Origin of the sequence: Alteromonas sp. BZK5, assembly GCF_014349115.1 — a bacterium.
In the GTDB taxonomy this organism is placed as follows: domain Bacteria; phylum Pseudomonadota; class Gammaproteobacteria; order Enterobacterales; family Alteromonadaceae; genus Alteromonas; species Alteromonas macleodii.
This window is the reverse complement of sequence record NZ_JACSOE010000012.1, coordinates 1-57,671: the sequence shown is the minus strand read 5'-3', so window position 1 is coordinate 57,671 and position 57,671 is coordinate 1. Positions and strand designations below refer to the sequence as shown.

The window sequence follows — 57,671 nt, the reverse complement described above, 5'->3', positions numbered from 1 at the left end:
CGGGGGCGAAGTTTGGTTGGCAGTTAGCGCTGCTTATATTGGTAGTTAACTTACTCAAATACCCATTCTTTAGAGCAGGTGTTAGCTACACCATCAGTACAAAACAAACCCTTCAGCAAGGGTACTTGGGAATGGGACGACGATATTTGGCCATTGCCTTGGGTTTGAATACCATTGCGTCGGTGGTCAATGCTGCAGCGCTGTTGTTGTTTGCTGCAAGCTTATTGTCGTATTTTATTCCTTTCGATATCGCCATAACGTTGTCAGCTTCAGTGGTTTTGGCACTTATCTTAATCATTCTACTCGCTGGCCATTTTGAAGGATTGGACAATATCGCCAAAGGCATAATGGGCGTGCTTGTGGTGGCGACTGTAGCCGTATTCGTGGTGGCACTAAGCAATTACTCTGCTTCACCAGCACCTGCCGTGGCGCCGCCTTCGCCTTGGACGCTCGCTACATTAGGCTTTTTAGTCGTCACAATGGGGTGGATGCCCGCACCTATTGAAATATCGTCCATTACTTCACTTTGGTTAAAGCGCCAGTGCAAAGGGCAAGCCGTAACGCCAAAGTCGGCCCTTTTCGATTTTAATTTAGGTTATGCAGTGACGGTGCTACTCGCATTGTTGTTTTTGGGCTTAGGTGCATTAATTTTGTATGGCAGCGGTACAGAGCTAAGTACCAGCGGTATCGGCTTTTCCCATCAGCTAATTAGTATGTACTCATCAACCATTGGACAGTGGGCGCATTGGCTTATCGCACTGGTTGCATTTTTGTGCATATTTGGTTCGGCGCTAACCGTTTACGATGGTTATGCGAGGGTGGTTGCTGAAGCAATAGCGCTTCTTTTTAACAAAGACAAAAACGCACGAAATACGCTGGTAACGCCGGTGTTACTGTTCATGGCAGTGGCGAGTTTTATCATTGTGTTGTTCTTTAAATCTGCGCTATTGGCAATGTTAGGCTTTGCGATGACGCTGGCCTTTGTTACTACTCCAATGTTTGCTTGGCTTAATCATAAGCTTGTGGCACAAACCAAGCTTCATCAAGACGCCGCACCAAACGTGGTAGTGAAGCTGCTTAGCTATTTAGGCCTAATCTATCTATTTGGGTTTCTAATGGTGTTTATATGGTGGAAGTGGTTTAGCTAGCCACTTCCTACCGTAACGAGAGCGCAAAGCACTTTAGGTGCTTCGCAAGTTTCACCTTAGTAAATTAGTTTAATTACGCGCACTTATGCGAGCCCTAGCGCAATACTCATCTATACTGTAGATGACATCGTTTGAGGAGTTCGCAGTTTGGTGCGTGGCAAAAAACTATTTCCTTCAACCCTTTTATTATGGGGTAAGCGTATCATGCTGCTTTCGCTTATGAGTGCGGCAATGTGGGGCTGTTCAAAAGAACCGCAGCAAACTATCCACTGGCACAATGCTTACGATATTGAGCGCGAACTTCATCTTTTGGGGCAGCAAGAAGACCCTCGCGAAATCTACAAAAGGCTTCAAGGTATTAAGCAACAAGCTTCGCTACAGCTTTCTCAAATGCGTGAAGCAGGTAATCAGGACCCGTTATTTAGGGAATGGTTGGAGTCGCTACGCATTAGCTTATCGTTAGCCCCTTTGTACGGCGATACCATTGAAACGTGTAGCGTGTGGCAAGGCGCCATGGAAGACGCTTGGGGAGTGGGAATAGTGCAGTTTAATGAACGAGCCAAACTCGTGTGGCGGGTAATGGTGGCTACCTGCAACGCACGAGTTCGCTCGGTATAGTACTAGGTTTTACTTAGTGTAAACGGGGCGAGCCGCTGTTAGCGTTGCCACTTTATCTATCACTCGCTGTACTACTGCATTGTCTTCTGGCGCTGTTAACACATCACAAATCCAATGGGCTAATTGAGCACAGTCTTCTTCACTAAAATTGCGTGAAGTGACCGCAGGTGTGCCAATTCGAATGCCACTAGTAACGAATGGCGACTGCGGGTCGTTGGGTACTGTGTTCTTATTTACCGTTATATTCACGCTATTTAATATCGCGTCGGCTTCTTTCCCCGTCATTCCTTTGCTTACAAGACTTAGCAGGAACATGTGGTTGTCGGTTCCATTAGATACAACGTCAAAGCCACGCTTCATAAACACATTAGCCATAGCTTGTGCATTAGTGACTACCTGCTTTTGATAAGCGCGGAACTCTGCTGTCATGGCTTCTTGAAGCGCTACCGCTTTTGCGGCAATAACGTGCATAAGTGGGCCACCCTGAATGCCAGGGAAAATTAATGAATTGAATTTCTTTTCAAGCTCGGGGTTTGCTTTACACATAATAAGCCCGCCACGAGGGCCACGCAGTGTTTTATGGGTAGTAGTAGTAACGACGTGTGCGGCGTTAATTGGCGAGGGATAAACACCGGCCGCAACAAGGCCTGCAACATGTGCCATATCTACAAGTAAATACGCGCCTACACTATCAGCGATGTCTCTAAACTTCTGCCAGTCGACCACGCGAGAGTAAGCGGAAAAGCCCGCTACAATCATTTTTGGTTTGTGTTCTTTAGCCAAGGCTTCTACTTGGTCATAGTCAATTTCACCAGTTTCTGTGTTCAAGCCATACTGAATCGCGTTGTATAGTTTTCCCGAGAAGTTAGGCTTTGCACCGTGTGTGAGGTGCCCACCGTGATCAAGGCTCAACCCAAGAATGGTATCGCCAGGGTTTAATAGCGCCATATAAACTGCAGTATTCGCTTGAGAGCCAGAGTGAGGCTGCACATTCACATAGTCAGCTTCAAACAATGCTTTAGCTCTGTCGATAGCAAGCTGTTCTACTTTGTCCACCGCCTCGCAGCCACCGTAATAGCGCTTGCCCGGATAGCCTTCTGCATACTTATTAGTTAGCTGACTGCCTTGCGCCTGCATAACAGCTTTGCTGGTGTAGTTCTCCGATGCGATCAGTTCAATGTGGTGTTCTTGGCGTTCGTTTTCTTGCGCAATAAATGCTGCGATATCTGGGTCTTGTTCGTGAAGGTGCTGGTTAAGTGGGTTCATGCTGGCTCCTAAATGTCATTATTTTGTATCTGATACTAGGAGCGTAAAAAGAATAAATAAAATTAATAAAAAATATGGCATTATAACTTTATTAAATAGCCTTGTGTGCAATTCTGACACTAACAAGGCAAAACAGAAGGCAAAGCTAACAAAGAGGTGTAAAGCAAAGTAATGAAAAACTTATCGATAGATTTTCTGCGTTCGTTCGTACTTATTGCACAGACGGGTAGCTATACACAATGTGCCGAGCAGCTTCAGCGCACACAGCCTGCCATTAGCTTACAGATAAAAAAACTAGAAGAAATGATTGGGGAAAAACTATTTTCCCGCGACAAAAATCGCTTGGCACTAACTGGCGCTGGTAGTCGCTTATTGTCGTATGGTGAAAAGATAGTGGCACTTAACGATCAGGCGATGGCCGAATTCGGCAAGCCGCAGGTTACGGGAAATATTCGGTTAGGCATTCCCAGCGAATTTAGTACAACGCTTATGCCTAAAATTATTCGACGGTTCACGCAAACCTATCCGGAAATATCGCTAGAGGTGCATTGTGCGCTAAGTAAAGACTTACTTAGTGAGCCGCTTAAAAGCCAGTTCGATTTAATTCTTTCGCTACAAGAAACACCTGATCCTCAGCAAGACGGCTACATCATTTCAGATCAACTGGTATGGGTGGGGAGTCAGCGCTTTGTAAATAGCGTGCCTGTTAAACTGCCTATTATTGCTGCGCCGTCGCCATGTATTTACCGCAAGCGAGCAACCAATCTGTTATCGGCTATCAAAAAACCGTGGCAGGTGGTGTATACCATTGCTGACTTAAATGGCATACAAACGGCGATTAACGAAGGGCTGGGCATAACCGTTCTTGCAAAGAGTTCAGTGCCACCTGGTCTACACGTTTTATCTAATTCAGAAAGTTTACCCGAGCTTGGGCATGTGGGTGTTTGTTTAGTTAACCCTCAGAAAGTGTCATCGAAAGCGATTAGCTTGCTTACTGAAACCATTACCAACGAAGTCGCAAACTTTTAACAGGAAATAGCAGGGGATAGCTAGCGCGCTTGCTAAACAACAAGGCAAGCGCACCGAGAGGAGTAACAGCTTTTCAATAAATGCCGTCTATGCCTTTTTAACAAATTGTGCAGTTAGCATCATTTCGCCAGCACCATCTACTTTACAATCTAACTGGTGGTCTTTGGCATCTTTCACATGACGGATAACGGCTTTGGTACCAATTTTAAGTACCAATGAACTGCCTTTTACCTTCAAATCTTTTGCTAACGTAATTTTGTCGCCGGCTACTAACGGTGTTCCGTTGAAGTCTTTAGCTGAGACTTCCTCTTCTACCTCGTTCGGGTTCCACTCGTGTCCACATTCAGGGCAAATAAATAGAGGCTGATCTTCGTATACATATTCTGATTGGCAATGCGGGCAAGGAGGTAACGACATGTGGAATTCTCTTAAAGTACTAAATTAAAGCGCTCGGGTCATAAAGTGGCTGTTGGGATCGATTGAGTAACTGCCAAATGGACCGCAATCAACAAAACCAAACTTTTTGTATAGGGTTCTGGCCGCTAAAAAGTAGTCTTGCGTTCCTGTTTCTAAACTTACCGAACTAAACCCTTTCATTTTCGCATGTTCTAGGGCAAAAAGTAATAACTGAGACGCTACACCGCATCCTCTAAACGGCTTGGCTGTGCGCATAGATTTTAGCTCGGCGCTATGTGTATCAAGGGTTTTAATAGCGACGCAGCCCGCAAGCTGTTGCTGCTTCCAGCCACTAAAAAAAGTAATGTTCGAAGCTTTTAGTGCTTCAACATCTAATGCATGTACGCTCTCAGGTGGCGATGTAGCATACATATCAGACAAATGCTCTTCTAAAAGCGCTAGCACTTCTCCTCCGGTGAGATCATCAATAATAATCTTCATGTGCTTTGGCCTTTAGGTGTATTCTGAATAGACGGCGGTACAAGCCTGTTTGTTAAGTGCTTAAGGGTTTAGTCATGTTAAAAAAGCGGTCGTCTTCACTTTTAATGATAAATCCCACTTTTTTATAAAGCGAAACGGCAGGGCTAACTTTGAATACTCGTAAGTCAAGCGAGTTAGTATTGGCCCCTAACGCTAGTCTTTCTGCTTCTTCAATGGCAGCACTACCTATGCCTTTGTTCTGTGCGCTGGGTATGACCTGAAGGTCGCGCAATATACAGGTGTTACCGTCGTATTGAAGGCGCATCACCCCCACCGTTTCGCTGTCTACTTGAATGTCGTAATTAATGAGCTCTGCGGTAACCCCAAGCACTTTTTCTGCGTCCCAATCAGGCGCAAACTGAGCGTAATAATCGCGCATGTTATTAAAGGTAAACTCAGCAGCCCTTGGTAGGTTCGTACTTGGAGTAAAGGTAATCTTCATCGCGTTTTCTTCGTTATTTATTGCAAGCAAGACTCTTATCCGTGACTTCTTGGTGCGAACATAATTATCGCCATACCAATCAAAGCGACAAAGGTGCCCACCAAGTCCCATAACGTTGGCTTCACTCCATCAACAAGCCAAAGCCACATAATAGCCATAAAAATATAAACACCACCGTAAGCGGCGTATACGCGCCCGGCAGCGGTTGGGTGAAGTGACAACAGCCAAGCAAAAAGCGCGAGCGATATAGCCGCTGGTACTAACAACCATATGGACTTATCTTCTTTCAACCATAAATAGGGCAGATAGCATCCAACGATTTCAGCAAGTGCAGTAATAACAAACAAACCAATGGTTTTTAATTCCAACGGGCAGACCTCTTTTGAAATACTGCTGGTAAGCAATCAATGCTCTTTGAAAAGGGCATTAGAGCGCCACTCGCACGCCATGCTAGGAAACTATCTTTCACTAGTTATCGTCGCTTTCAGAGCTAAACAAGCCTCTAAAAAGCGCGGTAAGTGCTCCAGACACCGTATCTTCTATAGCATCGTTTTTGTGGTCACGCTTTTTGCTGTATCGGTTAGTAGATTCTTCTCGCTGTCTTTTTTCAGCACTGGCACTAGCCCCATCAAGAAAGTCTCTTGCAGCCCTATCAGAAGTTGAAGCGCACCCTGTTGAGATTACACATATTGACAAGATTACTATCAATTTAATCTTCATGTTATCTAAATTCCTATCACCGTATAACGTCTAATAAAGGGCATATTAAAGTGGAGCGAAACAACGAATCGTTATGTACTTTGCTTGCTCATACCTCTAATTGCAAAGAAGTAATAGATTAAAAACCCCAACCACGAAAAGAAAAAGGAAATGGCCCCCCATGCCAACTTGTGTATGCCTTTAGCTTTTTTGGATGTTAAGGCAATTAACGCTGGTAGAAGTGTAAGGCTGAAAAGCACGATAAAAATAATGATTTGCCAAAAACTCATATTAAAAGAACTCCTTATCTTTTGGTTTTTAATTACAAGGGCTGCACCAAGTTCACCGAATGTAGACATCTAACCTCTACTCGTTTCTATATCCATTGATTTCAACGAATTATTTTTTATTTACTTGAACTACAGCCTATAGAATCAAATTTTCTTAATTACACACTATAGTCTTAATCGTCATTTTGTTAAGACATTTACTGCGATTTTTGTTTTGAAACGTGAGGCATAATAGCGTAAAAAACTGAACAAATTGCTATTACATAAAAAGAATGGAAGAAAAAGCCCACCATATTTAACGCATCTGCTTCACACTGTGTTTGCAGGCCAGAGCAAAAAAAGAACTCCACTACGGATGAAGACAGTAATCCTAAGCCAAAAATTGCCATATAACTGAACAACGGTTTGAGCTTTAGAATTCCAATAATCAGCAAAACAACAACTACTGGAATTACAATAATTAGCGCAGTCTGCATAAATCCCTCTTAGATTGATTTGGCTAATCACAACCCTGTAAAAGAAACTTGGTAGACTACGGCCTGTTAAACCAAATATAAACTGCATACAATAAACAACCAAGTTAGTGATATACCGAGTACTATTTTTAACGTTGGTAACTTAGTTTGTGTTAATGAATAAATCGCATATGTAGCAGGAATGACAGCAAAACAACCACCAAGTACTAAGCCTTTAAAAAATCCTGCGATTAGCCCCCATTCATCTGCAATAAATGCATAAACCCAAGTGACTCCCCAGGCTACAAAGCAAAATGACAGCAATAACTTGGCTATTCTGGCTTTTACCTTTACATCTTTGCTTTTCATAAATATCCCGTTAGATAGTTTCCAAAGGTAAATAACGACTTAACATTGTGTCTTCCCTAGGGAAGATGCAGTCGTGAGACGAACTTGGCTGATTTGTAAGGCCGACATCTATTTTGAAAGCACATGGCTTGTGGTTACCTGAGCCATGTTGTCTATTTCATCAGCTTTACTACGCATTGTTTGAAAGGCTCTACTTTCGCACTTAATTCAGGGGGGAGTATTTCGGTACCGTCTGTTAAATCTAGAATGCCTGACACTACTGGTTTGTCAGCTGTCGTATCTATCTTAGCATTTATGGTCATGGAAAAGTTGTAGCCGCTTGGGAGTAGAGATGCGCATTTTTGGGCTGAATTTAAGGGAGCTGGGTTACTAAATGATTGAAAGGCTAACAGTGAAGATAGCAAAGTGGCTGAGCCAATAAAAAAAGCTTTTTTGTTCATGGTAATTCCTTTTAACGTTTCTTGCTGTCTCAAACTTCGACCTTAACTGATCTACAAAGTTCTATAGCTAACGTCGCAGCGAACGTGCTAATTGGCTTGTTATATGTGTACAAATTAAAACCTTTCACACCTCACTATAGTAAAAAAACTAGCTACAAAGAGAATGATATTTGTTCTAGGCAATTATTTACTTGCCCATCGGTAACAATAAAACCACCCAACAGGCGGAATCAAGAAGTTGAGCAAGACGGCGTAAATGACAACCAACCCGATATTGTCAGCCTTTCCTTTAGCGAATTTGATGGTAAAGAAAATTACAACTAACGCGAGGATGAAGAGTGCTTGCCCCCAAAATGTTGCATTTAGATTCATAACATTCCTTATTGATGAACTTTCTGAAAAGCATTGGTCTTCCCCATTAAAAGTGGACGTCCATGTTAAGCGTATTTTGCTTCGTATTCATATGGGCTGACATTACCTAATGTTAAATGCCGCCTACTCCGACTTTGAAAAACTTAGTTTTTTCGCTCAAATGTTGATATGACCAAGGAGGGTTTACTACATCAATGTTAGAAACGCCCAGCGTAGCAAGCCCTTCGAGTGAATAGTACCAGCCGATAAAGTCTTCTTTCTCGGCGAACTCTTTATATTCGGAAGATTGCCCTAGTGTTGTTATTCGCTGATCCACACTAATTTTTTCGAAGAAGTTTCGCTCACGAATTACAGCTGACTTAATATATTTTTCTAAGTTCTGCTTTGTTAATTCCCGCTCTTCCTCTGGAAGAGCATCAATAAACGATGTTATTTCTTTCTCCATTCCGGTTGTACCACCATGGAAACCAATAACTGCGTGATTCGAGATCCTGTGATGATTTGCTGCAGAAAAAACGTAGTTAGCGCATGATGAGAGACAATACTCATTGACCTCAAGCTTCAAATCATAGTCATGAACAATATCACCAAGATCCATTCCATGATTGATTTCACCGCCTTCGGACGTTATAGACAGCCATGCAACCTTATTTTCACTATTTTCCAGAATTGAAAGAAGTTTCTGATTTGCTGATGGCGATAATTTACCGTGATAAATTACTGTGTTTTCCTTCAAATTGACGGTTGTTTCACCACCCAGCGCTGGCACGAATGATAGAGAAATAATTAAAATAAAAGACCATAAAAGTTTAAACATGTACCTTCCTTGTGGCATTTAACACCTAAATATGGGGCACAAATAGGCAGGCTATAATGGCGAAGCCGCCTGCCTGTTTGTGTCCCAGCCCGCCTGCGGGCGACATTATTTTTTTGTTAGGAGACATAGCTTGATACCTCCTTGTTTTTATAGCCGACTTTGGTTGCTACGAACATAACCATAATTGAAATTGAAGCGTCAAAGGCTAAATTAGTAGAAATATAACCACCGCCAGCAAACAACATAAGTACGAAAGTTGATATTAAAAAACTGCAAACATACATCACAAACGCATGCAAATATGGCTTTTTATTTACACCTGTAGCAAACCACCAGAAAACCACAAAGGTTAAAGCGCCACCTACAATATACGACGTAGCCAAGAATGAAAAAGCAGTAGTAGCGATCCCAAAACGACTAAACACTAAAACCAAAATCGCCACACTCAATGCGGGCAAAAGAATTGATAAAGGGATAAACATAAAAATCCTTTTATACTGCAACATTCCCTTGTCTCCTAACAATTTAGTGTAAGGAAAAAATCCTTTATGCAAGGCGGATAATTTCCATGTATCACATTTCTAGTTTTATCACTTTCGCACGGAAATACACTTTCATCAATAACCTACACTTAGTATCTGAAAACACCGTACTTAAGTACGGAATCTTTCCTTTTTATTTTACGGACGAGTCAAAAACCGCAATTCTGTTTTTATTTACAGTAATTAAAATCAAGAAAATGAAATCAATGTTCATGCAAATGGTGATTGAGCATATGCACAACCGTCGCTATGCAAAGCGTTCGATAGAACTCTATAGCAAATGGATCATTAGCTTTATTCGATTTAATAATAATAGGCACCCATCTGAAATGGGAGATAAAGAAGTTGAAGTGTTTCTATCTCACTTAGTTAACGCTAAGAATGTGGCTCAGGCCACTCAGGCTAGCGCGCTAAATGCACTGGCGTTCTTACATCGCGATATATTGGAAAGGCCACTTCTCGATTATCTGTCGATCCTGAAAGCAAAAGAGTGCGACGACATCATATTGATGAATCGAGTATACAAAAAGCAATACGGAACACGGCAAAAACTTGTGACATTAAAAAGAAAGTTACGCCTCATACGCTGCGCCACTCTTTTGCAATGCATTTGCTGCAATCGGGCGCTGATATTAGAACGGTGCAAACACAGTTAGGTCATTCAGACGTAAAGACCACACAAATTTATACTCACGTGCTTCAGCAAGGTGCGCAGGGGGTGATAAGTCTTTTATCTCGTGTTTTGAAGTAATCTGAAAGGTATTAAAACCAACAAAAAAGGGCCCGAAGGCCCTTTTCAAAACTTAGCTTTAAAATCTCTTATTTAAACGCTTATACACGCTCAAATACGGTAGCAATACCTTGGCCTAAACCAATACACATAGTCGCTAAGCCTAGGCTTACGTCTTGTGATTCCATTAGGTTGATAAGCGTACCCGAGATACGCGAACCAGAACAACCTAGTGGGTGACCAAGTGCAATTGCACCACCGTTAAGGTTAATCTTAGTATCTAGGTGGTCCATCCAACCTAGTTGCTTAATGCATGATAGCGCCTGTGCCGCGAACGCTTCGTTAAACTCAGCAAGTTCAATATCGTCCATAGTTAGGCCAGCGCGCTTAAGGGCTTTTTGTGTTGCTGGTACTGGGCCGTAACCCATAATTGCCGCATCACAACCCGCCACAGCCATTGCGCGAATTTTCGCACGAGGCGTTAGGCCAAGCTCTTTCGCACGGTCTGCTGACATAAGTAGCATACCTGATGCACCGTCAGACAGCGCAGAAGATGTACCCGCAGTAACAGTACCGTTTACTGGGTCGAACACTGGGCGAAGTGCCGCCATGCTCTCAGCAGTGCTCTCTGGGCGAACTACTTCATCGTAGTCAATTAGCTTTAATACGCCGTTTGCATCGTGACCTTCAACAGGCACAATCTCGTTAGCCCAGCGGCCTTCAAGGTGTGCTTTGTGCGCTAGCTGGTGCGAACGTGCGCCAAATGCGTCTTGTTGCTCACGAGTAATACCGTTTTGACGGCCAAGTAGCTCGGCTGTCATACCCATCATGCCCGACGCTTTCGCCGTGTACTTAGCAAGACCAGGGTGGAAGTCGATGTTGTAGTTCATCGGTACGTGACCCATGTGCTCAACACCACCAATCATGTAAATGTCACCACGGCCGCTCATGATGCCGCTTGTTGCATCGTGAAGGGCTTGCATTGATGAACCGCATAAGCGGTTTACCGTTACCGCGCCTGTTGTGCGTGGAATTTTTGTGAGTAGTTGCGCGTTACGTGCAACGTTGAAGCCTTGTTCTTTAGTTTGCTGAACACAGCCCCAAATGATGTCTTCAATTTCCGCTGGGTTTACGCCAGGGTTACGCTCTAGTAGCGCGGTCATTAGCGCAGCAGATAAGTCTTCTGCACGCACATTTCTGAAAACACCGTTTTTTGAACGACCCATAGGGGTACGTACGCAATCGATTACGACCACTTCTTTCATTAGTTTTTCCTCCGGGTCTTATGCGAAATAGGATTTACCAGAAGCGGCCATTTCACGAACGCCGTCTGAGATCTGATAAATTGGACCAAGTTCAGCGTACTTGTCTGCCATCGCAACAAAGTTCGCCAAGCCAATGGTTTCAATCCAACGGAAGATACCACCGCGGAATGGAGGGAAACCTAAGCCGTAAAGTAGCGCCATATCTGCTTCAGCTGCGCTATCTACAATGCCTTCTTCTAGGCAGCGAATTGCTTCGTTTGCCATAGGGATCATAAGGCGTGCAATAATGTCGTCAGCTTCAAAGTCTGTCTTCTCAGCTACGTGTGGCGCCATTAGTGCATATGCTTCTTCAGCCGGTGTTTTAGACGGCTTGCCGCGCTTATCAACACCGTAGTTGTAAAAACCTTTACCGTTCTTCTGACCTAAACGCTCTTCTTTGTAGAAAAGAGTTACAGGGTCATTATCTAGGCGAGCCATACGCTCTGGAATACCTGCAGCCATTACATCTGCTGCGTGATCGCCCGTGTCGATACCTACAACGTCCATTAGGTATGCTGGGCCCATTGGCCAGCCGAAGATTTTTTCCATTACCTTATCAACCGCTACAAAGTCAGCGCCGTCGATAAGTAGCTTACTGAAGCCCGCAAAGTATGGGAACAATACGCGGTTTACCAAGAACCCTGGGCAGTCGTTAACCACAATTGGGGTTTTGCCCATTTTAAGGGTAGCGGCTACTACTGCATTGATGGTTTCTTCAGAGGTTTTTTCGCCACGAATAATTTCAACAAGCGGCATGCGGTGCACTGGGTTAAAGAAGTGCATACCACAGAAGCGCTCTGGCTTGTCTAGGCTTTCAGCTAGCTGGTTGATAGAGATAGTAGAGGTGTTTGAACAGATGATAGCGTCGTCAGCTGCGCTCTCTTCAACTTCTTTTAGTACAATACCTTTTACTTTCGGGTTTTCTACAACCGCTTCAATAACAAGGTCTGCATCTTTAAGTGTGCTGTACTCAAGGGTAGGCGTGATAGCGTTAAGTGTTTGCGCCATTTTAGTCGCGTCTACTTTACCGCGCTGCATGCCTTTACCAAGAATTTTCGCTGCTTCAGAAAGGCCAAGGTCTAGTGCATCTTGATTAATGTCTTTCATGATAACTGGCGTGCCTTTCACAGCGCTTTGGTATGCGATACCGCCGCCCATGATGCCTGCGCCTAGCACAGCATTAAGCTTGGTTTCTTTTGTGCTTGCTTTCGCTTGCTTCTTACCTTTGCTCTTAACTAGCTGGTCGGCAAGGAAAATACCAATCTGCGCTTTCGCAGCGTCTGTTTTCGCTAACGCTACAAAGCCTTCATTTTCAAGCTTAAGTGCACCTTCACGGTCTAGGCCCGCTGCTTTTTGAACAGTCTCAACCATTTTGTGCGGTGCTGGGTAGTGTTTGCCAGCTTGCGCAAATACCATAGCTTGAGCAGTACTGAAGCTCATCATGGCTTCGTTTTTGTTTAGCTGTAGTGGGGCTTTCTTAACCGCACGACGCGCTTGCCAGTCAAATTTACCGTCAGCGGCGTCTTTCACCATTGAAAGCGCACCTTCAACAAGTGCTTCTGGTGCAACAACGGCATCAACTGCGCCTTCAGCAAGGGCTTTCGCGCCTTTTCTGTCGCGGCCAGTGGTCATCCACTCAAGGGCGTTGTCTGAACCAATAAGGCGAGGTAGACGAACCGTACCACCAAAACCAGGCATTAGGCCTAGTTTAACTTCTGGCAAACCAATTGAAGCAGTAGTGTCTGCAATACGCATGTCACACGCCAATGCCATCTCACAGCCGCCACCTAGAGCGAAGCCGTTAACTGCAGCGATGGTAGGGAAAGGTAGGTCTTCGAAGCGGTCGAATACTTGTGATGTATTGGCAACCCACTGTAGTACTTCTGCATCGTCCATGGCGAATAGACCAGTGAACTCGGTGATATCAGCACCTACGATAAAGGCAGGTTTTGCGCTGCGTACTACTAAGCCTTTAACATCGCCTTTAGCAAGTAGGGCTTGAGTTGCTTCGTCAAGTTCACTCACCGTTTGGCGGTCGAACTTGTTTACTGAACCTTGGGCGTCGAATACCAGCTCAGCAAAGCCGTCTTCTAACAGGCTGACGGAAAGACTTTTGCCTGTGTATATCATTATCATCTCCTTCGGCATTGGCCAGGATGTTAGTGAAGTAATCCAACTAATTTGTAGGGTCGTATGCATTCACTAACGCGTTAGGGTGGCTAGATTCTTTACAAAGCCACACAAAATTTCAACAAAAAATCAAACAAGCGTTTCAATTTGTCTAAGGTAGTGGTCGGATGACTTAAATTCAAGTGTAAATATCGAATTCAAGCTTCATTTCGCCATTGGTGGTTGTATAATGAGCGTTATTGACGCAAAGCGCCAATCCAGCAAAAGAATAATCTACAATCATGTCAACTATGTGTGTAAAGCATAGCTAACGACAGCTGGCACAACATCTTCTTTGGCAAGGAGCCAGGCTGAAATCTTCCCTTCGTTTATCAAACGAACGTAGTGGATCAGTCGCAATGCTGCTTTTTCAGCAACATTTTACATTCAGCTCGATTCGGCAAATTTGCCAGCGCTCATAAGCGTTCGAGTGTAGAGCAGGGTAGGAGTTCTATTGTGTCTGGTTTTTATTTTAGTTCGTGGTTAGGTCAGCGCTCGCTGACAAAAAACAATAAATTGTTCGCCACCGTTGTGGGGGCATTTGTTTGCTCGCTCTCTTCATTTTTCTCTATCGGCGCATGGGCTACACAGCCTTTAACACTACCCGAAGATATCTTCGAAAAGGATCGCGCTCGTTATCTAGAAGTTGAAAAAAAGCTGTTAACGTATTCGAAGCGAAGCGTTCAGCGCCTCGATAACGACATTTATGAACTGGCGCATTATCCGCTTTATCCTTATCTACTTAGACTCAAGCTAGAGCGCACGATGTCAATAAGAACAAAGCGCGAGGTTAAGCAGTTTCTAGAAGATTTCAATGGTCAGCCGGTAAGCTACGGTGTGCGTTATAAATGGCTTAATTACCTTGCTAAGAACGATTATCGCAGCACTTTTTTAGACAATTATCGCCCGGGCATGGGAGCAAGGCTAACCTGTATTGCGCTTAATTACCGTTTAAAAGAAGGTGAAAGCGAACAAGCTATTTTGTCCGAAGTCGACGCTTTATGGCTTCACGGTCAGTCGCAACCGGATGAATGCGATCCGCTTTTTGCTAAGTGGAAAAAAGCGGGCATGATGACACCCGAAATGGTGATCAAGCGCATAGAGATTGCCGCGAAAGAAGATAACCGAAGCATTATCTCTTATCTTAAGCGCCAACTTCCCGGTGATAAGCAATACCTGGCTGACGCGTGGCTAACGGTAACCCGCGACACCAGCCGAGTAAATAGAACGGCGCTCTTTCCACTAAAAAATGCATCGCATGAAGCTGAGGTAATCGTATGGGCGGTCGAGAAACTTGCTTGGCGAAACCCTGACTTAGCCGGCACGGTATTTAACCGCTACAACGACAAAAACGTGTTCTCGCCAGCGCAGCAGCACGTTATGCGAAGAGCAATAGCGCTTAGCTACACGCTAGACCGCCTTCCTCAAGCGCATCATTGGCTTGAACTTGCTGATGTGCAGGGTGCCGGTGAAGATGTAAAGCTTTGGCATATTTCCCATTTGCTTCGCACGAAAAATTGGCAGGAAGTGGTTAATGTTATTGATAGCGCTCCTGTCAGTTTGCAGCGAGAAGAAAACTATCGCTATTGGAAAGCCCGAGCTTTAGAAGCGCTTGGTCAAACTATGCAGGCTACCGTGCTTTATAAAGAGCTTTCTCAAGAACGCCATTATTATGGCTTTATGGCAAGTGCGCACATAGGCGAAATTCCGTCGCTTGCACACACGCCAGCACCAAGAGACACGGCAGCTATTGCCAGTGTGGCGAAAACCCCTGCCACCATGCGCTCTGTTGAATTTTTCAGGTTAGACAGAACCACAGAAGCGCGCCGTGAGTGGTTTTATTTACTGTCACATTTACCCGAATCGAAAGTGACCGATGCGGGCATTTTGGCGTATGAGTGGGGCTTGTACGATCAAGCTATTACCAGTTTTGCGCGAAGTGGCTATTGGGACGATGTCGAGCGCCGATTCCCACTGGCCTTTAACGATGTATTCAGCGAAAAGTCGCAGGCATACAGCATTTCAAAGTCGCTGGCTATGGCTATTGCACGCCGCGAAAGTTCGTTTAGAAGCGATGCTATCTCTTCGGTGGGAGCGGCAGGACTCATGCAGCTTATGCCGGGAACAGCGCGTTATGTAGCAAAAGAGAAAGTAAGTCGTAACACACTTTTTCAGGTAGACGATAACGTTGAATACGGCGTGCAGTACCTGCGTTATTTAATGGACAAGTTAAACAATAACCCTGTGCTGGTGTCCGCATCTTATAACGCTGGTTGGCGCAAAGTGTTGGAATGGTTACCTGCTAATGAAGCGCTGCCCGTGGATATTTGGATTGAGAATATTCCCTACAAAGAAACCCGTGCTTACGTGAAGGCGGTGATGGCGTATCAGCATATTTACGACCAGCAGTTAGGTGGAAACGAGAATATCTTCCCTCAACTTACCCGCGATATGATCCCATCGGCAGATGCAGTAAGTACACATCCGGTAACAGGTACACTGCAATTAGCACCGCGATAGCTATCAAAGGTTAGGCGTATACGGGTACGCCTTTCATTACGTTATTATTTTACCAGTATGGGAAACTTAACGTATACAACAGCACAGCGGTCTGAGCCAGTATGCATGTCATGTTGGCCTCGTGATACACTAGTAGCTAACTAACGACTAAAAAGATAAGAGGGGCTATGTCGCAACATAAAGCAACCTACCAACAGCATATCGAAGAGCTTCAAGCTAGAACTCGCGAAGCATTACAGCGAGAAGGGCTAGACGGACTAGTTATTCACTCAGGGCAGGGCAAACGTCTTTTCTTGGACGATAATCACTACCCATTTAAGGTAAACCCGCAGTTCAAAGCATGGGTGCCTGTTATTGATAACCCTAACTGTTGGCTGGTGGTAAACGGTGTAGACAAGCCTACGCTTATTTTCTATCGCCCTGAAGATTTCTGGCACAAAGTGCCACCAGAGCCAAATGACTTTTGGACTGACAGCTTCGACATTAAACTACTTCAACAGGCCGATGCGGTAGAGAAATTTCTGCCTTACGATAAAAGCCGTTTTGCCTATGTAGGCGAATATATTGAAGTGGCAAAAGCGTTGGGTTTTGACAATGTAAATCCAGACCGCGTGTTGCATTATTTGCATTATCAACGTGCTTATAAAACCGACTATGAACTTGACTGCATGCGTGAAGCTAACAAGCTGGCGGTGGCAGGTCATAAGGCCGCTGAGCAAGCCTTCTGTGAAGGCAAAAGCGAGTTTGATATCAATCTTGCCTATGCTGCAGCAAGTCGACAAGGTGACAACGACGTACCATATACCAGTATTGTGGCACTTAACGAGCATGCTTCAATTCTGCATTACATGCAGTGTGATACCGTAGCGCCAAAAGAATCACGTTCGTTTCTGATTGATGCGGGTGCAAATTATCATGGCTATGCGGCAGATATTACACGTACTTACGCTCAAGAAGGTGTTCATAATTCAGCGATGTTCCGCGACCTCATTCAAGCGGTAGATAAGGTAACGCTGACCTTAGTCGATTCGTTAAAGCCGGGTGTAGCCTACACAGACATTCACTTGTTAGCCCACGATGGTATTGCGCAAATTCTTCACGATACCGGCATGGTGAACCTAACGCCGCCAGAAATCGTGGAAATGGGTATTACACGCACGTTCTTCCCACATGGCATTGGCCATTTCTTGGGGCTGCAGGTACACGATGTGGGCGGATTGGTTAATGATGACAGAGGCACGCCTAAGCCTGCTCCTGATGATCACCCGTTCTTACGCTGCACGCGTATGGTAGAAGCGCGTCAAGTGTTCACTATTGAGCCGGGCCTGTACTTCATCGATAGTCTACTGCGCGACCTTAAAGCGACGCCTGCGTCTAAGTACATTAACTGGGATACCATTGATGCATACAAACCTTTTGGTGGCATTCGCATTGAAGACAACATTATTGTGCATCGCGATAAGAACGAGAACATGACCCGAGATTTGGACTTAAATTAATCGACTTTTTGTGTATAGCCAACACAACCCATCGTTATAAATGCAAAGAGCAGCCTTAAGCTGCTCTTTTTCGTTACGCGCTTTTAAAATGTACGTTCTCTTTGTTGCGTCACCTTGATGTAGAACCACTATACCTGCGGTAACACGCCGCGATTACGAACATTTTAACTCTCGTTGAGTGGGTAATTATCTATGCGGACTGGTATTATTTGTAAACCAATGGTGCTGTGTGTAGTAATCAATAGGAAGATATACAAGTAATGGTTAGAAAGGAGTCGTTATGCCACAAGGCGATATTGTAGGTTTATTAATAATGGCAACGGTGGCGGGTCTTGCTATGCCCGCAGGCGCTATTCTAGCGACTTATCAAGGCATTCAGCCTAAGTGGCTAGAAAAAGAGTTACGCCATGGCATTTTAGCGTTAGGAGCAGGAGCGCTAATTTCGGCGGTGGGTCTTGTACTTGTTCCTGAAGGCATAAAAGACGTATCGGTATTTGCGGCCATAATGTGCTTCGTTGGCGGTGCCTTAGCTTTCATGGCCCTTGATATTTATCTAGCGAAAAAGAAAACCGCAGGCAGCCAGTTAGCTGCCATGCTCAGTGATTTTGTGCCTGAGTCTATCGCACTTGGTACTACGGCAGCGTTAGGCGGAGGTACCATGTTATTAGGCCTACTGATTGCAGTTCAAAACTTACCAGAAGGGTTTAATGCGTATAGGGAAATGTTGCCAAAGAACAAGCAGCGCAGTACCAAACTCATTATTATCTTTGTATTAATGGCGCTACTTGGCCCCTTGTTTAGCTTGTTAGGCTTTTATTATCTAGCGCAGTTCCCCGTTGTAATGAGCGGTATAATGCTGTTTGCCGCAGGTGGAATACTTTATTCGGTGTTTCAGGATATTGCACCGCAAATTCGTATGGAAAACCATTGGCTTCCTCCGCTTGGCGGTATTCTTGGTTTTTTAGTGGGGATGATAGGTTTCATGCTCGAAGGCTAGCTTTTTAATAATTAGCTAGTTTTCGTAATTGGTAATTGCCAATAAAAAAGGCGTGTTGCTTACAACACGCCTTTTCATATCACTTATCGACAATTAGTTATCTATTGCTAGTTAGCTTGTACGCTCAATTGAAATATGTGCCAGCGCGATTAACGCCTCTTTATATTCAGAATCTTCAATAGCGTTTAAGCTGTTAATGGCCATTTGTACTTCTTTTTGCGCACATTCACGTGTGTAGTCCAAAGCACCGGTTTCTTCCATAATGCCTTGAATCCGCGTCAAGTGTGGTAGGCCATTGCTTTGTTCAATAGCTTCTTGAATAAGCGCTTTGTCGTCGTCATTTCTTGCGTGCCACATAGCGTAAAGTAATGGCAGAGTAGGCTTACCTTCAGCTAAGTCGTCGCCGGCATTCTTGCCCATTTCTTCGCTGTCAGCCATGTAGTCAAGTATATCGTCAGCTAGCTGAAAGGCTGTGCCTAGGTGCTTACCGTATTCTTGCATAGCGTGTTCAATGTGCTCATTTTGGTCGGTCAGCACAGCCGCTAACTGCGTAGCAGCTTCAAACAAACGCGCCGTTTTACCGTAAATAACATCAAAGTAACGAGCTTCTGTAGTGCTGGGATCGTTACAGTTCATCAGCTGTAACACTTCACCTTCAGCAATTTGGTTTGTGGCTTCAGACAGTATTTCCATAACGCGCATGCGTTTAAGGCTCACCATCATTTGGAAAGAACGGGTGTATAGAAAGTCACCCACTAAGACTGATGCCTGATTGCCAAAAATGGCATTGGCCGTTTCCCGCCCTCTGCGCATGGTCGATTCGTCAACCACATCGTCGTGCAATAGGGTAGCGGTATGAATAAATTCAACAATCGCCGCAAGGGTATGGTGATCGTTGTTGTCTATTCCCATAGCCCGCGCACTTAACACGGTAAGAAGTGGGCGTAATCGCTTGCCGCCACTGTTTACAATGTAAAAACCAAGCTGATTAATTAGGGCAACATCAGAATCGACTTGTTGTTGAATCAGCTGGTTGACCGCCTGCATATCATCATTAGACAGGGCGCGGATTTGATCTATATCCATAGGCATGGCAATAAATACTTACTCTTACGTCTTGGGCAATTATTGGTGGCGATTGTACCTTAATCATCTGTACTATCCACCAAATTGTCTTAAAAAATGACGGCTTAACGCATTTACGTGTAATTCCTCAAATACGGTTAAACCAGATGTGAAAAAGGTGGGGCTGCATTCTTCATATAAATTCTGTTCCGTGTTTAGCGGTTTGCCGCATGTACGCCCCCTTAATCATGCGATCACATGCAATTATAGGTGCTCTCGATAATTTTTCCTGTTAAGTCGCTATTTTTTGACGTTTGTATGAAGAAAACGAAGTGTTTAAGAGCAACTTTGTTTCTCAATTAGGGGAGTAGCATTGCCCCAAATCACAGATACAAAGTGGGGAAGTAGTAATCGTAAAAACGATCCTATTCGTGGGATCTAACAGCTCGATCGCAGTCTGATCGCAATGCATATTTGAGGATCGTTTGCCGATCTCGCTCGCGTGATCTTGCGCTGTTTGGATCGCATTTCTATGTAATTTAACCTATCAATATTTCCATTTTGATTTAATACGACCTAAAAATTTTTACTGTTTTTTCAAAAAAATTTGTGAATTTTTAACGGTTTTTGGGCATTTGAAGCTGCATCAAATACGCAATTGGGGCATAATTCGCCCCATGTTGGAAAAATAATCTATTTTTCTGCGAATCGGGGTTGTGATTTACGGATGTTTCACGTACAATTCGCGCCCTGTTTTTTGAATTGAAGCGTCAGTGGACGCAGAGCGGAGTTAACTATGTACGCGGTTTTCCAAAGTGGCGGTAAACAACACCGTGTGGCCGAAGGCCAAACCGTTCGTCTTGAAAAAATCGAAGTAGCCCCAGGCGAAACGGTTGAATTTGACAAAGTTTTAATGGTAAGCAACGGTGACGACGTAAAAATCGGCACACCAATCGTTGCTGGTGGTAAGGTGACTGCTGAGGTTGTTACACACGGTCGTGGCGATAAAGTAAAAATCGTTAAGTTCCGTCGTCGTAAGCACTCTCGTAAGCAAGCGGGTCACCGTCAGTGGTTCACAGAAGTGAAAATCACTGGTATCAACGCATAATAGGAGCACGAACACATGGCACACAAAAAAGCTGGTGGTAGTACCAAAAACGGTCGTGATTCAGAAAGTAAACGCCTAGGTGTTAAGCGCTTTGGTGGTGAATCTGTTCTTGCTGGTAACATCATTGTTCGTCAACGTGGTACTCGTTTCCACGCTGGTGACAACATGGGTATCGGTAAAGACCACACTTTGTTTGCACTAAAAGACGGTAAAGTTCAGTTCGACGTTAAAGGACCGAAGAACCGTAAATTTGTAAGCATCGTAGCTGAGTAAGCGCGTAAGCTTCTCGCCGAACAGGCTTAGAAAAACCCCGCGCTTGCGGGGTTTTTTGTTTTGTGAAACCTTTCTTTCTTTTTCTGTTCTTAATTAATAGCGATTATATTCTGAAAATGAATTAGCGCTGAGCAAGGTTTTACTTCTCAATTTTTTAGAATGCTGAGTAGACTCAAAAGCGCCGATGCGCAATTTGGTGTAAACTTAGTATTCGCATTAAATAAGTTAATAACCCACGGCATTACAGCCCGGAGTGATAAATGAAATTTGTAGATGAAGCTGAAATTCGCGTTGAAGCCGGTGACGGCGGCAACGGTACAATTGGCTTTAGAAGGGAAAAATACGTACCTAAAGGTGGCCCAGACGGTGGCGACGGTGGTGACGGCGGCAGTGTATTTTTACAGGCCGATGAAAACCTAAATACATTGATCGATTATCGCTTTGAGCGCTTTCACCGTGCTGAGCGTGGCCAAAATGGTCAAGGCGGCAACTGTATCGGTAAGAAAGGTAAAGACCTCACCGTAATGGTGCCTGTTGGCACGCGTGCTACTGATAGTGATACTGGCGAAGTATTAGGTGACCTGACTCGTCATGGTCAAAAGCTTAAAGTGGCACAAGGTGGTTTTCACGGTTTAGGTAATGCCCGCTTTAAAAGCAGTACGAACCGTGCCCCACGTCAAAAGACCAATGGTACACCAGGTGAAATTCGCAACCTTAAGCTAGAGCTTATGCTTCTAGCCGATGTTGGCTTACTTGGTATGCCTAACGCAGGTAAATCAACCTTTATCCGCTCTGTATCAGCAGCTAAGCCTAAAGTGGCTGATTATCCGTTTACAACCCTTGTGCCTAACTTAGGGGTGGTTCGTCAAGATTCACAGCGAAGCTTCGTTGTTGCGGATATTCCTGGTTTGATTGAAGGTGCTGCCGATGGTGCTGGCCTAGGTATACGCTTCTTAAAACACTTAGAGCGCTGCCGTATCTTGCTCCACGTGGTAGATATTTTCCCTGTTGATGAAACGGATCCTGCCGAGCACGCAAAAGCGATCATTGAAGAGCTTGAAAAATACAGCCCTAAATTGGCAGAAAAGCCTCGTTGGTTAGTATTTAATAAAGTCGATTTACTGCTTGAAGAAGAAGCTGAAGAACGCTGTCAGCACGTGATCGATGCACTAGGTTGGGAAGGCCCAGTTTATCAAATCTCTGCGTTCCAAAAGATGAACCTAGATCCTTTGTGTAACGACATTATGGACTTCATTGAAACCCTTCCAGCTGAACTGGAAGAGGAAGAAGAGAAGAAAGAAGTGGAATTCAAGTGGGACACTTACCACAAGAATACACTTGAAGCTCATGATGAGTTTGAAGATGACCTAGATGACGACGACTGGGACGAAGACGATTACGACGTGGAAGTTGAGTATCGTCGTTGAGAAACAATCGCTGAGAAACAGTCGTTGAGAGACAATCGCTGAGTGACAGTCAATTTCGAAACAATTACTGATAACCAGTGCTCTAAAGCAAATTAGAACAAAAAAAGCTCGCATCGTTGCAAAGACAACGTGCGAGCTTTTTTGTAAGTAACGCGGTTAGGCTAATGCACCCTCATCGTGCTGGCTTACTCACTGGTATGATAGATAACCTTTCCCAGCAATTGAGCGCGAGTAAACTTACCCATGGCCTCTTGGCTTACAGAGTGGGCCTTGTTATCGCCCGTTAAGGTAAACGTTCCGTCGATGTTAACATGGTCTACCCTTTTGATAATTACGCCGTAAGTGCTGCTTTTTACAACTACGATTTGCCCACTACGCAGCCACCTAAAAGGCCATCTCATTGCACAGACAAAGTCACCGTCGTTTAGAGAAGGCAACATGCTGCTCCCCGTAACCCGCATAATTTTAAACATTTAGAGGTCGGGATAAACCACTTCTTCAGAAGGTGGATAGGGGCACGTTGCTTTTTTGGTTGCGACATCCTTGGTTGCCCAAAAACGCTCGGCAAATTCATTCACTAACGAAAGCAGCTCTTCAGCTTTTTCTCTGCTGACGTGTTGCTTACACCCGGAACCGGCCAGCATGATTTTATGCACCAGCTCGTTAGTATCTGGAAACTTCTCAAACTGAGGGGCTTTAAAGTAATCGCCCCATATTACCCTGACTTCTTGCTTTACTTTCTCTGCATGGGTTTCCTTTTCTGCTACTAGGCGGCTCATTTGCGCTTGGTCTGCGAACGTAAGTGTCTCTTTTTCGGCCAGTTCGTTAAGTAGGTCTACGAAACGAATAACACTCAACGCAGCCAACTGCGCCGAAAACGGATCGTAAATTTTGCAAGGAATGTCGCAATGTGCGCTAACCGCAGGGAAGGGGCTAACGGCATGAAGTTTTGAGAGTAATTGATGAATCATAATTTGTACCCCCTTACTTTGCTGAGCGCTTTTTAGCGTTGAAGTATTTGTAAGCCGCAAAGCCACACGCAGCTGCACAGCCTACAAGAGACGCGTAAAACAGAGCATGCATAACACCGCTAGTCCAGTGTTCATGATCGTGTCCTGCATGAGCGAATGCGCCTGAACTAAATACAGCGGCGTATAGCATTAGAGCTGAGCGTTTAAGGTTAACTTTCATGAATTCTCCTAAAGCGTTAGTAAAAGTAAGGTGAAGTAGTTAGGCGCATAAGTATCGGTGCAACTACACGGCGAAGCGCAGTGGTACATTGCTGTTCACGATGTTGTTCGAGGCGCTGATGACAGTATGAGCTCTGTCGACAATGGCATTTCGGTGGTGAGGCAGTTTCAGGTGAAAGTATGTCTCTTCAAGCAAGCTTGTTAAGCCCATAATCTTAGCTGTCATTGCGCTGTTCTCACCGCCGTCTACCTCAAGCAGAATAACGGCGATATCAAACGCACAGCCAAGGTATGGAATTGCTTCACTGAACTGCCCGCTTTGCATAAGCATTGTGCCTTGCATTTCATCGCGCGCCATTACGTGTAGGGCCTGTTCTGGGTTGTTGTAAACCCAATCTGCGTGTTTAGGGCATAGATAGTTTATTTGCATTGTCGCGACCTCCTGTATACACACTAGAACAGTTAAAATATTAATGCAAATGATAACTGTTTCTATTTTTTGGGTGTTAAAGCTATACCCTTTGAGCCAATACACATTTGGTCGCTGATATTGATATACTGCCGCGGTTCAACAATAAAAACGGCTTTATAGGTAATGAAATGAAGATAGCGATGATTGCTGCTATGGCGAAAAACAGAATTATAGGCGCAGATAATGATATGCCGTGGCACTTACCGGCTGATTTAAAACACTTTAAAGCGATCACCTTAGGCAAAGCCGTCATAATGGGCCGCAAAACCTATGAGTCAATCGGAAGGGCATTACCTGGCAGGCCAAACATTGTTATAACGAGTAATGCTGACTACAGCTTATCTGACGCGACGGTAGTAGATTCACCAGAGTCAGCGATTGAGGTAGCCAAAGCGCTAAGCGCAGAGAACAGCGACAACGATGAAATAATGATTATCGGTGGCGGTACTATTTACCAAACGTTCTTAGATAGCGCTGACACTTTGTATCTCACACATATTGATTTGACTGTTGACGGAGATACACAGTTCCCAGACTATGAGGCGGCAGCAAGTTGGACGGAAGTATCACGTGATGAACATGACGCCGATGAGAAAAATCCTCACCCTTACACATTCGTTACTCTCGTTCGAAACTAACGGAGAGATTGGAACTAGGTCCAATTTAAAATAAAAAAATGCCAGTGTTGTGAAACTCAAAAATTGAGAGCTTCACAACACTGGCATTTTTATTTTTGCGTTGCGCGCAGATGCTACTTCATTTGGTCGAACAGGTTCTCTAACGAAAGACCCTGATGACCCAACATATCGCGAAGACGGCGAAGTGCTTCTACTTGAATTTGACGAACACGTTCACGTGTTAAGCCAATTTCGGCACCCACATCCTCAAGTGTTGAAGGTTCATATCCCATAAGACCGAAACGACGAGCAAGTACTTCGCGTTGCTTAGGGTTTAGTTCTTCAAGCCAGGTTACAATGTTACTTTTGATATCTGAGTCTTGTAAGCTCTCTTCAGGGCTAAACTCTTTCTCGTCAGCAATAATGTCGAGGAGTGCTTTATCATTTTCTCCACCAATAGGTGTATCGACAGAGGTAATGCGCTCGTTTAAACGCAACATCTTAGTGACATCTTCCACAGGCTTATCAAGCGCTAGTGCAATTTCTTCTGCAGTTGGCTCATGATCAAGCTTTTGTGAAAGTTCACGAGAAGCACGTAAATAAACGTTTAGTTCTTTCACTACATGAATAGGCAAACGAATAGTGCGCGTTTGGTTCATGATAGCGCGTTCGATGGTTTGGCGTATCCACCATGTGGCGTATGTTGAAAAGCGGAATCCACGTTCAGGATCAAACTTCTCTACGGCACGAATTAGTCCTAAATTGCCTTCTTCGATTAAATCTAGAAGAGCCAACCCACGGTTGTTATAACGGCGAGCAATCTTAACAACAAGGCGAAGGTTGCTTACAATCATACGTTTACGAGAGGCTTCGCAGCCTTTCAGTGAGCGGCGCGCAAAATAAACTTCTTCTTCTGCGGTTAGCAGTGGTGAAAAACCAATCTCGCCTAGATAAAGCTGTGTGGCATCCAGGTTTTTAGGTTGGTCATCCTGACTGAAAATAGCGTCGTCATTTTCTAGGTCAGCGTCGTTCGTTAAGGTTTCGTCAGCTTTCATATCAGCTGGCATATCGATGACTTCTACATCATCTTGAGGTGTTGATTCTAAGGCTTTCGTTGACTTACCCATCATGAATCTCCTGCTACAAGGTTTACCTTATGACGTTTCTCCTTTGTCTTTTTTTATTGTTATTTATTTTTATTATTTTAATGCTGGCAGGTATTTCATAGGGTCTAATGATTTCCCTCTATACCTAACTTCAAAGTGAAGTTTTACCGAATTTGTTCCGCTGTCACCCATGGTTGCAATTTGCTGCCCTGCCGACACCCATTCTCGTTCTTTGACTAAAATAGTGTCGTTGTAGGCATAGGCACTTAGAAAGGTATCTGTATGCTTAATGATAACCAGATTACCATAACCTCTTAGTGCGCTACCTGAGTAAACAACTTTTCCATCTGCTGCCGCTACGACTTTACTGCCTTTAACACCAGCGATATCAATACCTTTGTTGCCTGACTCTGACTTACTGAAGGTTCCAACTACCTTACCTTCTGCAGGCCACACCCACTCTTGTACTTTGTCTGGAAAACTCGTCGGTGTTTGTTTTTTGACGCTTTGTGACGGCTTCTTGACAGTTGTAACATTTTGTGGCTTAACAACTTTTTCACTTTCACGATACGCCTGTGGTTGTGGGGGGTCAACCAAACTTTTGTCTACATTTGATGTGGTCGGAGCTGTTGACTGATTGGTCTTGGACTTAGGTATAACGGGGGCTGTAGCCACATTCGAAGGTGGCGTGACGTTTAAAACTTGACCAGGGAAAATGGTGTAAGGAGCTGATAATTGGTTGTATTTTGCTAAGTCGCGATAGTCATTTCCCGTGTACCATGCCACCGCATAGAGGGTGTCTCCCCGTTGAACTTTATAGGTTTTTTTTGTGTATTCTTCGCTTCCATCTGAAACTTGGCTATTTAATAAAACCACGGGAGCGGGTGCACTTCTTCCTGCACAGCCCCCGATGAGTACACAAATATATAACAAAATTCCTATGTGAAGGTGGGGCCTACGCATGTCATCGCAATAGTAAATAAGCGAATATTGCGAGGATGACTACTCCCCATCCAAGCACTTCCACATACTGCCTTAGCTTTTGCTCCATGGCTGCGCCCCCCCAGCGCATGAGTGCTGCGACCAAAAAGAAGCGTGCGCCTCGACCAACAGCTGATGCCAGTACAAATGGCAAGAAGGCCATTTGCAAGAAGCCAGCACTCACAGTGAAAATTTTATAAGGGATAGGTGAGAAACCAGCAAGAAAAACTACCCATACGCCGTAGTCTTTAAACCACTGCATTGCCGTGTCTATTTTGTGGGTATACCCCCAGCTCTCGATAAGCGGAGCCAGCCAAGCATCGAAAGCAAAGTAACCAAGCCAATAGCCAGCTATACCGCCCAAAATCGACGCGATGGTCGTAATAAAAGCGAACTGCCATGCTCTAGCAGGCTGGGACAGTGCCATTGGCGCAAGCATAACATCAGGTGGAATAGGGAAGAAAACCGACTCTGAGAAGCTTAACCCGCCCAAATATTTGGTTGCGTGACGATGTCTCGCCCAGCGTAACGCCATGTCATAACATGGCTCAAAAAGCTTCACATTAGCTCTCCTGCTACAAGGGGAACAAATCGGACCGATTCAATGGTCGATGTTTTTAGTTCACCTTCAATCCTATCAATACACAGTAACGATTGTTGCTCGTTACCTACGGGAATAATCAACCGCCCGCCTTCTTTAAGCTGATCGCACAGATCCTGTGGAAGACTTGCAGCGGCGGCGGTGACAATAATGGCATCGTAAGGGCCCTTGGATGCCCAACCTTTCCAACCATCGCCGTGTTTCATTGCAATATTGTGAAGGTCGAGCTGATTCATTCGACGTTTCGCTTGGAACTGCAATGATTTAATACGTTCAACACTGAATACTTTGGCAAAAAGCTGCGCGAGTATAGCGGTCTGATAACCTGAACCCGTGCCTATTTCTAACACTTTCTCGGGTTTATTAGGGCTATCTAGCAGCAACTCTGTCATTTTCGCAACAATATAAGGCTGCGAAATGGTTTGGCCTTGACCTATTGGCAATGCCGTATTTTGATAGGCCTTATGTTTCAGCGCGTCGGGTAAAAAGCTTTCCCGCGGCGTACCAGCAATGGCGTTCAATACTGCTTGCGAACGTATTCCCTCGTTATAAAGCAGTTGTGCTAACGCGTCTCCTTTTCTAGAAGCTCTCATGATGTTGCGTACTTTCCTTTATTCTTATCCACAGCCACGCGAGGTTTAGTCTGTTGCGCGCCACGCTTTCTCAATACTCTTTACACCCTGTTAATTGGGGACAAGGTTTCCACGCACTCTCTAAGGACTGAGGTTGCAAAGCAGCCACTTGGAAGCGCAAACGAGATAGTAAATGTATCACCCTTACTCTGCCATTCAAGCTGTGAAGGCCAAATTTTTATCGCGCGACGCTCTTGTTCGAACCCGCACTGGCTTAAAAAATCGATAACTTCACTATTTTGCTCTGCAACAGATTGCTCAAGTGCTAGTGTGTCAGCTTGCGTAACAAGTTCACCTTTACCCCACAGCGGTGCTGAAGGGCATACGTCTTTGGCATTAAAACGACGTTGTGCGTCTTGCTGCTGCTCAGAGCCGTCGGAACCTTCGTTGATGAAAAAGCTGTTAGAACCTGAAAGCACCAGCGCGTCGCCGTGAGTGACCTTGTCGAACATGTCTTTTTCTAAGCGTGCAGAAAGCATTTCATTAAATAGCCAGCTGCGCAGTGCAGAAAGCGCCATGGAACGTTTGTTGCGGTGTCTGATGGTTTCACCGTTTACCATCCGCTCGGCCATTACCAGGTTTCCACCGCGCTGCACTTCACCCATGTCATTTAAGCGCATTACGCCAAAGCGTTGTTCGCCGTAATAGTTTGGCACACCGTGCTTTTCAATTTCTTGAAGACGCTCTTCAATGGCCTCAGGATGCAGTACCTGGCGCAAGGTAATCGTAAAGTGATTGCCTTTAAGCTGACCCGTTCGCAACTTTTTATTGTGACGCATTTGCTTAAGCACTTTAACGCCTTCCAGTTCAAAGTTGCTGAAGTCGAAGTCAGGCTTACCCGGCGCGTGAATACCAAACCACTGTTGCGTTACCGCGTATTTGTCTTTGCGACCAGCATAGGTAATTTGGCGTAATGGAAGGTTAACGAAACGGGCTAGCTGCTCAGCGACAAACGCGGTATTGGTGTTGGTTTTTTCAATAAATACAAACTGGTGCTCGCCTTCACCACAAGGGGTATAACCCAAATCCTCTACAACTTGAAAATCGTCGGCTTGGAATTTAAAAATACCGGTGGATACAGGTTTTGCGAAATAGTACTGCCAGTGGTCAGTGTGTAAAGGCTTCATAATTTTTCCAGTAGAACAACGGCGTGAGAGGCAATGCCTTCTTTACGGCCTGTATAGCCTAGCTTTTCAGTGGTCGTTGCTTTTACGTTGATGTCGTCAAGCAATACGTTGCAGTCTTGGGCAATAATCTCACGCATAGCAGTAATATGCGGCGCCATCTTAGGTGCTTGCGCCACAATGGTCATATCTGCATTACTTAAGCGGTAACCTTTCTCCCTTACTACATTGACAACGTGACGCAGCAGCACGCGGCTGTCTGCACCCGCGTATGCGTCGTCTGTGTCAGGGAAGTGCTTGCCAATATCACCGAGAGCTGCTGCACCTAGCATTGCATCACACAGTGCGTGTAGTAATACATCGCCATCTGAGTGAGCTAACAGTCCTTGCTCATAGTCGATACTGACGCCACCTATTGTGATGGGGCCTTCACCGCCAAACTTGTGTACATCAAATCCGTGTCCAATTCGCATTATGATTGTGCCTTTTGATTTTTTGCGCTGTGGCTTTGAACTCTGTAGTTTTGAGCGTACTGGCCTTGCGCGCTTAATTTTTGCTTAAGATAAAATTCTGCCAAAGGAAGATCGGCCGGATGCGTTATTTTTATATTTGCCGGACTTCCGCTTACCATGGCAACTTTGTAGCCTTCAAGCTCCATGGCAGAGGCTTCGTCTGTGATATTCGCGCCCTGTGATAAACCATTTTGAAGCGCGCGTTTTAGCAATGTTGCTGGAAAAAGTTGAGGCGTTAAAGCGTGCCAAAGACCGTCCCGGTCTTCAGTGTGAGAAATAACATTTGTTGAAGGTCTGACCCGCTTCATGGTGTCACGAACAGGGGTAGCTAGAATACCGCCAGAAACGTCATCACTGCTCATTAATTCGAGCAGCGCGGAAATATCGCTCTCTTCTATACAAGGCCTCGCGGCATCGTGAACCAGTGCCCAATCGTTCTCGCCAAGTGACATAAGCCCGTTCAATACACTATCAGCGCGTTCCTTTCCGCCATCTACAACGCGAATGGGTTTTTCACGTAACCGATATTGATCAAAATACGCGTCACCTGGGCTTATCGCTACGATCACGTCATCGATTAACGGATGCTGTAGCAGCGCGTCAATAGTGTGTTCAAGAATGGTTTTACCATTTAAGGTGAGGTATTGCTTTGGCCGGTCAGCCTGCATTCGGCTGCCAACTCCGGCTGCGGGGATAACCGCAACAACGCGGGGCGATGTCATTTTCTTCACTTAGAATCTGCGGGCAAAATACGGTAGAAGGTTTCTCCCTTTTTGATCAGACCGAGTTCATTTCGGGCTCTTTCTTCAATGGCTTCTAGACCAATTTTTAAATCGCTAATATCAGCTTTAAGTAGGGCATTGCGCTGAGCGAGGTTGGCATTTTGAAGGGCTTGAGAGTGAACTTCTTGTTTTCGGTTGAAGTAATCGGGAATACTATTTTTTCCAAACCATAACCTGTATTGCAATAGACCAAGCAGTACTATCAATACAATGGGAAGCCATTTACCTTGCAACACAGATTCACCTGACAATGTGGTTAAGCGGAAAAAAAGCAGAGGCTCTTCGCCTCTGCTGTGTCTTATTATGCCGCGAAGCAGCGTCGAGTCAAAGGCACATTATTCACCTTGGCCCAATTTTCCCTTCAATTTATCAAACAGCTTACTTTTTTGCTGCTCAACAACGTTGTTAAGTTGAGCTTGAAGCAGCTCCTGAAGGGCGGCACTGTCGCCTTGGGCTGCGCTAAGCATACTGTTTACGTCAACAAGCTCGCCTGATAGCAATGATTGTTCGTTACTTATCATGCTGTTGAGTTTGTTGTTTAATTCATCCAGCTTGTCTTTTTGGCTGGCAGTAAGCTGTGAAAGCGCCGCTTTAGCCAGCTTGTTATCAAGATCAGACTTAATGTTAAAGCCAGGGTCTGAAAGCGTGCCGTCTAGCAGCATCGTCATGTTTAGGCTGGTTAACGTTTGCAGTGCCTGCGCAATAGCACTGGTGATATCACTGGTGCCAGTTGCTTCCATAACGAGCTGCTGAAGGTCAACTTCGCCCGTACCGGTAAGCATGTTATCAGTGACTTTCATCGATCCATTGGTTTTCATCAGCGCTGATTTAAGCACCGCATTTAGTGTTTCATTACCGCTAAATGAAATGTTAGACATATTCACACCGGCTAGCTGCCATACTTGGCTAGCGTCAACCCCGTTGCCGTCAATCCAGAATTCACCGCTGGAAGTAAACGACTTTAGTAACTCGCCCGCTGCTTCAATAGTAAAGGTGGTGGGGTTACCGAATACTTCGTGAACGTTTGTAATGTTGTTCCATTTGCTGGTGATAGATTCATTTTGCCAAAGCACTGATACATTGGCTTCTTTCACCAAAATCGACGGCACTTCAGTCGGTGCTTCACTTTTTTCTTCACCTTGAATGAGCGGCATAACAATTTGCATTGCTGCCATAAGGTACTCAGTGTATTCCGCCGCTTTGTCGCCAAACACAAAGTAAGTGACTTGAGAAAGTGCCGCTTGGTCACCTGCAATTACCCCTTTTAGCAACGCGTAATCTTCTTGTGGCGCTTTCTTAAGTGCTTCAACACTTTCACTAAGGGCTTGTTTGGCATCGCTCGCTTTTTCCGTGAAATTGCTAATAAGCGCGCGGTCTGCCTGCATTTCTTCTTTCAACTTATCAAAAGAAGACTTTGCCTGTACCAAGGCTTGAGGGTCTTTGTAGTTCGTTTCTTTTAGCTGGGCTACCTGCGTTTTGTAGTACTCAATGCGCGACTTATCAGGTAAAGATTCATAGTCGTCTTTCAAACCTTTTCCATAGGTTTCGTAGGCAGACTTCGCATTTTCAATGGCAGCAGTGGTTTTTAGTGGATTGCGGGCGAGAAGTTCGTCAACCGTAGGCACGGCTTCTTTGGCTTTTGCTTTAATTTCGTCAAATGACAGTGAACGTTCTGGAACGCGATACACTTCACCTTCAGACTCGCGCTGTGTATCGAACTGCACTTTCAGTAAATCAAGATTGTTTACGATAACTTGATCATCTAACAGTGGCTTTAGCTCAACGTCTGCATGAGCTTCGCCTACAAAAACTTGGTTGTGAGTAGGCTTTGTGGGGTTGGTGAGTGCAATACCTTTCAGCGTAACAGTTGTTGGAAAAAGAGAGTGGTCGAACTCGTCGATATTCACTTCTGCTCCATAGGATTCGCCCAGCTTGGACTCAAGAATAGATTTGATGATGGTATTGGCGAACAGGAAATACACCAAAAATAGCAACACGAAAAAACCGACAACCCATAATAAAATAGGCTTACCCTTTGAACCACTGCTCATATTCAACTCCTTGATTTTTTGCGCGTCTGGCTTTTATTGCGCATAAGTCACTACTTCGGTGGCTAGTATATCGCTCAATAAAAAGTAATCGACCAACCGCCACTTATGGTGTCTCTGAGTGTAATGCACTCAGGTCTTTTCTTCCATACGCAGAAGGTAGGTGTATTGATTAAACTATGTGAGCTTTTAAACAACTTGACGTAAGAGAAGCAAAATGTGGCAAAGTTTACTTTTTTAAAAGAAAATTATCGGGAGCTTTGGAGTAGTAGTAAAGTGAGCCTACTTCTCAATGCTTTGCAGCAAAGCGCAGCAGGCTTGTTGAAATGTAAAATGCTTTAAAGCTTAAAGCGGTTCGCAATGTCCATTATTGCTATACAGCTTGCGCGTAACGCCTGGCTCGCAGCTGCTAATTCATCTGCCGTTCTCAAGCTACTATCAGCAGCACCCGAAAGCGCATTGATGCGCATATTCGCTTCGGTAGCGGCTTCCGCTTGCTGCTCGGTAGCCCGCGCTATTTCGCTACTCATATCTGCAATTTCAGTCATTAAGCGATCAGCTTCTTGTAGATTTTGATTCGCTTGTATAGCGTTGTCTACCGTTTTGGTTGACGCTGACTGGCTTACTTTTACTGCATCTACAGCGCTTTTGGCATTACTTTGCAGCTCTTCTATCATCGCTTGGATTTCATCGGTACTTTGTCCGGTTCGACTTGCCAGTGTACGCACTTCATCAGCTACGACGGCGAAACCTCGTCCTTGCTCGCCAGCTCGCGCTGCTTCTATAGCAGCGTTAAGCGCCAGTAAGTTAGTTTGTTCGGCAATCCCGCGAATTACATCAAGCACTGCACCAATGCTTTCAGTCTGCGCAGCAAGTTCGGTAACAGCGCTACTTACGCTTTCAATATCAGAGGTAAGAGAGCGTATATCGTTTACGGTACTATCCACAACCGAGGCGCCGTTTTGCACGTTACCCCGCGCGCTGCTGGTACTTTTTTCTGCAGAATCTGCGTTATTGCTAACCTCATTTATCTGCGTTGTCATCTCTTCCATGGCAGCGGCAACTTGAAGCATATTTTCATTTTGCGTCTGTGCCTGAGCGTTACTATTTTTACTTGATGTTTCTACAAGTTCTGCTTGCTGGGTCAGTGAATTAATATTCTCACGGATCCCCAACAGAGAATGGCGCATTTTTTCGGTATATTCATTAAAGTAGCGTGCCAAACGCGTTACTTCATCTTGGCCAGTTTCAGGCAACGAGCGGGTAAGATCACCTTCTCCTTGTGAGATATCCTTCATTCGCTCACTTACTTCTTGAACCGGTTTCACTATGCTGCCGCCAATCACATAAACAAGCACCACAACTAGCACTATGCTAACCAGACAAAACACCGCAATCACATTGCGAAGATGAGCAAATTCTTTTTCAAGATTGGTAAGGTAGATACCAGAGCCCACTGTCCATCCCCACGGCTTGAACTCTTTAACGTAGGAAATTTTGTCGGTAGGTGACTCTTCACCGGGAAGCGGCCATACATAATCGACAAAACCTTCACCTTTCGATTTCACTTTTTGCGCCAACTCTATAAAGAAGGCTTTGCCGTTCCCGTCTTTAAAGGTTCGTAAATCTTGACCGTCAAGGGCGGGCTTGATGGGGTGCATAACCATAGATGGCGTTTGGTCTTGGATCCAAAAGTAGTTGCTGCCGTCGTATCGTAGCGCTTTAACGGCCTCTAACGCCTGTTGCTTAGCGGTTGCCTCGTCTACGTCGGTACGCGCCGCGAAGCTACTGAGCATGGTATGAACCACCTCGACCAGGTGCTGATTTTCATCATAAGACTTTTGCTTTAATGCTTCGTAGTGCCTGTTTAAAACAACGGCAGTAAGAAGTACAAATAACAGCGTAATTAGGGCAACGATAATGCCCAAACGTTGAATTAAACTGAATTTTCTTAACCACATCGGCAAATACCTATCTATTTGTATTTTTGTTTTTTTAAAGTGTAGACGGTTTTTTATTAACCGCTTTTTATTACGATTAAAAATACACCATATATAGACGAGCTTTACTACGACTTTAGAAGCAAATCGCTCACCGCTTTTGTACTAAAAAATAATGCGGTATCAACAGGCTAAAAAATGTCATCTAACGCACTGAATACGTAGCTTGACAGAGAATCAAAAAAACTTTGCTGGTAGGGGCTTGGCAGGGCGATTTTGTGTGCTACCATCCGCGCAAATTTGGCACTGTCGTGATCTTCATCCAAAAGTATAAAGTTAAAAGAAGAACGACAGGTCAACGCAGGGTTTCGACTTTGCTTGTTTTTTAGCCGCTTCCATGTAACCGTGAGCAGTCTTACACGGCGGGAACGCTTTTTGTTACAGCTATTTCTATGAAAGGGTTGCAATGCTCATTAACGACACACTTCATACAACTTCACCCCTACGCCAGCGTATAAGAGACTACTATCGCATTAGTGAGTCGGTGGCTGTGGATCAAATCCTTCCCATTGCCGAGGTAAACCCACGTGCACGAAGCCGTGCATGGGAACGCGCACGAAAGATGGTGCTTCAAATTCGCCGAGAGCAAGAAGGGCACGGTGGTGTTGACGCATTATTAAATGAATACTCGCTATCTACAGCAGAAGGTGTGGTATTGATGTGCTTGGCTGAAGCCTTGCTGCGTGTTCCAGACAAAGCCACTCAAGATGAGCTTATTCGTGACAAACTGTCTCAGGGACAGTGGACACCTCACTTGGGGAATTCAGAGTCGTTATTTGTTAACGCATCGGCGTGGGGCTTGTTATTTACGGGCAACATGGTGAACTATGCCGACAAGCGCAAGAAAGAACAGTTCGGCTTATTAAAACAAACCCTTGGCCGCTTAGGTGAACCTGTTATTCGCCGCGCTATGAACATTGCGATGCGCGTTATGGGTCGTCAGTTCGTTATGGGCGAAACCATTGAAGATGCGGTAGATCGCGCCAAAGAGAAAGAAACCAAAGGGTACGTATATTCTTACGACATGCTAGGCGAAGGCGCACGTACTATGCGCGACGCTGAGCGTTACTACGATGCATACGTAAAAGCAATAAAAGTAATCGGTAAAGCGGCTAACGGACGCGGTCCTAAGCGTTCACCGGGGATCTCGGTAAAGCTTTCTGCTATTCACCCACGCTTTGAATTTTCTCACCGCGAACGCGCCATGGCAGACATTCCGCCGCGCTTGAAAGCGCTGTGTATGATGGCGAAAGAATACGATATCGGTTTAACCGTAGATGCGGAAGAAGCTGACCGTCTAGAGCTTTCTCTAGACATTATTGAAGCTGTATTTCGCAATGAAGACTTGAACGGTTGGACAGGCTTTGGCTTGGCCGTACAGGCCTACCAAAAACGCGCAATCCACGTTATAGAGCACTTACGTGAACTTACCCTAGAGGTAGGTCGTCCGCTAATGGTGCGTTTGGTTAAAGGTGCCTATTGGGATACTGAGATTAAGCTTACTCAACAAGCGGGCCTTGAAGAGTTCCCTGTATTTACCCGTAAGTCGTCAACAGATGTGTCATACCATGCCTGTGCGAACCGTCTACTTGAGTATCGCGACACCATTTACCCGCAGTTTGCGACTCACAATGCCTACACTGCGTCTGTTATTGTTGAGCTTGCTGGTGACGACAAAGAAGGTTTTGAGTTCCAGTGTCTGCACGGTATGGGCGATACCCTTTACGATCAGGTGGTAACACAGGATAAAATTCAGTGCCGTGTTTATGCACCGGTAGGTGAACACGAAGACTTATTGGCCTACCTTGTACGTCGTCTTCTTGAAAACGGCGCGAACTCGTCGTTTGTAAACGCTATCGTTGACGATGAAAAACCGGTTGAGTCTTTGCTTGAAGATCCGGTAGAGAAAACACAACGCCTGAAAGTACGCTATAACAAGTTAATCAAAACCCCACGTGGGCTGTATGCGCCAGAGCGCGATAACTCGCGTGGTCTAGACCTTACCGACACCAATGCGGTAACGGCGCTTAAACACGAACTTGAACGCTGGCAGGATTACTACAAAGTGACCGGTGAAGTGCCAGAAGGTGCGACAGCGGTACTTAGCCCAACTAACCACAACGACGTGGTAGGTTATCACCATTACGCTACGCCTGATGATATGCGCAAAGCATTAGATGAAGCCGAAGCTGGGTTTGAAGCATGGTCTAAACGCGATGTAAGCGAGCGCGCTGAAATACTTAATCGAACAGCAGATGCGCTTGAGCGCCACATGGCTGAGCTTATCGCTATCTGTATGCGTGAAGCCGGTAAAGTAGCGCAAGACAGTATTGATGAAGTGCGTGAAGCCGTTGATTTCTGTCGCTACTACGCGGCGCGTGCAGAAGAGCTTGCTGAAGATCAACGCTTACTTCCTCGTGGTGTTGTGCTTTGTATTAGCCCGTGGAACTTCCCACTAGCCATCTTCTTAGGCCAAGTGGCAGCGGCACTTGTAACAGGTAACACGGTTATTGCTAAGCCTGCTGAACAAACCAGCATTATTGCGCAGCGAGCGGTAGATATTATGCACTCGGTAGGCCTGCCAGAAGATGCATTGAAACTTATCGTATCGCCAGGTAAAGAAGTGGGCGAAACCCTTCTGCCAGACGAGCGCATTAAAGCGGTAATGTTCACAGGTTCAACGCAAACCGGTACGTTAATTTCCCAAGTACTTGCAGAACGTGGTGGCGAACAGGTGCCATTGATTGCAGAGACCGGCGGTCAAAACTGTATGATTGTTGATTCAACTGCACTGCCAGAGCAGGTAGTTGATGACGTGATCCACTCTGGTTTCCAAAGTGCCGGTCAGCGCTGTTCAGCGCTTCGCGTATTGTTCGTTCAAGACGAAATTGCTGATGACCTTATCGAAATGCTAACCGGCGCCATGAAAGAGCTTACCGTTGGTGACCCAACGCAGCTTGCTACCGATGTGGGCCCTGTTATTGACGAGAAGGCACTTAAGAGCCTGACCGATCACCAAGAGTATATGGAAGATAAAGCTAAGCTGCTTTATCGCAATGAAATGCCAGCAGGCTTTGAAAACGGTACTTTCTTTGCACCGACCTTGTATGAAATCAAGAACATCGATGTGCTTGAAAAAGAAGTGTTTGGCCCTGTGGTGCATATTGTTCGCTTTAAGTCGAAAAACCTTGATAGTGTGCTAGAGCAAATCAATGGCACAGGTTACGGCCTGACTATGGGCATTCACTCGCGTATTGAAGAGCGTGCTAACGAGCTGGCAGCGAAGAGCCGCGCGGGTAACGTGTACATTAACCGCAACATGATCGGCGCTATTGTTGGCGTTCAGCCGTTCGGTGGACGTGGATTGTCTGGTACAGGTCCAAAAGCGGGGGGCCCCAACTATCTGCCTCGCTTAATGATGGAGCGTGCTACACCTAAGCCATCGCGCATTGATGATGTAGACGGTACTGATGCAGCGCTTGTCGGTGATGAAAAGATTGCCGAGCGTGCGCACGTAATGATGGATAAAGCGAAAGCGGTGGAAGTGCAGTGGCGTCATACGCCGTTGAATGACCGTATTTCTATGGTACGTCAGCTTCTGGCAAAAATTGCGAAAGTGGACATTGTTGACGAGCTTGCTGATGACTTGAACCGTACGCTTGCGACGGCGCGTCAGCAGCTAACCAGCGTTGAACGCAAGCTTGCCAAGCCACAAACCCTGCCGGGCCCAACAGGTGAATCGAACAAGCTTTACCTAGAGCCTCGCGGGATCTTGGTGTGTTTCGCCGATAAAGAAGTAACTTTTGAATACTGGTTACTGTCTATTGTGACCGCGCTATCAACGGGTAACCCGGTAGTATCAGTTGTGTCTGAAATCTTCTATGAAGAAGCCGTTGAAATTCAAAATAAATTTGAATCAACGGGCGCACCTAAAGGCTTATTTCAGGTAGCGCGTCTTGCGCATCTAGATACCTTGCTAATGGATGAAGATTTATCTGGCGTGGTGGTCGACTCTGGTACTGAACGTACTGCGCGTATTACAGCAATGCTGTCATCCCGCGAAGGCGCTATTTTGCCGGTTATCACAGCAGAATATAACGACAATCTTATTCAACGTTTGATGACCGAAAAAACCATCAGTATTGATACTACGGCATCAGGTGGTAACACGTCATTGATGACCTTGGTCGAAGATGATGAATAAGCGATAATGCTTGTGGTAAATACCGACTTTGCAAGATAGCGATTTAATTGAGAGCTATCTTCACAACATGTCATTCAAAGGCCAGCGCTAAGCTGGCCTTTTTAATACCTTATTCTTACCTTTCTCATTTATTTCTAATTCCTTGCTCTTTTCTTAACCGGACCTTAACCCTGCGTTTGAAATACTCGTGTCAGTTAATTTAAAAAAGCTGCGCATAGACCTTCGAAAGTAAGCTGTGCGCCAAATAATAGGCACAAGTCATGGGCAAGATAAAACTGACGGTAAATAGCATTACCCTTTGCATTTTGCTGTCTGCATGCACAAGTACTGATGACAGAGCGTTGAGCGAATCGGCATCGTCGTCAACGGGTAACAACGTTGTGTGGCAGTCTCAAGGACGGCAACAAGAATCAACACAAACCTTGCAGCTGAATTCGGACACGACGTTAACCGATGTCATTGATATCAAAGAGTTACCCCACTTAGCTGGTTACATTGATGAAGCCCTGTCTTCTAATGCTAGTCTGCAGCAGTCGTTAATAACGCTTAGAAAAGCACAAGTAGCCATTGATAGTGCAAAAGCGGATAGGAACCTTAATGTTGACGCGAGCTTCTCTGCGTCAAAAAGTGAAACCACCAATAGCAGTGCATCTACCAGCTCAAATACCAACTCCAGTACGAGCTCTAATTCGAGCAGTCCGAGCTATAGCGCGAGCATGAATGTCAGTTGGGAGCTGGACCTATGGCAAAAAATCAGCGATGGAATAAGTGCAGCAAACTTAGATGCAGCAAGTGCCAGAGCCAGCTATCAGTCTGCCAGAGATTCTCTGGTCGCTAACGTAGTAAGAAGCTATATCGACGTACTCACTCAGCAGCAATTACTGAATATTGAGCAGTCTCGGTTAACGGTACTAGAAAATAACGAAGCCGTTATTTTAAAGCGCTATAGCACCGGGCTGGGAAGCCTAGACGATTTAGATACTGCGCGTACAAGCAGTGCAAATACTCGCGCGACTATTGCCCAATATGAAAATGCACTTTTAACAGCAAAGCGCACGTTGGCCGTACTCTTAGGCAGACAAAACCAATCGCTAAACGAGCTCAACACTCAAGTTAGTTTTCCCGACGTGTTATTGCCGCTAACAACTTTGCCGAAACAGGATCTGGCACGTAGACCCGATCTTCAGGCGGCCTTTTATGCGTTAAAAGCAACAGAGTTTAAAGTCGATGTGGCGTACAAAGCCCTGTTGCCAAGCATTAGCTTGTCTGCATCCCTTTCTGATAATGCCTCTACACCTTCACAAGCTTTGTTTACTAACCCTTTGTGGAGTTTGCTTGGACAGATGACCACGCCACTGTTTCAGGGGGGCGCTCTAAGGGCGCAAGTTGAAGATGCAAAGCTAACCTCAGCCAATGCCTGGTGGCAGTATCGCGAAACGTTATTAACGGCGGTACAGGAAACCCAAAATGCGCTGGATAGCGAGACTGCGTTGAGTGCTCGAATTAGCCACACCAACGTGGCGTTAGCAAATGCAGAGCGCAGCGTCTCTACCATTGAAGGTCAGTATCGACAGGGCCTTGCTGACATCTTGGACTTACTTTCCGTATATGACACGCGCTTTAACTTACAAGCTCAGGCAGTTGAGCTGCACGCCCAGAAATTACAAAATCGAATTGACTTAGGCCTAGCCCTTGGCCTTGGAGTGTCACAATGAGAAACAAACGAATTATTGTAACCTTACTCGCCGCTGCAAGTATTGCGCTAGCGGTTATGTATACCATGATGAATATGGGTGCCCAACATCCCGGCGCAAAACCGCAGACCGAATCAAAGCCAACGTCTCCAGCAATTTCAGCGAATGCTGAGCAACCACAAAATGCCGCTCAGGCAAAGAAAACTGCAGGTGGTGAAAGGACAGCAGCATTACCTGCTGCCGATAGCGGTGTGAACAGGCTTAACAAGGCAAGCGACACGTCATCAGTGAATACCACTAATCGCAGCCCAAAGGGAGAACAAAGCGGCAATACTCAGCTGGCTCAAGTAGGCGTTATTGATGTAACCGCCGACAGCTATAACGCTAAGGTGAGGGGGTATGGTCAGGTTGTTCCGCAAGATAGTTTGAGCTTAGTCGCACAGGTTAGTGGTCAAGTTACTGATATATCTTCGTCTTTTAAAACTGGTGCCCTAGTGGCAAATAACACGGTATTGGCACGTATTGATGACACCAACTATCAACAGGCGTTAGCAAGTGCAAATGCTACCTATCAAGCGGCTGTGGTAAGTCTGGAAGAAGAGCGATTACAGGGTATTCAAGCGAAAGATGAATGGACACGTTCAGGGCTTGATGGTGAACCTTTATCGGCATTAGTACTGCGTGAGCCACAGCTAAAGGCGGCTCAGGCCACTTTGGATGAAGCCGAGCAAAGTGTAAATTCAGCCAAGCGAGATTTGGCGTTTACCTCGTTACGTGCACCTTTTAATGCATTGGTGGTCAGCCGTGACATTGCGCTAGGGAGCTATGTTCAAGCTGGCAGTGCGGTCGCCACACTTTATTCTGCAGATATTGCCGAAGTGGCTATTGGTCTTTCACCTAGCCAATGGGCTCAACTACCTTCTGGTGATGAAACGCAGTTGTCTGGTGATGCCTCCCTTAACTGGCCGGTAACGCTTACCGATACCACTACAGGAAATACCTGGGTTGCTAATATCGTTCGCGCTGAATGGCATCAAAGCGATACAACGCGTCAGCGAAACGCCATAGCGGTTATTGAAAAGCCGTTAGCATACTCAACGCCTCTTTTATTCGGCAGCTTTGTGCAGGCAGATATTGAAGGAAGAGCTCTCGACAATGTGTGGAAACTGCCGGCTTCTGCTATCTCGCAAAAGCAAGAAGTATGGTTAGTAATGCCATCTACCGGGCAGTTGGCAAAGTTCACGCCTTCGGTTTTGTTTGAAAGCGAAGGTTATGCCTACACTACCCCGCCAAAAAACAGTGAAATTACGGGCGATATTGTGAGTAATGTTGCGGGTAAAACCTCGGGTAACGCTAGCGGCAACAGCATGTCAGAACAGGTTGGCGAAATACGCCAAGCGCTGGTGGTTGCACGCCCTTTAAACAGCTATCTGGTGAATACCAAAGTATTGCCTGTAGTGGAAGGACAAACAGGAGGGCAAGCTGATGACAAATAATCGAAACGGCGCGCCGTTTGGCGGGGGCGAGAGTCCGAAAAACAATAGGAATGGTGGGAATAACGCCCGGGGAATTATCGCTTGGTTTGCGCAGAACTCAGTAGCGGCCAATTTGCTCATGGTCAGCCTTATCGTGCTTGGCTTGGTTTCCATGAACGATATCCGCAAAGAGGCATTCCCAAGTATGGAGCCACGCTTTGTTACCATTTCAATGACATACGATAGCGGTGATCCTAAACAAGCAGAAGAAGGGATAGCTATCAAAATTGAAACCGCTCTGGAAGCAATCCCGGGGATCAAGCGAATTACGTCTACCTCGAACGCCAGCGGCGCCAGTGTGCAGGTAGAAAAGGAAACCGAATACGATTTAGACACACTTTTCAACGACATCAAAACCGAAGTAGATAGTATTTCTAACTTCCCATCTGATGCTGAAAATCCTGTTATAAGCAAAGCACGCCGACAAGAACACGCTATTTGGGTGCAGCTTTATGGTGACGTCGATCACGCTTCGCTTCAATACTTGGGTGAGCAATTAGAGCGAGATTTACTGGCAACAGACGACATTCGCGAAGTCAGTGCAGGTAGCTTTGTCGACCCTATGATGTCTATTGAAATAGACGAAGGTAAGCTTCAAGCCTACGGATTAACGCTGTCAGACGTGGCTGATGCCGTTAACCAGGAGTCGAATACCGCGCTTACAACCAGCTTGCGCAACAAAGAAAAAGTGATTCGTTTAAAAGCGTCTGAACAGTCTTACTGGGCGAAAGATTTTGCCAACATCCCCCTCATTACCGATACCAATGGCGTCATACTCACCGTTGGCGATGTTGCTACAGTGCGCGATATGTTTGCCGATGACAGCTATCACTTGTCACGTTACAACGGTACCAATGGGTATGGTATCCAGGTGCTTATGGATGAATATGGTGACGTAACAAAAATGGTACAGCAGGCTCACGAAGTAGTGGACGCATGGCACGAGAAAGGCTTGCTACCTGAAGGCGTAGAGCTTGAAACCTGGTATGACAAAAGCACGCTAATTACCGAGCGATTGACGTTACTTACCAGTAATGCGCTTATGGGCATTGTGTTGGTATTTGTTACTCTCGCCGTGTTTCTTAATTTACGCGTGGCATTTTGGTGGCGGCTGGGTTGCCCTTTATCTTCTTCGGCACCTTGTACTTCATGACCGACAGCTATACGGGAATGACGCTAAACGAAATGACCACATTCGGTTTTATCATGGCCCTTGGCATTGTGGTGGACGATGCCGTGGTGGTGGGGGAAAGCGTGTACGCCACGCGTAAACAGCATGGCGATACGCTTCAAAATACCATCTTAGGTACCCATAAAGTGGCGGTTCCCACACTGTTTGGTGTACTAACCACAGTGGCCACTTTTTTCGCATTATCGAACGTATCGGGCGGCTTAGGTACGCTTTATTCTCAGTTCGGCACTATCGTTACCTTGTGTTTGTTGCTGTCGGTGGTGGAATCGAAGCTGATCTTACCTTCTCATTTAGCCCATCTGCCAACCAAGCAAAAAGCGCGGGGGGGATTAGGTGGCGTATGGAACAAAGTGCAGCAAAAAGCGGATGGTGGACTTCAGTGGTTTAATTACCGCGTGTATCAGCGCCTGTTGAAAGTCACCGTAGCGTACCGTTATGCCGCTGTATTGTTGTTTATTGCCTTATTTGTCATGGTGGTTAGCCTACCGCTCACAGGTGCGGTAAGAGTAAGCTTCTTCCCCAGTATGCAGGACGATACGGTTTCGGCCAATATGTCGCTTTACAGCGATGCCAGCTATGGACAGAACGAACGCAACTTAATGCTGCTAGAGAAAAATGCGCTAGAGGCAGACCGCCAATTAACCCAAGAAAACGGCGCAGATAAAAGTGGCATTAGCAGTTTACAAGTAACGGCGAGTGGCGATCAAAGCGGCACAATCACCATTTCACTTGATGAAGACTCCTCTTATTCTCTTGATGAATTGTCGTCACGCTGGAATGCGTTAACTGGCAATTTAGAAGGCGTAAAAAGTCTAAAAATACGCTCACGCCGAGAGATGGTCGACGGGTTTAACGTTGAAATTAAAAGCATTAACGACGATACCCTGACGGCGGCTAACGATGCCTTTATTGAAGTACTTAACAATATCGATGGTGTATATGCAGTTGAGAGCTCGCTGACACCCGGCGAAGCCATGATGCGCTTTGAACTTACCCCCGAAGGACGAGCGTTGGGGTTGAATACGCAAAGCCTATCGCAACAGCTGTTAAAAGCATTTGGTGGCGAAATTGTTCAGCGCTATTTGCGCGATAAAAACGAAGTAAAAGTGCGGGTGCGTTATCCTGAACAAGACAGAATGAATCCGTCTGATGTAATGAACACGCAAGTGCGTCTGGACGACGGCACCGTAGTACCGCTTTCTGTAGTGGCTAACGTTATTCAAGATGTACAAGAAAAACAGGTGGTACGTATAGACGGCCTACGCGCCCTAACGGTTAGCGCGTCGGTGGATAGCGATGTTATCACCTCAACCGAACTGGTGAATCACTTAAACAACGAGTTTGTTCCTCAGCTATCGCGTCAGTATCAGGACTTATCGCTTTATTTTGCCGGTGAGGCTGAGCAGCAAGCTGAAACGCAAAGCTCTATGCAGAGCTTGTTTATATTAGCCTTGTTGTCTATTTTTGCGTTGTTGGCGATTCCGCTTAAATCCTACGTACAGCCGCTTATTATTATGACCGCCATCCCCTTTGGTATAGTCGGAGCCATTATCGGCCACTGGTCGAATGGATTAATGATAAGTCTGCTCTCGCTGAACGGCATATTGGCGCTTAGCGGTGTGGTGGTTAACGACAGCTTGTTGTTGGTTTCACGATTCAACGCTTTGCGAGAAGAAGGTGTGCCGGTGGAAACGGCAGTTATTGAAGCTTGTACCAGTCGCTTACGGGCTGTGTTGTTGACCTCAATAACCACCTTTGTAGGCTTATACCCCATATTGGGCGAAACCTCGGTACAAGCGCAGTTCTTAATTCCGGCGGCTGCGTCGCTGGGTTACGGTATATTGTTTGCCACCGTCATCACACTTTTATTAATACCCGCATTACTGTTAATTTATGACGATGTAAGCCGTTTAATGGCAAAGCATTTGGTTAAACCTTTAACGGAGAGTACGGCTAATGATCCGCGTGTTACTAGTGGAAGATGATATGGGCCTGGCGGGCAATATTATCGACTATTTAGAGCTTGAAGACATGGTATGTGACCACGCTGCAAACGGTGTAGCCGCGTTGTCTCTTATCCAAAAGCATCCGTTTGATGTTGTGGTGCTGGACATTAATTTACCGCGACTTGATGGCTTAAGCGTATGTGAGAGGGTGCGGGAAGATGGTAACGATACGCCTATTATTATGCTAACCGCCCGTGACCGGTTGGAAAACAAGCTAGAAGGGTTTCAAAAAGGCGCCGATGATTATTTAGTGAAACCGTTTGACATGCCCGAACTGGTTGCTCGGGTTTTTGCACTGGCGCACAGGCGTTCATCACAAGTGAAAAAGCTGTGCTTTGGCAACGTAAGTTTAGCAATGGGAAGCGACGTAGTAAGTGTTGAGAACGTGCCTATTAAGTTAAGCCCCACAGCATTTACGCTGCTAAAGGCATTGTTACAGCAACAAGGAAAAGTTATGCCACGGGAGCGTCTTCTCGATGCGGTTTGGGGAGAAGATGCGCCAGAGAGCAATGCGCTTAAAGTGCATCTTCATAATTTGCGTAAATCACTGGTGCAAGCGAATGCCAGCATAGAGGTAAAAGCAGTAGCCGGCACAGGCTTTTGTGTGTCGTTAAAACCAGAACAGTCTAGTTCAGTGCAAAGTACAAGCGCGGAACCAAAAAGTACAAATAAAGGAAACGATCAGTGGTAAATGGCCTTCGCATCAGCTTAAGACGCTACGTCTTGTGGTCGCTATTAAGTTTGGCCGCCGTAGTTATCGTGCTCTTTTCAATACAAAGCAGCGATAGCTTTTTCGATGGTATGGACGGCATGCTGAGAAATACCATGATACGGGCGGCAGAAAGCGCAGAGCTTGATGACAACAAGCATGCTCAAATTCTCGATTTACATGTTTTTGCGAACTACGAGAGTTTGCCTGTCGAAGTGAAGCAGAGCTTTTCCAAAGAGAGCTTTATACCGTTTTCACTTATGAAAGATATCAACAAACCTGATTGGTTTTCCCGTCCTATTTCGGCTCACTTTGCCGTGTTAGTTCCGTTAGAAAATGGAGAATCGCGATACGTTACCCAAGTGTTTGTCGCGCCACCTTCTGACGGCAAAAAACACTTTAGAATAAACCATGTTATTTACAGCGCCATTGTGGGCGTAGTTGCACTGGTTTCGTTTTTTGTCGCCTTGCTTTTTCTTATGCGCAGCGTGTCTCGCCCCATAGAGTCATTGCAGAGGTGGGCGGCGTCTTTGGATGAACAAGAGCTCGATAAGCCTATCCCAGAGTTTCGTTATAAGGAACTTAACGCGCTAGCAGGGATGATACATGGCAGCTTGCAAAACGTGCGCAACACCCTAAATCGAGAACGGGAATTTGTTAACCATGCGAGTCACGAGCTTAGAACGCCGATTGCCGTCATTAGAAGTAGCGCGGCATTACTGCACAGAGTGATCGATAGTGAAAATACTAAAAGCAATAACGCGCTTGCGCGGGTGGATCATGCCTCAAAAACCATGGCAGATTTGACCGAAACTCTACTTTGGTTAGGAAGAAATGAAGAAGCAGCTTTACCCAAAGAAAAGGTTAACCTTAAAGCAATGGTTGAGGCTCTAAGCCAAGATTTAATGTATTTGTTGTCGGGAAAAGACGTGAGTGTGCAGCTGCAATTGAGCGATTGTGAGTTAACGCTGGCGAAAACGGCGAGCGAAATTGTGATCGGAAATGTGATTCGAAACGCTTATCAGCACACGCAGCAAGGAAGAGTCACAATAAGTCTTTCAGATGCAACGCTCACCGTGCTCAACGAAGAGGACGGCCTTGAAGAAGAGGCGCTTAACGAAAAAGGCCAAGCGACTTTATCTGCGCCGACTATCAGTGAGTTAGATGGCGGATTTGGAATAGGGTTAAAACTCATTGATAAGCTTTGTGCGAAGCTTAAATGGGGTTATGCACATGAGAGGATAACAGCCCGAGGTTCACATGATGACCAAGGTGATGTTTCTCGTATGACAATAGGGTATAGAGTGGTGCTTACAGTACGATAATAGGCGCATATAACTCGTCAAAGTGTTTGCACTTTGTCACTCCTAATCCATTTACCGAAACGAGCCCCATAGAAAACGCCGATGCTAACATCGGCGTTTTCGTTTTTTAGCGTCCAGCTATAAAACCTACACTACATCCATTCGCTGTTTCTACGCTTGCGTTTAGGAAGGTAAGTGAGCATTACACCAAGCAATATCCCCACGCCTGCCACTATGCCACCGCGAGTAAACCAGGTAACAAGCTCGTCTTTATTAGCGCTTTCGACCTTAGCCGTTAAACGAATAATTTGAGACGCTTGCTCGTCGTTTGTGGTGGTAAGTTTAGACACCTTTTGGCGAGCATCGTTAAGCTGCTGACGAAGTTTGGCATTTTCTGATTGTGCAGCTTGAAGTCCACTTTGGCTCTCAGCTAGCTTCTCACTTATGATTGGCAATTGCTCGGCTTGCGACATGGTATTAGACACAAACTTACTTTCAACCCAGCCTTTACGTCCTTCATCGTCGGTAATTTGCGTGAATTCAGCATCATTGTCGCGTGCAAGCACAGTAATAGGTGTGCCTGCTTCAATTGAACCTAGAATACGGTAGTTACGACCAGGTCCAGTATGCATAAAGATAAACAAGTCATCTCTAATGTAATGCGAAGAAGACGCTTCTAAATCAGCGGTATCTTGTAGCGAAAATGCTTGAAAAGAGCATGCAATAAGGGCTGCTGCTAACCACTTTCGAATCATATGAAGTCCAATTTTAGAATTTAAAACGTGAAGATGGTATTGGTTGACCGCGATAAAGGCAAGTTTGTTCCACTTTTGTCTAATTAAAGCATCTTGTTTCATGGCGCCAGCATTGCGAAAAGTAAGCGACAAAGGTAAGGTGTCAGCATCATAAGCTGTGCCTAGCGCAACCATGTCAGAAATAGAATTAAAATTTGTAACGGGTGACAACGCCCACCATGCGTTTAGTCAACGTGTACTTCCTCTTTTCGAAAAAAACAGTATTCAGGTTAACTCTCATCGTGAAATGCGCTTAGAGAACGACTATTACGATACGGATAAGCTCGATTTTCAAAACAATAAAATGGGCTTTCGTGTTCGAGGTAACAATGGTGAATACGAACAGACGCTAAAGACTAACGGCGTGGTCAGCGGTGGTCTGCACAAACGCATGGAATACAATGTGAGCCTTGATAATTCAAGGCCCGACCTCACGCTATTTGAAGCCAGCGCTTGGCCCCAGGATTGGGATGTGGCGGCAAAAAACACGCGGCTATCTAAACAGTTTAGCACTCACTTTACTCGCAATGCCTATGTGGTTAGTGTGGGTGAAAGTGTGGTTGAGATTGTGCTGGACTGTGGTGAAGCAAGTACAGAAAAAGCCAGTTCCCCAATCAACGAAATAGAGCTTGAGTTGATGTCAGGTGATATCAACAGTTTGTTTACGTTAGCTGTGCTAATAAACGACAACATGCCGGTACGCCTTAGTGATGTATCAAAAGCGGCGCAGGGATATCAATTACTTCACGGTTTTAACGCTAAAGTTCGACACCTGCCAGATTTCCTTGCGCTTGAAGACACAACCACCACGGAAGAAGCATTTAGCCACGCGGTTCAAACTGCATTGGCGCATTGGCAGCACCACGAGCATGTGTTTTGCGAAAGTGGTTCAATAAAAATGCTCGCGGAAGTCGCCAAGAGTGTACGCTTGTTACTTCAAAGTGTATCGCTTTACTTGCCGGTTCTGCAGTGCCCTGAGCTACTAGCCCTGCATAAAAAACTGGTCACCCATGCGCAAAAGTGGGGTTGGCAAGACGACTTACAAAGTTTGCGTTACTTGCTCTCTAAAAAGAGCATGTTTAACAAAACACTCAGCAAACATCCTGCAGTAGTAAGCTATTTGCAAGGACGACAAACAGGCTTAATGCAGGCTCATGAGCCCGAAAAACTGTTTTTCGACAACGATGCCACAGACATTAAGCTACACGCCATAAGTCTTATCCAGAATAAGCCGTGGCAAAAAGTCGCAACGGGTTTTGACCATCCGGTGCTTGATCATGCAAAAGGTTGGCTGTCGCAAGGTTGGCAAACTGTACAGCAAAGCATGCCGCTAAATAAAACCATGGGGCCTGCCAATTACAGCGCTGTAGAAGTGATGCTTAGGCAGACATTATGGAGTGGGTTTCTGCTGGGTGACTTGTTTGTAGAAGAGCGGGGTAATTTTCGCGCGCCGTGGTTAGATTTGCTCACTGGTATTGATGAGCTGAATGCGCTGCTTATGTTAAAGCAGTCAATAGACGACGCCGAAGTAGACTCTCATGACGAGGTGCGAAAATGGACGTCAGAAAAGCTCAGTACATTAATTCGTATTATGGAACGAACTCGCACAGTGGCTATGCAACGTGACGTTTACTGGTAATTGTTTTCTATGTATATGTGGTTACTGTAAACATGCACGGTAAAGGCAACTCGAATCTCAAGGATGGAGGGCGCTGATGACCTCAGCCATAAATGACTATTTCCTTTACGCACTGCTTGGCATTTATGCCATTGGCTTTGTGCGTCTGTTCGTTCAAAAAGTCAATTTACGCAGTGGACGCTGGCTAACGGCAGCGTTTTTGTGCTGGCCTGTGTTTATGCTGGATGAGTGGCTTCGTATGGCAAATGCCACAGGGTTGGCTAGTATCTACGGGTTATCAGAAGTATTTGCTGTAATCGCGATTACGTGTTGTTACCGCGCAATAAAACCCATGCTGTTAGCTTACCCTACGGCACGAAAGCGGCTGTGGTGGCCTGTCGTGATGACCGGCGTTTTTCAGTGCGCCATTCTCCTAATACCCGTAGACGATAAGCAGCAATGGCTCTCATCGTCTCCTCATGGTCAGCCTCTGCTATTGTGGCCTGCCTATATTGCATCACTGTTAACGGGGTTTAGCGTGTTGCTCATAGGTATTCTTATTACCGAGCATATTCAAATGTACCATAGGCACTTACCAGAGCAGGCGGTGGATATAAAAAACCTGAAAATGCCTAGGCTTGCCGGAGTAATGGGGAGCTTGGTTGGCGTTGCGTTTATGAGTATTTTACTTGTGACGGCCGCAACATTCGGCTTCTTCCCTGTTCCTTTTTGGGAAGGATTTCATCATCTGATGATTGGAACGGCAATTCTAGTTGTACTGTTTTCACTAACCTTTATACGACGGACGTCCCCGTCGCCACTCGATTACGAACGCTTAGATGAAGGCAAGGCAACGCCTTATGAAATTAGCAGTATTATTTCTAAAGCAGAACGCTACACCATAGAATCAAAGGCGTACAAGGTTCGCTTCCTTACCCTCAGTGAGTTTTGTAAAGGGGCAGATATCGACCCCACCTCGCTCGCATTGGCCTTGCAACTTACCGAAAAGAAAAACTTTAGGCGTTTCATTTTCCACTACCGCTTAGAGTACGCCAAGAATGTACTGCTGCGCAGCGACGCTAAACTTGAAGCCGTGGCAAAACGCATGGGGATAAATTCAGAAAAGTTTTTGAGTGAGTATTTGGTTAAACACCTAAACTCCACGCCGCTAAGATAAACAAGAGTATTGTGCTAGACGTTGAGTTCGCGTTAGCCACCAAATGCATTTATCAATATTTGATGGGTGAAGGTTTTACGTAAATAAAAGCCGCGAGGACGGGTTTTGATACGCTGACCTTCTGGCCCCAACGCGTCGGTGAGCACTTTCCCGTTTGCTGCCTTAGGACGAATGTGTAAGGCCTCGCCTTGACGAGAGGTGATCGACTCGACCTGTCCAGTTGCAATTTGCTCGACCAGTTCCTCCCAATCGTGTCTCAATACCGCATCTTCGTGTTCATTCGGTCGCCAGTAGAAGCCTGTTGCTACCCGCCTATGGGCCAGCGGAATAGCTCTGTCACCTTCAATAGGTAGCCACAATACCTGCTGTAGTTTGTTTCGCACGTTAGACGTTTCCCATGTAATGCCGGGCGTCATCAAAAGCGGGGCAAAACAAACGTAGGTGGTTTCTAAGGGGGAAAAATGGGCGTCAATGGGAATAGTTTTAAGTTCGATACCAAGTTCAGGAAAGTCCTGTTGAGGCTTCGAACCTGCACTCGCGCCCAGCCACTTCTCTATCAGCATGCCTGGCCACCCCTTGTGACGTTGTAAATTGGCCGGAATGGCTACATTTGCCATGTCCGCAAGCTCTCCAAGCGTCAAGCCTGCTATCGCATGACAACGGGCTAAAAGGCTATCTGGAGATGACGGGGGAGACGCTGGAGGCTGCATAAATATGGCTAATTTCCTGTTTGAAAAGCGGGTACGAATATTAAGACTATGATTGGAGCATAGTTTGTGGAAGAATGAAAACATATAACAGTATAGTGTGCCCGGGAGTCTATGTGATAGATGCCGATGGATTCCGTGCGAATGTGGGCATAGTGATTTGCAACAAAATGGGTCAAGTATTTTGGGCAAGACGTTATGGTCAACATTCATGGCAGTTCCCTCAAGGCGGAATTGATGAAGGGGAATCTGCTGAACAAGCTATGTACCGCGAGCTTCACGAAGAAGTAGGGCTGACACCGAAAGATGTCACTATTTTAAGTGTTACCCGTAACTGGCTTAGATATAAGCTGCCGAAGCGATTAATTCGACAAGGCAGCAACCCTGTTTGTATAGGACAAAAACAAAAATGGTTCTTGTTGCAGCTCGATTGTAACGAGCGAGACGTTAATGTACTTAAAACAGGTCATCCTGAATTCGATGACTGGAGGTGGGTAAGTTACTGGTATCCAATAAGAAACGTTGTATCGTTTAAGCGCGATGTATACAGACGAGTAATGAAAGAGTTCTCGCCTGTAGTTATGTCTGCGCAGCATCGGCCTCAACAGCGCCAAAACGCAGCGCCACATAAACGTGGCAAGAAACGCAGGCGTGGATAAGCGTATGCGAAGTTCAGGTACGCAAGAAAGAGGTGTGCAATATTGCGGTGTGCGGAGTAAGCAGCGAGTAAACTGCGAGTAAAAAAGGAAAAACCGGTGAGCCCTCAGAGCCAGCAAGGAACAATGTTAACCACGTTAAAGCGTATCGTGCAGGAAATGAATCAAATTCCTGCTCTCGATACGGCGTTGTTTAGGCTAGCCTCACGGGTTAAACAGACCCTAGATGTCGATTCATGCTCTATTTACCTTGCCGATTACGACACCCAAGAATTTATCCTTAAAGCCACTGACGGACTACATCCCGATGCAGTCGAGCAGGTACGCATTGGCTTCTCAGAAGGGCTTATCGGGCTGGTAGGTCAGCGGGAAGAGCCCCTTAATATCGTTAATGCTCATAGCCATCCTCGATTCAAACATTACCCCGAAGTTCAGGAAGAAAACTATAACGCCTTTTTAGGTACGCCTATTATCAACCAACGGCGTGTGCTTGGTGTTATTACCCTTCAGCAATCACAAATGCGCCGCTTCAGTGAAGACGAAGAAGCATTCTTAGTCACCCTTGCTGCGCAGCTCGCGTTAGAAATAACCAATGCTGATATTCGCGGGGCTTTGACGCTGTCAAATTCGAACGACAATACTGCGCGGCAAAAAAATGTGCGTGGTATTGCGGGTTCTCCAGGCCTTGCTATTGGCAAGGGAGTGTCTCCAGACAAATCTATTAACCTTAAAAACTGGGTCGTAAAGCGCACGCAATCTCCTCAAGATCAAATTCAACTCTATCGCAAAGGGGTTGAAGTTACGCGAGGTCATGTCGATGCGTTATCGAAGCGGTTAGATGACGGCATCCCCGACGATGTTAAGTCCATTTTTCAGCTGTATCATCATCTGCTAGATGCCAACAGCCTTGGGCGGGAAGTAGAAGAAAAAATCCGCCAAGGTTGGGATGCGGCGTCTTCATTAAAAATGGTTGTAGAAAGCTATGCCGCACGCTTTCAAGCAATGGACGACCCTTACATGCAAGAGCGTGCCATTGATATTGTCGATTTATCCGACCGTATTCTTGCCAACATTTTGTATGAAGCGAATGGCAAAAAGGTTACTGAAAAAACGATAACCGAAGCCAGTATTCTCGTAGCTGATGAAGTCTCAGCGCCTATGCTTGCCGAATTTCCAAGAGGTAAGCTAAAAGGCATTATTTCTATTCGCGGTTCAAATAACTCTCACGCGGCAATATTGGCTAGAGCCATGGGCGTGCCTGCAGTGATGGGCTGTCAAAACGTTACGCCAGCACTACTCGAAGACAAAGAGATTTTGCTTGATGGGTATTCAGGCGAGGTCATTGTATCGCCTGAACGCAACATCAAGTCTGAATTTATACAGCTCATTGAAGAAGAGTCGGCCATCGCAGAGAAAATTGACGCCGAGGCTGATAAACCTTGCGAAAGCGTTGATGGCTGTAGAATGTCTCTTTATATCAACGCAGGCCTTTCAGCTGAAGTCGAGCTAAACGCTGAACAAATTGGTGCGGGTGTAGGGCTTTATCGCACCGAGATCCCCTTTATGTTACGCGAGCGTTTTCCTTCAGAACAAGAGCAAGTAAAGCTGTACCGCCAAGTGCTTGAGGCCGCGCCTTCATTGCCTATCACTATGCGTACTCTCGACGTAGGAGGCGATAAGCCACTACCGTACTTCCCCATTAATGAAGAAAACCCATTTTTGGGGTGGCGAGGCATCCGCCTTACCCTTGATCATCCAGAAATTTTCTTGGTTCAGGTTCGCGCCATGCTCCGTGCAAGTGTAGGCCTAAGCAATTTGCAAATTATGCTGCCTATGATCTCCACCGTATCTGAAGTGCAGGAGTCTAAGCGGCTAATTAATCAGGCATATTATGAAATTTGTGATGAGATTGCAGAGTCAGGACAAACGTTAACCAAGCCTAAGTTAGGTATTATGCTAGAAGTCCCGTCGGTACTTTATCAGCTTCCTCAATTAGCAAAGCACGTGGATTTCTTTTCGGTAGGCAGTAACGACCTGACCCAATATCTGCTCGCGGTGGATAGAAACAATACGCGGGTGGCAGGGCTCTACAACAGCTATCATCCTGCAGTATTAGGGGCGCTTTACGACGTGGTTCAAAAAGCCAATCAAAACCAGGTGCCCGTAACTATCTGCGGTGAAATTGCAGGTGAGCCAGCTGGAGCATTACTGCTAATGGGAATGGGTTATCGCCGCCTAAGTATGAACGGCTTTAACTTAAGAAAAATAAACTGGCTTATTAGAAAAGTCACGCTGGATGAGTGTAAGCAACTACTATCATTGGCGCTCACCTCTGTTAGCCAAGAAGAAGTCTTTGTGCACTTGAATCAATATCTTGAAACCAAGGGCCTGGGAGGCCTTATCCGAGCAGGTGCTTAAGGAATGGATCCATTAGTTGTAATAATTCTTAGCTGCCTTATTTTAGGTTCTGTGGTAGGTGTTTTGGCGGGTATGCTGGGCATTGGCGGTGGGCTTATCATCGTTCCTGTATTGTCGTATTTGCTTATACATTTCATGGGAATGACCACTGAAACCGTAATGCCAGTCGCTATCGCTACCTCATTATCTACCATCATCTTCACAGGAATGTCGTCGGCCTTCGCACATTACAAACTGGGTAATATTCAAAGGCATGTTGTGCTTTACACAGGCTTAGGTATTGCTTTTGGCGCATTTGCCGGAGCACAGGTAGCAAGCCATATTTCGGGTGAACTGCTTAAAGATGTGTTTGCGGTGCTGGTTATTTTGATTGCGATGCAGATGATATTTGGTAAGCAAAAAGCCTCAGAAAATGAAGCCTCTAAAGGTACGCTTGCGACTGTTGGTGGTGGAGCTGGCTTACTAAGTGCACTTATGGGGATTGGTGGCGGTGCATTATTGGTACCTGCGCTGGTATGGTTTCGTGTTAATGTACGGGCGGCAATTGGCTGTGCAGCCTTTTGCGGACTCATTATTGCCGTTTTTGGTACCACGAGTTTTATTGTGGCCGGTTACAATGCGATAGATGTACCAGAACATAGTTTAGGTTATGTGTATTTACCGGCAACAGCTGGTATTGTTGCCACCTCTATGTTTACCGCAAACATAGGTGCAAAGCTTGGGCAGCGAGTAAATGTTCGTGTGTTAAAAGCGATGTTGGCGTGCTTACTCGTGTTGGTGAGCATTAGAATGATTTTAGGAATTGAATAAAGTAATGGAACAGAGCAGTTATCTGGTATTTCCCAGTATCGACCCCGTTATCTTCAGTGTCGGTCCGTTAAGTGTCCGCTGGTACGGCCTTATGTATTTGGTGGGCTTTATCGCCGCGTACCTATTGGCACAAAAGCGTCTTTCACAAACCAACTGGAGCCGTGAGCAGTTAAGCGACCTGCTTTTCTGGAGCTTCGTTGGCGTAATATTAGGCGGTCGAATAGGCTATGTGCTTTTCTACCAGTTTGGTATGTTTCTCGACGATCCCTTGTACTTATTCAAAATTTGGGCTGGTGGAATGTCCTTCCACGGCGGGCTTTTAGGGGTGCTAACAGCCTTATTCTGGCGCGCCAAGTGTATGAACACGACCTTCCTTCGACTAGGGGACTTTGTTGCCCCGTTAGTACCCATCGGCTTGGGTGCTGGACGCATAGGTAACTTCTTAAACGCTGAACTTTGGGGGCGTAGCACCGATGTGCCTTGGGCGGTCATTTTCCCCAACGCGGGTAATATCCCCCGTCACCCATCACAGCTTTACGAGTTTGCGCTTGAAGGCGTACTACTCTTTATTATCCTATGGCTATATTCTGCCAAAAAGCGTCCAGTAGGGGCGGTCAGCGGCTTGTTCTTACTTGGTTACGGCACCTTCCGATTTATCGTTGAATACTTCAGAGAACCCGACGCACATATTGGCTTATATCAAATGGGACTAAGCCAAGGGCAACTTCTTTGTTTACCTATGATAGCTTTAGGAATAGGATTAATAGTCCGTGCTTACATGCGCGGAAAAGACCATGTTGAACAGCAAAAAATATAAGAATAACGATGAAAGAATATCTCGCTCTAATGCGCCATGTACGTGATACGGGTGTGAAAAAGGAAGATCGAACTGGTACAGGTACGTTAAGTGTATTTGGCTATCAGATGCGTTTTAATCTACAGGAAGGTTTCCCCTTGGTGACAACAAAGAAGTGTCACCTTAAATCCATTATTCACGAACTACTTTGGTTTCTTAAAGGCGAGACAAACATCGCTTATTTGAAAGAGCACGGTGTGAGTATTTGGGACGAGTGGGCTACCGAAGAAGGCGAGCTTGGTCCGGTTTATGGACACCAGTGGCGCAGTTGGGATCGCGGTGATGGCACATCGGTGGACCAAATTGCCGAGGTAGTTGAGCAAATCAAAAACAACCCAGACTCCCGTCGTCTTATTGTTAGCGGCTGGAATCCTGCAGTATTACCAGATACGAATTATTCTCCAAAAGAAAATGCGGCTATGGGTAAACAGGCGTTGCCGCCTTGCCATACGCTTTTCCAGTTTTATGTATTAGACGGTAAGCTTAGCTGCCAGCTTTACCAGCGAAGCGGCGATATTTTCTTGGGCGTTCCGTTCAATATCGCAAGTTATGCTTTACTGACCATGATGATGGCGCAAGTGTGTGATTTAGAGCCCGGCGATTTTATTCATACGCTAGGCGATGCGCATTTGTATTCAAACCATCTTGAACAGGTAGAGCTACAGCTTAGTCGCGAACCGTTTGCGCGTCCAACTATGGAAATTAACCCAGAGGTTAAAGACATTTTTGGGTTCTCTTTCGACGATTTTACGCTTAAAAACTATCAGTCACACCCACACATTAAAGCCCCTGTAGCTATTTAAGGAGTTACCATGAGTACTCCGATATTGATTTGCGATGACTCAGGCTTCGCAAGGCGCCAGATGGCGCGCAGTTTACCTGATGGGTGGGACGTGGATATTTCGTTTGCCGAGAATGGTGAGCAAGCCCTCGCGCTTGTTCGCGAAGGCAAAGGCGATGTGGTGTTTCTCGACTTAAACATGCCGGTAATGGACGGTTATCAAACCATGGAAGCCATTCGCCAACAGGATCTTCCTTGCTTGGTGGTTGTCGTTTCCGGTGATGTACAAGCGCAAGCGCGAGAAAAAATGCTCGCTCTTGGTGCCCTGGATTTCATAAGAAAGCCAATTGATAACGAAAAACTCAGCCACATCCTAGCCTCTTACGGGATTTACAGTGGCGAGAGGCATTCTTCTGGCGCGAGCTTACAAAAAGCGCAAGACGATAGCGACTCAAATGCCGTTTTAGCCAAGCGCCAGATGAGTAAAGAAGATCAATTAGACGCATGCCGTGAAATGGTCAATATTGCCATGGGGCGTGCGGGTGAGAATCTTGCTCAACTGCTAGGTGAATTTATTGATTTGCCTATCCCAAACGTCAACTTAATTGAAAGCAACGAACTGTCTATGGC

General features: G+C 45.7%; 54 protein-coding genes and 2 pseudogenes (1 of these 56 running past the window's edge). 25 read left to right on the top strand and 31 right to left on the bottom strand.

The genetic code is table 11. The features are described 5' to 3' along the window. Positions 1-1,148: the 3' portion of an NRAMP family divalent metal transporter gene (locus BIZ39_RS05455; protein WP_039225017.1), read on the top strand. It extends 124 nt beyond the left edge of the window; only the last 1,148 of its 1,272 coding nucleotides appear in the window; its start codon lies off the left edge, out of view; the stop codon is at positions 1,146-1,148. Positions 1,149-1,295: 147 nt separating this feature from the next. Further along, entirely contained in the window at positions 1,296-1,766 is a 471-nt protein-coding gene (locus BIZ39_RS05450) for a hypothetical protein (protein WP_014975548.1), read from the top strand. Positions 1,767-1,775: 9 nt separating this feature from the next. On the opposite strand, the gene glyA is transcribed toward BIZ39_RS05450, so the two are convergent. Beyond that, positions 1,776-3,032, bottom strand: a complete 1,257-nt coding sequence (glyA, locus tag BIZ39_RS05445) for a serine hydroxymethyltransferase (protein WP_168533593.1) — start codon at positions 3,030-3,032, stop codon at positions 1,776-1,778. A gap of 171 nt (positions 3,033-3,203) precedes the next feature. Here glyA and BIZ39_RS05440 point away from each other — a divergent pair, with 171 nt between their 5' ends. Next, positions 3,204-4,061, top strand: coding sequence for a LysR family transcriptional regulator (locus BIZ39_RS05440; RefSeq protein ID WP_039225011.1), 858 nt, complete (start codon positions 3,204-3,206; stop codon positions 4,059-4,061). A gap of 87 nt (positions 4,062-4,148) precedes the next feature. Here the strand turns inward: BIZ39_RS05440 and BIZ39_RS05435 are convergent, their stop codons facing one another. From BIZ39_RS05435 to BIZ39_RS05385, 11 genes are all read right to left on the bottom strand, one after another. After that, on the bottom strand, positions 4,149-4,478 hold the full coding sequence (locus tag BIZ39_RS05435; RefSeq protein WP_187446531.1) for a zinc ribbon domain-containing protein YjdM: 330 nt from the start codon (positions 4,476-4,478) through the stop codon (positions 4,149-4,151). Between the two features lie 24 nt (positions 4,479-4,502). Beyond that, on the bottom strand, positions 4,503-4,958 hold the full coding sequence (locus tag BIZ39_RS05430; RefSeq protein ID WP_014948133.1) for a GNAT family N-acetyltransferase: 456 nt from the start codon (positions 4,956-4,958) through the stop codon (positions 4,503-4,505). A gap of 52 nt (positions 4,959-5,010) precedes the next feature. Beyond that, on the bottom strand, positions 5,011-5,439 hold the full coding sequence (locus tag BIZ39_RS05425) for a GNAT family N-acetyltransferase (RefSeq protein WP_187446530.1): 429 nt from the start codon (positions 5,437-5,439) through the stop codon (positions 5,011-5,013). A 35-nt stretch (positions 5,440-5,474) separates the two neighbouring features. Further along, positions 5,475-5,843, bottom strand: a complete 369-nt coding sequence (locus tag BIZ39_RS05420) for a YnfA family protein (RefSeq protein ID WP_061094122.1) — start codon at positions 5,841-5,843, stop codon at positions 5,475-5,477. A 64-nt stretch (positions 5,844-5,907) separates the two neighbouring features. After that, positions 5,908-6,159 (bottom strand): hypothetical protein, encoded by a 252-nt coding sequence (locus BIZ39_RS05415; protein WP_014948136.1) that lies wholly within the window; start codon positions 6,157-6,159, stop codon positions 5,908-5,910. Positions 6,160-6,230: 71 nt separating this feature from the next. Beyond that, positions 6,231-6,497 carry a hypothetical protein gene (locus tag BIZ39_RS05410; protein ID WP_239218028.1) on the bottom strand — a complete coding sequence of 89 codons (267 nt, stop codon included), beginning with the start codon at positions 6,495-6,497 and terminating at the stop codon, positions 6,231-6,233. A gap of 128 nt (positions 6,498-6,625) precedes the next feature. Then, positions 6,626-6,904: a hypothetical protein gene (locus tag BIZ39_RS05405; RefSeq protein WP_168463091.1), complete on the bottom strand. Its 279-nt coding sequence runs from the start codon at positions 6,902-6,904 to the stop codon at positions 6,626-6,628. Positions 6,905-6,970: 66 nt separating this feature from the next. After that, the gene (locus tag BIZ39_RS05400) at positions 6,971-7,252 is read right to left on the bottom strand and encodes a hypothetical protein (protein ID WP_168463090.1); all 282 of its coding nucleotides are present in this window, start codon (positions 7,250-7,252) and stop codon (positions 6,971-6,973) included. A gap of 152 nt (positions 7,253-7,404) precedes the next feature. Continuing rightward, entirely contained in the window at positions 7,405-7,692 is a 288-nt protein-coding gene (locus BIZ39_RS05395) for a hypothetical protein (protein WP_168463089.1), read from the bottom strand. Positions 7,693-8,176: 484 nt separating this feature from the next. Next, positions 8,177-8,881, bottom strand: coding sequence for a hypothetical protein (locus tag BIZ39_RS05390; RefSeq protein ID WP_168463088.1), 705 nt, complete (start codon positions 8,879-8,881; stop codon positions 8,177-8,179). A gap of 116 nt (positions 8,882-8,997) precedes the next feature. Beyond that, positions 8,998-9,387, bottom strand: a complete 390-nt coding sequence (locus tag BIZ39_RS05385) for a hypothetical protein (protein ID WP_168463087.1) — start codon at positions 9,385-9,387, stop codon at positions 8,998-9,000. A 233-nt stretch (positions 9,388-9,620) separates the two neighbouring features. Between BIZ39_RS05385 and BIZ39_RS22505 the strand changes: the two are divergent. After that, positions 9,621-10,174, top strand: a pseudogene (locus BIZ39_RS22505) (phage integrase N-terminal SAM-like domain-containing protein). An 80-nt stretch (positions 10,175-10,254) separates the two neighbouring features. On the opposite strand, the gene fadA reads toward BIZ39_RS22505, so the two are convergent. Both fadA and fadB read right to left on the bottom strand, forming a co-directional pair. Beyond that, on the bottom strand, positions 10,255-11,418 hold the full coding sequence (fadA, locus tag BIZ39_RS05375; RefSeq protein WP_069943690.1) for an acetyl-CoA C-acyltransferase FadA: 1,164 nt from the start codon (positions 11,416-11,418) through the stop codon (positions 10,255-10,257). 18 nt (positions 11,419-11,436) lie between these two features. Further along, positions 11,437-13,587, bottom strand: coding sequence for a fatty acid oxidation complex subunit alpha FadB (gene fadB, locus BIZ39_RS05370; protein ID WP_187446529.1), 2,151 nt, complete (start codon positions 13,585-13,587; stop codon positions 11,437-11,439). A 495-nt stretch (positions 13,588-14,082) separates the two neighbouring features. On the opposite strand from fadB, the gene BIZ39_RS05365 reads away from it, so the two are divergent. From BIZ39_RS05365 to BIZ39_RS05355, 3 genes are all read left to right on the top strand, one after another. Next, entirely contained in the window at positions 14,083-16,146 is a 2,064-nt protein-coding gene (locus BIZ39_RS05365; protein WP_187446528.1) for a transglycosylase SLT domain-containing protein, read from the top strand. 167 nt (positions 16,147-16,313) lie between these two features. Next, positions 16,314-17,645, top strand: a complete 1,332-nt coding sequence (gene pepQ / locus BIZ39_RS05360) for a Xaa-Pro dipeptidase (RefSeq protein ID WP_156085924.1) — start codon at positions 16,314-16,316, stop codon at positions 17,643-17,645. 280 nt (positions 17,646-17,925) lie between these two features. Further along, positions 17,926-18,642 (top strand): ZIP family metal transporter, encoded by a 717-nt coding sequence (locus BIZ39_RS05355; RefSeq protein ID WP_014948149.1) that lies wholly within the window; start codon positions 17,926-17,928, stop codon positions 18,640-18,642. Positions 18,643-18,753: 111 nt separating this feature from the next. Here BIZ39_RS05355 and ispB read toward each other — a convergent pair whose 3' ends face one another. Beyond that, the gene (gene ispB / locus BIZ39_RS05350; protein WP_014948150.1) at positions 18,754-19,728 is read right to left on the bottom strand and encodes an octaprenyl diphosphate synthase; all 975 of its coding nucleotides are present in this window, start codon (positions 19,726-19,728) and stop codon (positions 18,754-18,756) included. Positions 19,729-20,503: 775 nt separating this feature from the next. On the opposite strand from ispB, the gene rplU reads away from it, so the two are divergent. From rplU to cgtA, 3 genes are all read left to right on the top strand, one after another. Further along, positions 20,504-20,815 (top strand): 50S ribosomal protein L21, encoded by a 312-nt coding sequence (rplU, locus tag BIZ39_RS05345; protein WP_012517169.1) that lies wholly within the window; start codon positions 20,504-20,506, stop codon positions 20,813-20,815. Between the two features lie 15 nt (positions 20,816-20,830). Then, entirely contained in the window at positions 20,831-21,088 is a 258-nt protein-coding gene (rpmA, locus tag BIZ39_RS05340; protein WP_012517170.1) for a 50S ribosomal protein L27, read from the top strand. A gap of 260 nt (positions 21,089-21,348) precedes the next feature. Then, positions 21,349-22,515, top strand: coding sequence for an Obg family GTPase CgtA (gene cgtA, locus BIZ39_RS05335; RefSeq protein ID WP_014948151.1), 1,167 nt, complete (start codon positions 21,349-21,351; stop codon positions 22,513-22,515). A 185-nt stretch (positions 22,516-22,700) separates the two neighbouring features. On the opposite strand, the gene BIZ39_RS05330 is transcribed toward cgtA, so the two are convergent. The 4 genes from BIZ39_RS05330 to BIZ39_RS05315 form a co-directional block, all read right to left on the bottom strand. Then, entirely contained in the window at positions 22,701-22,976 is a 276-nt protein-coding gene (locus BIZ39_RS05330) for a S24/S26 family peptidase (protein WP_262385718.1), read from the bottom strand. Positions 22,977-22,988: 12 nt separating this feature from the next. After that, positions 22,989-23,486 carry a superoxide dismutase, Ni gene (sodN, locus tag BIZ39_RS05325; RefSeq protein WP_014948153.1) on the bottom strand — a complete coding sequence of 166 codons (498 nt, stop codon included), beginning with the start codon at positions 23,484-23,486 and terminating at the stop codon, positions 22,989-22,991. A 13-nt stretch (positions 23,487-23,499) separates the two neighbouring features. Beyond that, positions 23,500-23,706, bottom strand: a complete 207-nt coding sequence (locus BIZ39_RS05320; RefSeq protein ID WP_014978232.1) for a hypothetical protein — start codon at positions 23,704-23,706, stop codon at positions 23,500-23,502. Between the two features lie 63 nt (positions 23,707-23,769). Beyond that, positions 23,770-24,135 carry a hypothetical protein gene (locus tag BIZ39_RS05315; protein ID WP_039224426.1) on the bottom strand — a complete coding sequence of 122 codons (366 nt, stop codon included), beginning with the start codon at positions 24,133-24,135 and terminating at the stop codon, positions 23,770-23,772. Between the two features lie 182 nt (positions 24,136-24,317). On the opposite strand from BIZ39_RS05315, the gene folA reads away from it, so the two are divergent. After that, complete coding sequence (folA, locus tag BIZ39_RS05310) at positions 24,318-24,815, top strand: type 3 dihydrofolate reductase (protein WP_039231980.1); 498 nt, start codon at positions 24,318-24,320, stop codon at positions 24,813-24,815. A gap of 113 nt (positions 24,816-24,928) precedes the next feature. Here folA and rpoS read toward each other — a convergent pair whose 3' ends face one another. The 10 genes from rpoS to BIZ39_RS05260 all read right to left on the bottom strand — a co-directional run bounded on the left by rpoS (position 24,929) and on the right by BIZ39_RS05260 (position 34,541). Next, positions 24,929-25,921, bottom strand: coding sequence for an RNA polymerase sigma factor RpoS (gene rpoS / locus BIZ39_RS05305; protein ID WP_014948157.1), 993 nt, complete (start codon positions 25,919-25,921; stop codon positions 24,929-24,931). Between the two features lie 72 nt (positions 25,922-25,993). Then, positions 25,994-26,833 (bottom strand): peptidoglycan DD-metalloendopeptidase family protein, encoded by an 840-nt coding sequence (locus BIZ39_RS05300; RefSeq protein ID WP_410369558.1) that lies wholly within the window; start codon positions 26,831-26,833, stop codon positions 25,994-25,996. Between the two features lie 31 nt (positions 26,834-26,864). Then, positions 26,865-27,443, bottom strand: a complete 579-nt coding sequence (locus BIZ39_RS05295; RefSeq protein WP_014948159.1) for a YqaA family protein — start codon at positions 27,441-27,443, stop codon at positions 26,865-26,867. Next, positions 27,440-28,075 carry a protein-L-isoaspartate(D-aspartate) O-methyltransferase gene (locus BIZ39_RS05290; RefSeq protein ID WP_014948160.1) on the bottom strand — a complete coding sequence of 212 codons (636 nt, stop codon included), beginning with the start codon at positions 28,073-28,075 and terminating at the stop codon, positions 27,440-27,442. Before BIZ39_RS05290 ends, BIZ39_RS05295 begins: the two co-directional genes overlap by 4 nt. Positions 28,076-28,155: 80 nt before the next feature. Further along, positions 28,156-29,241, bottom strand: a complete 1,086-nt coding sequence (gene truD, locus BIZ39_RS05285) for a tRNA pseudouridine(13) synthase TruD (protein WP_014975597.1) — start codon at positions 29,239-29,241, stop codon at positions 28,156-28,158. Further along, positions 29,238-29,711, bottom strand: coding sequence for a 2-C-methyl-D-erythritol 2,4-cyclodiphosphate synthase (gene ispF, locus BIZ39_RS05280; protein WP_222936472.1), 474 nt, complete (start codon positions 29,709-29,711; stop codon positions 29,238-29,240). The genes truD and ispF overlap by 4 nt, the downstream gene beginning before the upstream one ends. Then, on the bottom strand, positions 29,711-30,472 hold the full coding sequence (gene ispD, locus BIZ39_RS05275) for a 2-C-methyl-D-erythritol 4-phosphate cytidylyltransferase (RefSeq protein WP_187446526.1): 762 nt from the start codon (positions 30,470-30,472) through the stop codon (positions 29,711-29,713). The genes ispF and ispD overlap by 1 nt, the downstream gene beginning before the upstream one ends. Positions 30,473-30,477: 5 nt before the next feature. After that, positions 30,478-30,768, bottom strand: a complete 291-nt coding sequence (gene ftsB, locus BIZ39_RS05270; RefSeq protein WP_014948164.1) for a cell division protein FtsB — start codon at positions 30,766-30,768, stop codon at positions 30,478-30,480. Positions 30,769-30,867: 99 nt separating this feature from the next. Beyond that, entirely contained in the window at positions 30,868-32,583 is a 1,716-nt protein-coding gene (locus tag BIZ39_RS05265) for a TIGR03545 family protein (RefSeq protein WP_039224435.1), read from the bottom strand. Positions 32,584-32,918: 335 nt separating this feature from the next. Further along, positions 32,919-34,541, bottom strand: coding sequence for a methyl-accepting chemotaxis protein (locus tag BIZ39_RS05260; protein WP_187446525.1), 1,623 nt, complete (start codon positions 34,539-34,541; stop codon positions 32,919-32,921). A gap of 445 nt (positions 34,542-34,986) precedes the next feature. Between BIZ39_RS05260 and putA the strand changes: the two genes are divergently transcribed. The 6 genes and pseudogenes from putA (at position 34,987) to BIZ39_RS05230 (ending at position 47,245) form a co-directional block, all read left to right on the top strand. Next, on the top strand, positions 34,987-38,784 hold the full coding sequence (gene putA, locus BIZ39_RS05255) for a bifunctional proline dehydrogenase/L-glutamate gamma-semialdehyde dehydrogenase PutA (RefSeq protein ID WP_187446524.1): 3,798 nt from the start codon (positions 34,987-34,989) through the stop codon (positions 38,782-38,784). Between the two features lie 260 nt (positions 38,785-39,044). Next, positions 39,045-40,499 carry a TolC family protein gene (locus BIZ39_RS05250; protein WP_187446523.1) on the top strand — a complete coding sequence of 485 codons (1,455 nt, stop codon included), beginning with the start codon at positions 39,045-39,047 and terminating at the stop codon, positions 40,497-40,499. Further along, positions 40,496-41,974 carry an efflux RND transporter periplasmic adaptor subunit gene (locus BIZ39_RS05245; protein ID WP_187446522.1) on the top strand — a complete coding sequence of 493 codons (1,479 nt, stop codon included), beginning with the start codon at positions 40,496-40,498 and terminating at the stop codon, positions 41,972-41,974. Before BIZ39_RS05250 ends, BIZ39_RS05245 begins: the two co-directional genes overlap by 4 nt. Before the next feature lie 118 nt (positions 41,975-42,092). After that, positions 42,093-45,190: pseudogene (locus BIZ39_RS05240) on the top strand (efflux RND transporter permease subunit). Further along, a complete protein-coding gene (locus BIZ39_RS05235) occupies positions 45,162-45,902 on the top strand; it encodes a response regulator transcription factor (protein WP_187446521.1) in 741 nt (246 codons plus the stop codon). The pseudogene BIZ39_RS05240 and the gene BIZ39_RS05235 overlap by 29 nt, the downstream one beginning before the upstream one ends. Beyond that, positions 45,896-47,245: a sensor histidine kinase gene (locus tag BIZ39_RS05230; RefSeq protein ID WP_187446520.1), complete on the top strand. Its 1,350-nt coding sequence runs from the start codon at positions 45,896-45,898 to the stop codon at positions 47,243-47,245. Before BIZ39_RS05235 ends, BIZ39_RS05230 begins: the two co-directional genes overlap by 7 nt. Before the next feature lie 131 nt (positions 47,246-47,376). Here BIZ39_RS05230 and BIZ39_RS05225 read toward each other — a convergent pair whose 3' ends face one another. After that, positions 47,377-48,189 carry a TIGR04211 family SH3 domain-containing protein gene (locus BIZ39_RS05225; RefSeq protein ID WP_262385715.1) on the bottom strand — a complete coding sequence of 271 codons (813 nt, stop codon included), beginning with the start codon at positions 48,187-48,189 and terminating at the stop codon, positions 47,377-47,379. Between BIZ39_RS05225 and BIZ39_RS05220 the strand changes: the two genes are divergently transcribed. Together BIZ39_RS05220 and BIZ39_RS05215 are read left to right on the top strand one after the other, a co-directional pair. Further along, on the top strand, positions 48,152-49,657 hold the full coding sequence (locus BIZ39_RS05220) for an inorganic triphosphatase (RefSeq protein ID WP_101563441.1): 1,506 nt from the start codon (positions 48,152-48,154) through the stop codon (positions 49,655-49,657). The genes BIZ39_RS05225 and BIZ39_RS05220 overlap by 38 nt on opposite strands. 76 nt (positions 49,658-49,733) lie before the next feature. Continuing rightward, positions 49,734-50,813, top strand: coding sequence for a helix-turn-helix domain-containing protein (locus tag BIZ39_RS05215; RefSeq protein ID WP_187446519.1), 1,080 nt, complete (start codon positions 49,734-49,736; stop codon positions 50,811-50,813). Positions 50,814-50,845: 32 nt separating this feature from the next. On the opposite strand, the gene mutH is transcribed toward BIZ39_RS05215, so the two are convergent. After that, the gene (gene mutH, locus BIZ39_RS05210) at positions 50,846-51,523 is read right to left on the bottom strand and encodes a DNA mismatch repair endonuclease MutH (protein ID WP_039224444.1); all 678 of its coding nucleotides are present in this window, start codon (positions 51,521-51,523) and stop codon (positions 50,846-50,848) included. Positions 51,524-51,636: 113 nt separating this feature from the next. Here mutH and rppH point away from each other — a divergent pair, with 113 nt between their 5' ends. The 6 genes from rppH to BIZ39_RS05180 all read left to right on the top strand — a co-directional run. Further along, positions 51,637-52,179, top strand: a complete 543-nt coding sequence (rppH, locus tag BIZ39_RS05205) for an RNA pyrophosphohydrolase (RefSeq protein WP_014948179.1) — start codon at positions 51,637-51,639, stop codon at positions 52,177-52,179. Between the two features lie 123 nt (positions 52,180-52,302). Then, positions 52,303-54,594 carry a phosphoenolpyruvate--protein phosphotransferase gene (ptsP, locus tag BIZ39_RS05200; RefSeq protein WP_039224899.1) on the top strand — a complete coding sequence of 764 codons (2,292 nt, stop codon included), beginning with the start codon at positions 52,303-52,305 and terminating at the stop codon, positions 54,592-54,594. Between the two features lie 3 nt (positions 54,595-54,597). After that, the gene (locus BIZ39_RS05195; protein ID WP_187446518.1) at positions 54,598-55,404 is read left to right on the top strand and encodes a sulfite exporter TauE/SafE family protein; all 807 of its coding nucleotides are present in this window, start codon (positions 54,598-54,600) and stop codon (positions 55,402-55,404) included. A gap of 4 nt (positions 55,405-55,408) precedes the next feature. Continuing rightward, positions 55,409-56,221: a prolipoprotein diacylglyceryl transferase gene (gene lgt, locus BIZ39_RS05190; protein ID WP_014978255.1), complete on the top strand. Its 813-nt coding sequence runs from the start codon at positions 55,409-55,411 to the stop codon at positions 56,219-56,221. A gap of 8 nt (positions 56,222-56,229) precedes the next feature. Next, positions 56,230-57,063: a thymidylate synthase gene (locus BIZ39_RS05185; protein WP_110288540.1), complete on the top strand. Its 834-nt coding sequence runs from the start codon at positions 56,230-56,232 to the stop codon at positions 57,061-57,063. Positions 57,064-57,072: 9 nt separating this feature from the next. Beyond that, the coding region (locus BIZ39_RS05180) for a response regulator (RefSeq protein ID WP_187446517.1) at positions 57,073-57,671 on the top strand (599 nt) is incomplete at its 3' end.

What these genes read in the sequence shown, in the direction of transcription:
- rplU (WP_012517169.1), top strand. Translation starts at nt 20,504, where the DNA reads ATGTACGCGGTTTTCCAAAGTGGCGGTAAACAACACCGTGTGGCCGAA.
- folA (WP_039231980.1), top strand. Translation starts at nt 24,318, where the DNA reads ATGATTGCTGCTATGGCGAAAAACAGAATTATAGGCGCAGATAATGAT.
- fadB (WP_187446529.1), bottom strand. Translation starts at nt 13,587, where the DNA reads ATGATATACACAGGCAAAAGTCTTTCCGTCAGCCTGTTAGAAGACGGC.
- BIZ39_RS05290 (WP_014948160.1), bottom strand. Translation starts at nt 28,075, where the DNA reads ATGAGAGCTTCTAGAAAAGGAGACGCGTTAGCACAACTGCTTTATAAC.
- BIZ39_RS05430 (WP_014948133.1), bottom strand. Translation starts at nt 4,958, where the DNA reads ATGAAGATTATTATTGATGATCTCACCGGAGGAGAAGTGCTAGCGCTT.
- BIZ39_RS05320 (WP_014978232.1), bottom strand. Translation starts at nt 23,706, where the DNA reads ATGAAAGTTAACCTTAAACGCTCAGCTCTAATGCTATACGCCGCTGTA.
- sodN (WP_014948153.1), bottom strand. Translation starts at nt 23,486, where the DNA reads ATGATTCATCAATTACTCTCAAAACTTCATGCCGTTAGCCCCTTCCCT.
- BIZ39_RS05265 (WP_039224435.1), bottom strand. Translation starts at nt 32,583, where the DNA reads ATGAGCAGTGGTTCAAAGGGTAAGCCTATTTTATTATGGGTTGTCGGT.
- BIZ39_RS05260 (WP_187446525.1), bottom strand. Translation starts at nt 34,541, where the DNA reads ATGTGGTTAAGAAAATTCAGTTTAATTCAACGTTTGGGCATTATCGTT.
- BIZ39_RS05400 (WP_168463090.1), bottom strand. Translation starts at nt 7,252, where the DNA reads ATGAAAAGCAAAGATGTAAAGGTAAAAGCCAGAATAGCCAAGTTATTG.
- lgt (WP_014978255.1), top strand. Translation starts at nt 55,409, where the DNA reads ATGGAACAGAGCAGTTATCTGGTATTTCCCAGTATCGACCCCGTTATC.
- BIZ39_RS05215 (WP_187446519.1), top strand. Translation starts at nt 49,734, where the DNA reads ATGACCTCAGCCATAAATGACTATTTCCTTTACGCACTGCTTGGCATT.
- BIZ39_RS05195 (WP_187446518.1), top strand. Translation starts at nt 54,598, where the DNA reads ATGGATCCATTAGTTGTAATAATTCTTAGCTGCCTTATTTTAGGTTCT.
- ptsP (WP_039224899.1), top strand. Translation starts at nt 52,303, where the DNA reads ATGTTAACCACGTTAAAGCGTATCGTGCAGGAAATGAATCAAATTCCT.
- BIZ39_RS05415 (WP_014948136.1), bottom strand. Translation starts at nt 6,159, where the DNA reads ATGAAGATTAAATTGATAGTAATCTTGTCAATATGTGTAATCTCAACA.
- mutH (WP_039224444.1), bottom strand. Translation starts at nt 51,523, where the DNA reads ATGCAGCCTCCAGCGTCTCCCCCGTCATCTCCAGATAGCCTTTTAGCC.
- BIZ39_RS05235 (WP_187446521.1), top strand. Translation starts at nt 45,162, where the DNA reads ATGATCCGCGTGTTACTAGTGGAAGATGATATGGGCCTGGCGGGCAAT.
- ispD (WP_187446526.1), bottom strand. Translation starts at nt 30,472, where the DNA reads ATGACATCGCCCCGCGTTGTTGCGGTTATCCCCGCAGCCGGAGTTGGC.
- BIZ39_RS05315 (WP_039224426.1), bottom strand. Translation starts at nt 24,135, where the DNA reads ATGCAAATAAACTATCTATGCCCTAAACACGCAGATTGGGTTTACAAC.
- ispF (WP_222936472.1), bottom strand. Translation starts at nt 29,711, where the DNA reads ATGCGAATTGGACACGGATTTGATGTACACAAGTTTGGCGGTGAAGGC.
- glyA (WP_168533593.1), bottom strand. Translation starts at nt 3,032, where the DNA reads ATGAACCCACTTAACCAGCACCTTCACGAACAAGACCCAGATATCGCA.
- BIZ39_RS05395 (WP_168463089.1), bottom strand. Translation starts at nt 7,692, where the DNA reads ATGAACAAAAAAGCTTTTTTTATTGGCTCAGCCACTTTGCTATCTTCA.
- BIZ39_RS05355 (WP_014948149.1), top strand. Translation starts at nt 17,926, where the DNA reads ATGCCACAAGGCGATATTGTAGGTTTATTAATAATGGCAACGGTGGCG.
- BIZ39_RS05390 (WP_168463088.1), bottom strand. Translation starts at nt 8,881, where the DNA reads ATGTTTAAACTTTTATGGTCTTTTATTTTAATTATTTCTCTATCATTC.
- ispB (WP_014948150.1), bottom strand. Translation starts at nt 19,728, where the DNA reads ATGGATATAGATCAAATCCGCGCCCTGTCTAATGATGATATGCAGGCG.
- cgtA (WP_014948151.1), top strand. Translation starts at nt 21,349, where the DNA reads ATGAAATTTGTAGATGAAGCTGAAATTCGCGTTGAAGCCGGTGACGGC.
- BIZ39_RS05425 (WP_187446530.1), bottom strand. Translation starts at nt 5,439, where the DNA reads ATGAAGATTACCTTTACTCCAAGTACGAACCTACCAAGGGCTGCTGAG.
- putA (WP_187446524.1), top strand. Translation starts at nt 34,987, where the DNA reads ATGCTCATTAACGACACACTTCATACAACTTCACCCCTACGCCAGCGT.
- BIZ39_RS05245 (WP_187446522.1), top strand. Translation starts at nt 40,496, where the DNA reads ATGAGAAACAAACGAATTATTGTAACCTTACTCGCCGCTGCAAGTATT.
- fadA (WP_069943690.1), bottom strand. Translation starts at nt 11,418, where the DNA reads ATGAAAGAAGTGGTCGTAATCGATTGCGTACGTACCCCTATGGGTCGT.
- truD (WP_014975597.1), bottom strand. Translation starts at nt 29,241, where the DNA reads ATGAAGCCTTTACACACTGACCACTGGCAGTACTATTTCGCAAAACCT.
- rpmA (WP_012517170.1), top strand. Translation starts at nt 20,831, where the DNA reads ATGGCACACAAAAAAGCTGGTGGTAGTACCAAAAACGGTCGTGATTCA.
- BIZ39_RS05185 (WP_110288540.1), top strand. Translation starts at nt 56,230, where the DNA reads ATGAAAGAATATCTCGCTCTAATGCGCCATGTACGTGATACGGGTGTG.
- BIZ39_RS05405 (WP_168463091.1), bottom strand. Translation starts at nt 6,904, where the DNA reads ATGCAGACTGCGCTAATTATTGTAATTCCAGTAGTTGTTGTTTTGCTG.
- BIZ39_RS05250 (WP_187446523.1), top strand. Translation starts at nt 39,045, where the DNA reads ATGGGCAAGATAAAACTGACGGTAAATAGCATTACCCTTTGCATTTTG.
- BIZ39_RS05440 (WP_039225011.1), top strand. Translation starts at nt 3,204, where the DNA reads ATGAAAAACTTATCGATAGATTTTCTGCGTTCGTTCGTACTTATTGCA.
- BIZ39_RS05220 (WP_101563441.1), top strand. Translation starts at nt 48,152, where the DNA reads ATGTCAGAAATAGAATTAAAATTTGTAACGGGTGACAACGCCCACCAT.
- BIZ39_RS05330 (WP_262385718.1), bottom strand. Translation starts at nt 22,976, where the DNA reads ATGCGGGTTACGGGGAGCAGCATGTTGCCTTCTCTAAACGACGGTGAC.
- pepQ (WP_156085924.1), top strand. Translation starts at nt 16,314, where the DNA reads ATGTCGCAACATAAAGCAACCTACCAACAGCATATCGAAGAGCTTCAA.
- BIZ39_RS05410 (WP_239218028.1), bottom strand. Translation starts at nt 6,497, where the DNA reads ATGTCTACATTCGGTGAACTTGGTGCAGCCCTTGTAATTAAAAACCAA.
- BIZ39_RS05435 (WP_187446531.1), bottom strand. Translation starts at nt 4,478, where the DNA reads ATGTCGTTACCTCCTTGCCCGCATTGCCAATCAGAATATGTATACGAA.
- BIZ39_RS05385 (WP_168463087.1), bottom strand. Translation starts at nt 9,387, where the DNA reads ATGTTGCAGTATAAAAGGATTTTTATGTTTATCCCTTTATCAATTCTT.
- rpoS (WP_014948157.1), bottom strand. Translation starts at nt 25,921, where the DNA reads ATGGGTAAGTCAACGAAAGCCTTAGAATCAACACCTCAAGATGATGTA.